This window comes from Citrobacter sp. S-77 (genome assembly GCF_963864895.1).
Classification (GTDB): Bacteria; Pseudomonadota; Gammaproteobacteria; order Enterobacterales; family Enterobacteriaceae; genus Citrobacter; species Citrobacter murliniae.
In genome coordinates this window covers 47,628-103,791 of record NZ_CAWLWU010000001.1, presented here as the reverse complement: position 1 = coordinate 103,791, position 56,164 = coordinate 47,628, and the positions used below count along the sequence as shown (strand labels likewise).

Annotated in this window: 60 protein-coding genes and 5 pseudogenes (1 of these 65 running past the window's edge); 9 read left to right on the top strand and 56 right to left on the bottom strand. The window is 52.1% G+C overall.

Annotation, left to right across the window (positions count from 1 at the left end; translation table 11 throughout):
- Both AACS05_RS00580 and AACS05_RS00575 read right to left on the bottom strand, forming a co-directional pair.
- Positions 1-249 carry the beginning of a DUF2913 family protein gene (locus tag AACS05_RS00580; RefSeq protein ID WP_045450019.1) on the bottom strand. It extends 363 nt beyond the left edge of the window, so only the first 249 of its 612 coding nucleotides appear in the window; it begins with the start codon at positions 247-249; the stop codon falls past the left edge of the window.
- Between the two features lie 60 nt (positions 250-309).
- A complete protein-coding gene (locus AACS05_RS00575) occupies positions 310-501 on the bottom strand; it encodes a hypothetical protein (RefSeq protein ID WP_045450018.1) in 192 nt (63 codons plus the stop codon).
- Between the two features lie 271 nt (positions 502-772).
- On the opposite strand from AACS05_RS00575, the gene AACS05_RS00570 reads away from it, so the two are divergent.
- Entirely contained in the window at positions 773-1,132 is a 360-nt protein-coding gene (locus AACS05_RS00570; protein ID WP_045450017.1) for a hypothetical protein, read from the top strand.
- 62 nt (positions 1,133-1,194) lie between these two features.
- Positions 1,195-1,398, top strand: coding sequence for an HHA domain-containing protein (locus AACS05_RS00565; RefSeq protein ID WP_045450051.1), 204 nt, complete (start codon positions 1,195-1,197; stop codon positions 1,396-1,398).
- A 287-nt stretch (positions 1,399-1,685) separates the two neighbouring features.
- On the opposite strand, the gene AACS05_RS00560 is transcribed toward AACS05_RS00565, so the two are convergent.
- The 3 genes from AACS05_RS00560 to tap form a co-directional block, all read right to left on the bottom strand.
- Entirely contained in the window at positions 1,686-3,440 is a 1,755-nt protein-coding gene (locus tag AACS05_RS00560) for a tannase/feruloyl esterase family alpha/beta hydrolase (RefSeq protein ID WP_045450016.1), read from the bottom strand.
- 1,174 nt (positions 3,441-4,614) lie between these two features.
- The gene (repA, locus tag AACS05_RS00555) at positions 4,615-5,463 is read right to left on the bottom strand and encodes an incFII family plasmid replication initiator RepA (protein ID WP_255351288.1); all 849 of its coding nucleotides are present in this window, start codon (positions 5,461-5,463) and stop codon (positions 4,615-4,617) included.
- A 7-nt stretch (positions 5,464-5,470) separates the two neighbouring features.
- Positions 5,471-5,545, bottom strand: a complete 75-nt coding sequence (gene tap / locus AACS05_RS00550) for a RepA leader peptide Tap (protein WP_071829104.1) — start codon at positions 5,543-5,545, stop codon at positions 5,471-5,473.
- Between the two features lie 58 nt (positions 5,546-5,603).
- Between tap and AACS05_RS00545 the strand changes: the two are divergent.
- Positions 5,604-5,746: pseudogene (locus tag AACS05_RS00545) on the top strand (replication protein RepA).
- Between the two features lie 31 nt (positions 5,747-5,777).
- Here the strand turns inward: AACS05_RS00545 and AACS05_RS00540 are convergent.
- The 6 genes from AACS05_RS00540 to traD form a co-directional block, all read right to left on the bottom strand.
- Positions 5,778-6,020 carry a replication regulatory protein RepA gene (locus AACS05_RS00540; RefSeq protein ID WP_042077973.1) on the bottom strand — a complete coding sequence of 81 codons (243 nt, stop codon included), beginning with the start codon at positions 6,018-6,020 and terminating at the stop codon, positions 5,778-5,780.
- A gap of 132 nt (positions 6,021-6,152) precedes the next feature.
- Positions 6,153-6,716 carry a phospholipase D family nuclease gene (locus AACS05_RS00535; RefSeq protein ID WP_032260480.1) on the bottom strand — a complete coding sequence of 188 codons (564 nt, stop codon included), beginning with the start codon at positions 6,714-6,716 and terminating at the stop codon, positions 6,153-6,155.
- A 1,155-nt stretch (positions 6,717-7,871) separates the two neighbouring features.
- Positions 7,872-8,432: a fertility inhibition protein FinO gene (locus tag AACS05_RS00530; RefSeq protein ID WP_045450012.1), complete on the bottom strand. Its 561-nt coding sequence runs from the start codon at positions 8,430-8,432 to the stop codon at positions 7,872-7,874.
- A gap of 59 nt (positions 8,433-8,491) precedes the next feature.
- Entirely contained in the window at positions 8,492-9,232 is a 741-nt protein-coding gene (traX, locus tag AACS05_RS00525; protein ID WP_045450010.1) for a type-F conjugative transfer system pilin acetylase TraX, read from the bottom strand.
- 205 nt (positions 9,233-9,437) lie between these two features.
- Positions 9,438-14,612: a conjugative transfer relaxase/helicase TraI gene (gene traI, locus AACS05_RS00520; protein WP_045450009.1), complete on the bottom strand. Its 5,175-nt coding sequence runs from the start codon at positions 14,610-14,612 to the stop codon at positions 9,438-9,440.
- Positions 14,612-16,816, bottom strand: a complete 2,205-nt coding sequence (gene traD, locus AACS05_RS00515) for a type IV conjugative transfer system coupling protein TraD (protein ID WP_045450007.1) — start codon at positions 16,814-16,816, stop codon at positions 14,612-14,614. Before traD ends, traI begins: the two co-directional genes overlap by 1 nt.
- A 132-nt stretch (positions 16,817-16,948) precedes the next feature.
- Between traD and vapB the strand changes: the two genes are divergently transcribed.
- Complete coding sequence (gene vapB / locus AACS05_RS00510) at positions 16,949-17,182, top strand: toxin-antitoxin system antitoxin VapB (RefSeq protein ID WP_045450006.1); 234 nt, start codon at positions 16,949-16,951, stop codon at positions 17,180-17,182.
- Positions 17,182-17,580 (top strand): type II toxin-antitoxin system tRNA(fMet)-specific endonuclease VapC, encoded by a 399-nt coding sequence (vapC, locus tag AACS05_RS00505; RefSeq protein WP_045450005.1) that lies wholly within the window; start codon positions 17,182-17,184, stop codon positions 17,578-17,580. Before vapB ends, vapC begins: the two co-directional genes overlap by 1 nt.
- Before the next feature lie 26 nt (positions 17,581-17,606).
- Here vapC and AACS05_RS00500 read toward each other — a convergent pair whose 3' ends face one another.
- From AACS05_RS00500 to trbC, 11 genes are all read right to left on the bottom strand, one after another.
- A complete protein-coding gene (locus AACS05_RS00500; protein ID WP_223307041.1) occupies positions 17,607-18,113 on the bottom strand; it encodes a DUF2726 domain-containing protein in 507 nt (168 codons plus the stop codon).
- A 76-nt stretch (positions 18,114-18,189) separates the two neighbouring features.
- The gene (gene traT, locus AACS05_RS00495) at positions 18,190-18,945 is read right to left on the bottom strand and encodes a conjugal transfer complement resistance protein TraT (protein WP_081918251.1); all 756 of its coding nucleotides are present in this window, start codon (positions 18,943-18,945) and stop codon (positions 18,190-18,192) included.
- A gap of 141 nt (positions 18,946-19,086) precedes the next feature.
- Positions 19,087-19,944, bottom strand: coding sequence for a hypothetical protein (locus tag AACS05_RS00490; protein ID WP_045450004.1), 858 nt, complete (start codon positions 19,942-19,944; stop codon positions 19,087-19,089).
- A 14-nt stretch (positions 19,945-19,958) separates the two neighbouring features.
- Positions 19,959-22,832: a conjugal transfer mating-pair stabilization protein TraG gene (gene traG / locus AACS05_RS00485; protein ID WP_045450003.1), complete on the bottom strand. Its 2,874-nt coding sequence runs from the start codon at positions 22,830-22,832 to the stop codon at positions 19,959-19,961.
- A complete protein-coding gene (traH, locus tag AACS05_RS00480; protein ID WP_045450002.1) occupies positions 22,832-24,238 on the bottom strand; it encodes a conjugal transfer pilus assembly protein TraH in 1,407 nt (468 codons plus the stop codon). The genes traG and traH overlap by 1 nt, the downstream gene beginning before the upstream one ends.
- A 65-nt stretch (positions 24,239-24,303) precedes the next feature.
- Complete coding sequence (locus tag AACS05_RS00475; protein ID WP_045450001.1) at positions 24,304-24,693, bottom strand: hypothetical protein; 390 nt, start codon at positions 24,691-24,693, stop codon at positions 24,304-24,306.
- Positions 24,690-25,262 carry a type-F conjugative transfer system pilin assembly thiol-disulfide isomerase TrbB gene (gene trbB / locus AACS05_RS00470; protein WP_045450000.1) on the bottom strand — a complete coding sequence of 191 codons (573 nt, stop codon included), beginning with the start codon at positions 25,260-25,262 and terminating at the stop codon, positions 24,690-24,692. The genes AACS05_RS00475 and trbB overlap by 4 nt, the downstream gene beginning before the upstream one ends.
- Position 25,263: 1 nt before the next feature.
- Positions 25,264-25,542, bottom strand: a complete 279-nt coding sequence (locus AACS05_RS00465; RefSeq protein ID WP_045449999.1) for a hypothetical protein — start codon at positions 25,540-25,542, stop codon at positions 25,264-25,266.
- Positions 25,543-25,559: 17 nt separating this feature from the next.
- The gene (gene traF / locus AACS05_RS00460) at positions 25,560-26,345 is read right to left on the bottom strand and encodes a type-F conjugative transfer system pilin assembly protein TraF (RefSeq protein ID WP_045449998.1); all 786 of its coding nucleotides are present in this window, start codon (positions 26,343-26,345) and stop codon (positions 25,560-25,562) included.
- Between the two features lies 1 nt (position 26,346).
- Positions 26,347-28,182 (bottom strand): type-F conjugative transfer system mating-pair stabilization protein TraN, encoded by a 1,836-nt coding sequence (gene traN / locus AACS05_RS00455; RefSeq protein ID WP_045449997.1) that lies wholly within the window; start codon positions 28,180-28,182, stop codon positions 26,347-26,349.
- Positions 28,179-28,784 carry a type-F conjugative transfer system pilin assembly protein TrbC gene (gene trbC / locus AACS05_RS00450; protein WP_223307040.1) on the bottom strand — a complete coding sequence of 202 codons (606 nt, stop codon included), beginning with the start codon at positions 28,782-28,784 and terminating at the stop codon, positions 28,179-28,181. Before trbC ends, traN begins: the two co-directional genes overlap by 4 nt.
- 81 nt (positions 28,785-28,865) lie before the next feature.
- Here trbC and AACS05_RS00445 point away from each other — a divergent pair, with 81 nt between their 5' ends.
- Positions 28,866-29,972 (top strand): hypothetical protein, encoded by a 1,107-nt coding sequence (locus AACS05_RS00445; RefSeq protein ID WP_223307039.1) that lies wholly within the window; start codon positions 28,866-28,868, stop codon positions 29,970-29,972.
- Positions 29,973-30,340: 368 nt separating this feature from the next.
- On the opposite strand, the gene traU is transcribed toward AACS05_RS00445, so the two are convergent.
- The 14 genes from traU to traM all read right to left on the bottom strand — a co-directional run bounded on the left by traU (position 30,341) and on the right by traM (position 41,052).
- Positions 30,341-31,339, bottom strand: coding sequence for a conjugal transfer pilus assembly protein TraU (gene traU / locus AACS05_RS00440; RefSeq protein ID WP_223307048.1), 999 nt, complete (start codon positions 31,337-31,339; stop codon positions 30,341-30,343).
- On the bottom strand, positions 31,339-31,956 hold the full coding sequence (gene traW, locus AACS05_RS00435) for a type-F conjugative transfer system protein TraW (RefSeq protein WP_081918250.1): 618 nt from the start codon (positions 31,954-31,956) through the stop codon (positions 31,339-31,341). The genes traU and traW overlap by 1 nt, the downstream gene beginning before the upstream one ends.
- Complete coding sequence (locus tag AACS05_RS00430; RefSeq protein ID WP_045449994.1) at positions 31,953-32,177, bottom strand: TraR/DksA C4-type zinc finger protein; 225 nt, start codon at positions 32,175-32,177, stop codon at positions 31,953-31,955. Before AACS05_RS00430 ends, traW begins: the two co-directional genes overlap by 4 nt.
- A gap of 3 nt (positions 32,178-32,180) precedes the next feature.
- Positions 32,181-32,597, bottom strand: a complete 417-nt coding sequence (gene trbI, locus AACS05_RS00425) for a type-F conjugative transfer system protein TrbI (RefSeq protein ID WP_081918249.1) — start codon at positions 32,595-32,597, stop codon at positions 32,181-32,183.
- Positions 32,576-35,149 (bottom strand): type IV secretion system protein TraC, encoded by a 2,574-nt coding sequence (gene traC, locus AACS05_RS00420; RefSeq protein WP_045450044.1) that lies wholly within the window; start codon positions 35,147-35,149, stop codon positions 32,576-32,578. Before traC ends, trbI begins: the two co-directional genes overlap by 22 nt.
- A 62-nt stretch (positions 35,150-35,211) precedes the next feature.
- Complete coding sequence (gene traV, locus AACS05_RS00415) at positions 35,212-35,745, bottom strand: type IV conjugative transfer system lipoprotein TraV (protein ID WP_045449993.1); 534 nt, start codon at positions 35,743-35,745, stop codon at positions 35,212-35,214.
- A gap of 2 nt (positions 35,746-35,747) precedes the next feature.
- Positions 35,748-37,088 carry an F-type conjugal transfer pilus assembly protein TraB gene (traB, locus tag AACS05_RS00410; RefSeq protein ID WP_045449992.1) on the bottom strand — a complete coding sequence of 447 codons (1,341 nt, stop codon included), beginning with the start codon at positions 37,086-37,088 and terminating at the stop codon, positions 35,748-35,750.
- Positions 37,081-37,860, bottom strand: a complete 780-nt coding sequence (gene traK / locus AACS05_RS00405; RefSeq protein ID WP_045449991.1) for a type-F conjugative transfer system secretin TraK — start codon at positions 37,858-37,860, stop codon at positions 37,081-37,083. Before traK ends, traB begins: the two co-directional genes overlap by 8 nt.
- Complete coding sequence (gene traE / locus AACS05_RS00400; protein ID WP_045449990.1) at positions 37,835-38,413, bottom strand: type IV conjugative transfer system protein TraE; 579 nt, start codon at positions 38,411-38,413, stop codon at positions 37,835-37,837. The genes traK and traE overlap by 26 nt, the downstream gene beginning before the upstream one ends.
- Positions 38,414-38,427: 14 nt before the next feature.
- Positions 38,428-38,727, bottom strand: coding sequence for a type IV conjugative transfer system protein TraL (gene traL, locus AACS05_RS00395; RefSeq protein ID WP_045449989.1), 300 nt, complete (start codon positions 38,725-38,727; stop codon positions 38,428-38,430).
- An 18-nt stretch (positions 38,728-38,745) separates the two neighbouring features.
- Positions 38,746-39,117: a type IV conjugative transfer system pilin TraA gene (locus tag AACS05_RS00390; protein WP_045449988.1), complete on the bottom strand. Its 372-nt coding sequence runs from the start codon at positions 39,115-39,117 to the stop codon at positions 38,746-38,748.
- A 293-nt stretch (positions 39,118-39,410) separates the two neighbouring features.
- Positions 39,411-39,566: a TraY domain-containing protein gene (locus tag AACS05_RS00385; RefSeq protein WP_071829097.1), complete on the bottom strand. Its 156-nt coding sequence runs from the start codon at positions 39,564-39,566 to the stop codon at positions 39,411-39,413.
- A 132-nt stretch (positions 39,567-39,698) separates the two neighbouring features.
- On the bottom strand, positions 39,699-40,472 hold the full coding sequence (locus AACS05_RS00380) for a hypothetical protein (RefSeq protein WP_045449987.1): 774 nt from the start codon (positions 40,470-40,472) through the stop codon (positions 39,699-39,701).
- A gap of 181 nt (positions 40,473-40,653) precedes the next feature.
- The gene (traM, locus tag AACS05_RS00375; RefSeq protein WP_071829096.1) at positions 40,654-41,052 is read right to left on the bottom strand and encodes a conjugal transfer relaxosome DNA-binding protein TraM; all 399 of its coding nucleotides are present in this window, start codon (positions 41,050-41,052) and stop codon (positions 40,654-40,656) included.
- A 498-nt stretch (positions 41,053-41,550) separates the two neighbouring features.
- Between traM and AACS05_RS00370 the strand changes: the two genes are divergently transcribed.
- Complete coding sequence (locus AACS05_RS00370) at positions 41,551-42,006, top strand: transglycosylase SLT domain-containing protein (RefSeq protein ID WP_045449986.1); 456 nt, start codon at positions 41,551-41,553, stop codon at positions 42,004-42,006.
- A 564-nt stretch (positions 42,007-42,570) separates the two neighbouring features.
- Here AACS05_RS00370 and AACS05_RS00365 read toward each other — a convergent pair.
- The 17 genes and pseudogenes from AACS05_RS00365 to AACS05_RS00285 all read right to left on the bottom strand — a co-directional run.
- The gene (locus tag AACS05_RS00365; RefSeq protein WP_045449985.1) at positions 42,571-42,849 is read right to left on the bottom strand and encodes a helix-turn-helix domain-containing protein; all 279 of its coding nucleotides are present in this window, start codon (positions 42,847-42,849) and stop codon (positions 42,571-42,573) included.
- The gene (locus AACS05_RS00360) at positions 42,839-43,159 is read right to left on the bottom strand and encodes a type II toxin-antitoxin system RelE/ParE family toxin (RefSeq protein WP_045449984.1); all 321 of its coding nucleotides are present in this window, start codon (positions 43,157-43,159) and stop codon (positions 42,839-42,841) included. The genes AACS05_RS00365 and AACS05_RS00360 overlap by 11 nt, the downstream gene beginning before the upstream one ends.
- 122 nt (positions 43,160-43,281) lie before the next feature.
- Entirely contained in the window at positions 43,282-44,112 is an 831-nt protein-coding gene (locus AACS05_RS00355) for an N-6 DNA methylase (protein ID WP_045449983.1), read from the bottom strand.
- A gap of 47 nt (positions 44,113-44,159) precedes the next feature.
- Positions 44,160-44,306 carry a hypothetical protein gene (locus AACS05_RS00350; protein ID WP_001403164.1) on the bottom strand — a complete coding sequence of 49 codons (147 nt, stop codon included), beginning with the start codon at positions 44,304-44,306 and terminating at the stop codon, positions 44,160-44,162.
- A 93-nt stretch (positions 44,307-44,399) separates the two neighbouring features.
- On the bottom strand, positions 44,400-44,744 hold the full coding sequence (locus tag AACS05_RS00345) for a hypothetical protein (RefSeq protein WP_045449982.1): 345 nt from the start codon (positions 44,742-44,744) through the stop codon (positions 44,400-44,402).
- Positions 44,745-44,797: 53 nt separating this feature from the next.
- Positions 44,798-45,166 (bottom strand): hypothetical protein, encoded by a 369-nt coding sequence (locus tag AACS05_RS00340; protein ID WP_001096022.1) that lies wholly within the window; start codon positions 45,164-45,166, stop codon positions 44,798-44,800.
- A gap of 576 nt (positions 45,167-45,742) precedes the next feature.
- Positions 45,743-46,123: a hypothetical protein gene (locus AACS05_RS00335; protein WP_045449981.1), complete on the bottom strand. Its 381-nt coding sequence runs from the start codon at positions 46,121-46,123 to the stop codon at positions 45,743-45,745.
- 51 nt (positions 46,124-46,174) lie between these two features.
- Positions 46,175-46,380, bottom strand: a pseudogene (locus tag AACS05_RS00330) (theronine dehydrogenase); the annotation flags it as partial.
- Positions 46,377-47,105 carry a plasmid SOS inhibition protein A gene (locus AACS05_RS00325; RefSeq protein ID WP_045449980.1) on the bottom strand — a complete coding sequence of 243 codons (729 nt, stop codon included), beginning with the start codon at positions 47,103-47,105 and terminating at the stop codon, positions 46,377-46,379. The pseudogene AACS05_RS00330 and the gene AACS05_RS00325, both read right to left, overlap by 4 nt.
- Complete coding sequence (gene psiB, locus AACS05_RS00320; RefSeq protein WP_144243118.1) at positions 47,102-47,536, bottom strand: conjugation system SOS inhibitor PsiB; 435 nt, start codon at positions 47,534-47,536, stop codon at positions 47,102-47,104. Before psiB ends, AACS05_RS00325 begins: the two co-directional genes overlap by 4 nt.
- Positions 47,537-47,576: 40 nt before the next feature.
- Entirely contained in the window at positions 47,577-49,592 is a 2,016-nt protein-coding gene (locus tag AACS05_RS00315; RefSeq protein WP_045449978.1) for a ParB/RepB/Spo0J family partition protein, read from the bottom strand.
- A 70-nt stretch (positions 49,593-49,662) separates the two neighbouring features.
- Positions 49,663-49,929 carry a DUF905 domain-containing protein gene (locus tag AACS05_RS00310; protein WP_045449977.1) on the bottom strand — a complete coding sequence of 89 codons (267 nt, stop codon included), beginning with the start codon at positions 49,927-49,929 and terminating at the stop codon, positions 49,663-49,665.
- Between the two features lie 407 nt (positions 49,930-50,336).
- Entirely contained in the window at positions 50,337-50,513 is a 177-nt protein-coding gene (locus AACS05_RS00305) for a hypothetical protein (RefSeq protein WP_190284585.1), read from the bottom strand.
- Positions 50,514-50,537: 24 nt separating this feature from the next.
- Positions 50,538-50,792 carry a DNA polymerase III subunit theta gene (locus AACS05_RS00300; RefSeq protein ID WP_045449976.1) on the bottom strand — a complete coding sequence of 85 codons (255 nt, stop codon included), beginning with the start codon at positions 50,790-50,792 and terminating at the stop codon, positions 50,538-50,540.
- Between the two features lie 169 nt (positions 50,793-50,961).
- The gene (locus tag AACS05_RS00295) at positions 50,962-51,153 is read right to left on the bottom strand and encodes a hypothetical protein (protein WP_045449975.1); all 192 of its coding nucleotides are present in this window, start codon (positions 51,151-51,153) and stop codon (positions 50,962-50,964) included.
- Between the two features lie 42 nt (positions 51,154-51,195).
- Positions 51,196-51,702 (bottom strand): antirestriction protein ArdA, encoded by a 507-nt coding sequence (locus AACS05_RS00290; protein ID WP_045449974.1) that lies wholly within the window; start codon positions 51,700-51,702, stop codon positions 51,196-51,198.
- A gap of 400 nt (positions 51,703-52,102) precedes the next feature.
- Positions 52,103-52,402: pseudogene (locus tag AACS05_RS00285) on the bottom strand (RNA-guided endonuclease InsQ/TnpB family protein); the annotation flags it as partial.
- Between the two features lie 72 nt (positions 52,403-52,474).
- Here AACS05_RS00285 and AACS05_RS00280 point away from each other — a divergent pair.
- A pseudogene (locus tag AACS05_RS00280) lies at positions 52,475-52,618 on the top strand (IS30 family transposase); the annotation flags it as partial.
- Here the strand turns inward: AACS05_RS00280 and AACS05_RS00275 are convergent.
- Positions 52,605-53,930 (bottom strand): type II toxin-antitoxin system HipA family toxin, encoded by a 1,326-nt coding sequence (locus tag AACS05_RS00275; protein WP_045449972.1) that lies wholly within the window; start codon positions 53,928-53,930, stop codon positions 52,605-52,607. The pseudogene AACS05_RS00280 and the gene AACS05_RS00275 overlap by 14 nt on opposite strands.
- Before the next feature lie 4 nt (positions 53,931-53,934).
- On the bottom strand, positions 53,935-54,231 hold the full coding sequence (locus tag AACS05_RS00270) for a helix-turn-helix transcriptional regulator (RefSeq protein ID WP_045450042.1): 297 nt from the start codon (positions 54,229-54,231) through the stop codon (positions 53,935-53,937).
- 310 nt (positions 54,232-54,541) lie between these two features.
- Between AACS05_RS00270 and AACS05_RS00265 the strand changes: the two genes are divergently transcribed.
- Positions 54,542-54,895, top strand: coding sequence for a hypothetical protein (locus tag AACS05_RS00265; RefSeq protein WP_045449971.1), 354 nt, complete (start codon positions 54,542-54,544; stop codon positions 54,893-54,895).
- Positions 54,896-55,107: 212 nt separating this feature from the next.
- Here the strand turns inward: AACS05_RS00265 and AACS05_RS00255 are convergent.
- A pseudogene (locus tag AACS05_RS00255) lies at positions 55,108-56,050 on the bottom strand (ParB/RepB/Spo0J family partition protein); the annotation flags it as partial.
- Between the last annotated feature and the right edge of the window lie 114 nt (positions 56,051-56,164).

Below are 56,164 nucleotides of genomic sequence, written 5' to 3'. Positions count from 1 at the left end.
ACGCCAGAGGTAATCCAGCTTGCTGGCCAGCTTTGCCCGGACGCCCAGCTGGCGGCCCTGCTTCAGCATCCACTCGATGTCGGGTGTAACATCACGTGAGAAACGTCTTTGCTTCAGAGCTGTTGCCAGCCAGCGGGTGAGAAAGAGATTTTCCTGCGCCGGTGATGGCACTCCACCATCCTGTCTGGCGAGAGCCAGGGCGACCAGCGCGCACCATGCCATATGTCCTGATTTTTCTGTTAGTGTCACTGCAGGTAATACTCCGGATACTTTAACTCTCTGACAGATAGTGTAATAAAAACAAAAGTATCATTCACCTTTGGGCACACATACACCACGTAGTTTCAGTTCACCAACGTTGACTTTATTCATGGCTGTCAGCGCATCCTTGCATGCTCTTTCGTTGCCGAATTCCTGCGAATGAACGGCCAGCGTTGGCTGTTTAGCCACAGTCGACGAGCCCGTGAACGGTGTTGAAAGCCAGAAGATCAGTATCCACATACAGTTTATCCTTTTGTGTTTATGACGGTCCGTTTATCTTCCCTGTCGGAATAGTATCGGTAAAAGCGTAGTCAGACTAGCTGAAATCTTTCGCCTGATGTGACAGTAAATATTGTCCGTTTCAGTAATATAACAACAAGATCAGATATATTATTCGGAGTTCAGTCAGCTTATTTTACAAGTGTGGCTTTGCTCCTTTTTTTATAATATATTATGTATCAACCATGATGATTTCTGGTTAAGCGATCATGATTTTTAAAAGGAAGTTATTATGAAAGATTTTAAGTCTGTCTCCATATGTGTCACGACATATATACTCCTGTGTTTTTTGGTGTTTTCAACCTGGCTCATCTTCATATCTCAGTATTCAACTCTTGATGGTCCTGATCTGTCCGGAAAAATGATGTATATATTAAATGCTTTTTTCATATATGTGCTGATGGCACCATTTGATGCGTTTTTTGATAGTTCTTTAACTATGGTCAGGGAAGTAGCTAACTCTTCAGAACAAATGACGCGCTTTTATAACGAAATACCCATCCTCTGGATATATGGTATTTCAGCACTGTTGTGCTTTAGTATCTACACGTTATTTAATAGAATGAGTATCCGTCAACGAAAAGCCCGTTGATGACTCATCCGGAATTTCAAATATTTGAGTTTAAAACAATAAATTTAATCTGCAGAGAAAAAATGACCAAAAATGAATGGGTTTTACGATTGAGGCGCTGTACTTCCGGGGAAACGCTGGAAAAGGTTATTGAAAAAAATAAATATTCGCTTTCAGATTCTGAACTTGAACATTTTTACGCAGCTGTGGATCATCGTCTGGCGGAGCTGACAATGGGAAAACTGTATGACAAAGTCCCGCCTGGTGTGTGGAAATTTGTGAAATAGACTAAAGATGGGGCAACGACCTCGCCCCTGTGTTTATCCTGGTAAAAGTGACTTTTGCCCGTACCCGGAACTATTTCAGCTCACTATTTCATCGTTGATACTTACTGTCGTTGGGATCTGTTCCGTTCAGGCTACGGTCAGTGAACGCTTAAGGTTGGAGCGGGAAACGACAATCACACCCAAAGGGTTACGTGATATGAATCCGATGGGAGGCGATTTTTCTCGCGTACATTGTTTAGCGCCAGAGTGTCGCAGGACTCCCCGCCCTATTCAGGACGGGGAGAATGTCAGTCGGAGGAATTTAAAAACTGATAGGGAGAGAAGAATTTATATCCCAACCATTGGGTTAAATTATCTGTTTTATAAAAATTAACAGGATGATAATTTTCAGGGATATTTCTGTCTCCATGTCCATTATATACTGCGACTTCCGGATATGGGTAAACGGGGCGAACTTGCATTACGGATGGTTCTTTTCCCTCATGTTCTGATGACTGTGATTCCCTGGCAACTATCAACGATGTTGGCTGGCCGAATGTCCCTGCATCTTTATTATTATGCTGTGCAGTCAATACTTCCTGAGGGGGGGTATTTTTTTCCACCCATGCCATCATAGGACTGAGTAAATCAATACTATCGGGCCCTTCACCACCACCACAATGATAAACTCCTGGCAGCAAATACAACCGCTCAAATTGGCTGGTTACTGTCTTCCCCATGTTTTTCTGAACAGCAAGATGATAATTTATCGTGTTCAAAGGGCTGATATGTTGGTCTGCCAGTCCATGCCACAGAATTAATTTTCCACCACGTTGATAGAATGCATGGAGGTCAGGATTCGTTGAATCATAAAAACGATGCAGCTTACTCAATTTGTCAAAATATGATGCATCAAATTTTATTCTGCGTAAATCAAATTTCTCTGGCGTATCTTCTTTTGTAAACAGCACATCATTAGCATCCTGGCTAATTTTAGTACTGAATAGAGAGCCTTTTTTACTTTTAGGGATAAAAATACCTTCCCAGGCTAATTCAGACCCTGGCAATGGCCCACCGGCAAGCAAAGATAAACCACTTTGAGGGTCTTTTGGCCCCTGATAAATTTTATTCAGTACGTCCAGCTCCAGAGCAGTAAGACACTGGCTGGTATCAGATTGCCCGGACGGGCATAAAAGATGCTGCAGATTAGGGTTACAGGAAAGAGGATTACTGATCAGACCATCTTTGTCGCCATCAAGAGCATCACACTGAGACAGTACTGCCTTATGAATCAGCGTTAGTTTATCCGCAAGTAGAATGTGGTTACCGTCATTATCAGTGTTAACCTGTGCCAGCCAGGGATGATATACTCCATTTTGGGTCTGGAAGTTCATCGCCGCAGCCCCTGCAATGATGCCATCAAAATCATCAGGATATCGTTGCGCTGCCATTAATGCTTCCCGTCCGCCATCAGAGCACCCGGTAAAGTAGGCATATCTGGCGTTTTGCCCGTAAAATGCTGTGATTAAAGCTTTGGTTGCCTGAGAGGTAAGATGGACACTGCGGTAAGCAAAATCCGTTCGTAACTGCGAATCTTTGCCAAAAGAGCCATCGGCAACAGTGTGCCCCATGTCTGTTGCTGAAGTAACGAAAGAACCATCTGTTATATGGGAACATCCGTCAGCTGCACCGATTTCATCTGATATTCGTCCACACAATCCACCACAGCCAATCTGCAGAGAACGCTGGCGCCAATTCTCTGTTGGCAAACGGACCTCAAAGCCAATCTGAGGAGCCAGACGTCCTGTAACAATGCAAACTTTACGTTTTTCATCCAGAGTTGTTTTCAGGACCTGACTTCCTTCCCCAGCAATAGAGGTTAAATCAGTTTGTAGTAGCGTGGAGCAATCAGTGACAGGAGTTATTCCTGGCAAATCTTCATAGTTGTTGGTGGAAGCTGGTGTAGCCGAGGAGAACTGATTCGCGGATAATGCGGATACAGGAAATATGAGTGAGCCAGTAAGTATCGTTAATGGTATAAACCAATTCAATTTTTTATTCATATATACTCCGTTTGTGAAATGATGAGATAAAAACATCACATCGCCTCATTATATAATTACAAACAATTATGAAAAAAATATGGAGTGGGCTATATTCTACTTTAGAAGCCAATGAACAAAAGGAAGGGGATATGGTTTTACTGGCTGCACTCTGGATATAGTAATATCTCACTCACTTTCTGGACATGAACAACATATTCGATAACGTAAACCTGACTCTGGTCTATACACCGGGAATTTATTAGCTCCGGTAAGTGTTTTATCTCTTTTTCAAGGTACTTTCCTCAACAATATCTGTCATTATTTTGACAGAAAAATTACCCTGATGCCGCAAAGCGGCATGGAGGCGCCAGCAAATGATAAATATGGCACTGTCGCTGAATGGCGCCGTAGCCCGGCGTAGCCGGTTGATCGATAGAAGATCGCTATTAACCCCCCCCCTCCCTGTAAAGCCATAATCCGCGGTCATACGGCTCAGGTGTTGATGTGCGCTGTCGGAGTGGTCCCGACAAGGGTTTACCCGCAGTCGGGGCGTATCTCCGCGTAAGCGGGCCGTGAGGGCCGCTTACGGGCGTGTATGACAAACTGCCAGCAGCACTACTGACAGCAACGAAGAAGTTTAGTTACATCATCCATCATTAAAAGCGATGTAGTTCCGGCCCTTTGGGCCGGGGCGTCGTCGCTTTTCAGTGGTGGGCGGGGGTATGGAGTGACAGATTTGCACGGATCGGGGGGTTTTATAAAGGGATATTTTGAATGTTGTAACTAAATGGAGTTGGTTTCGGGGCCCGTCGCGGAGCGATAGGAGGTGCTTTGTCGTCTGTCCATAGGACAGGCGATGAAAAGGCCTTTTATTAAAATGATAAGTATTAAGTGGTTTAAAAGAATTACTGAGCAGGGGTTTAAAAGGAATCACGCACTTTGTAACGCCTGCGGCTGGCGCTTTGTATCTGTAACGGCTGTAACTTAATGGAAACTTCCCTTGCAGTTATATGTTGATAAGTCAGTTTGCGATGATTTCTGCCGTGTTTTAGTGCTTTCAGGGACGTATAACAGGATGGACTGGAAAGTCAGATAGGAAGAAAGGAGTGAGAATTGTTCGTAATTTGTACGGGTATTTTGTCCGGACGTACGAAATCCTCCGGCGCTGGCCGGATTTTCAGCAAGGGGTTATTCAGGGTGAGGCTATGGACAGCCTGGTGTAGTTGCTGTTCCGTGACATGATCATGCGCTCCTTCACGCGACGGTCCAGCTCGCGTTTCACAGCCTCATGATTGCCGGTAAATCGTCGTTCTGCAATTTCCCGCGTCAGCTGCCGTTTCACTAAGGTAACAATGTCCTGGCGGGTTCTGTCCGCATCACGGCGGGCACGGGCACGCTTAAATCCGTGGGCCTTACGCTCAGACTGGTAGTGACGGAAACGTTCGCGAACATAGCGCCAGGCTTTTGCGATCAGCTCATCCATCCCCTGAGCGGCCAGTCCCTGTTTTTTGCGTTGTTTGTTTTCCCATTCCACACGGCTGCGGCGTACGGCCGCAACGGCTTCCTCTGACACATCGAGGGCAGAAAACAATAGCGAGGTGAACGTAATATCGGTCGGAATATAACAGCCGATTGCCGGGTCATATTCGGTCTGATAGGTAATCAGGTCCAGCTCAGACAGGAATTTCAGTGCCCGGGTGGCACGGGTAATGGACAGATTACCGGAAGCAGATTCGGTGGCCAGTCCGCATTCAATCGCCAGCGTGGTGATGGCACACTGGACCCGGTTAGCCAGCGGATCATAGTGAAAGCACAGACCCTGCAGCAGTGCATCAATAGCACGACAGCGTAGTACCGGTGGTTTGCGTCGTCTTTTTCCCTGAGAGCGGGCATTGGCCACATGTATGGAGAAATCAAACCGTGAGGTGAAACCTTCGGCTTTCTCCATCAACTTTTTACAGAATGGCAGTGTCCGTACGCCTTCACGAGACGTGAACACCGGATTCGGGTTTTTGACCTGACAGTAATGGGATAACAGGATTTGAGTGTCAGCCACACCTTCCTGCACTTATGTTGCTCGGAAGGAGTAAGCACAGAATCGGGTCTTGAAGTTTTCTGAGCATGCACGTATACTCCCTGCATAGAGCAACAGCTTCTATGCAGTTTTAGTGGGCCCCGGTAATCTTCTTCGCGTCGCCAAACAAGAGAAAGATTATCGGGGTTTTTGCTTTTCTGGTCCCGGGTAGACACCTCATCAGAACCAGTTCCCTGCCACCTTATGGCGTGGCCAGCCATCACAATTATTTATACGAACAGGAATTTAGCATTCAAAGACAGTTCGATCAACAAAAGTGACTACTCACCAAACAATTCTCGTTTTATGAGTAACTCTATCGCTTCTGCCTGAGTTAACCCATTCTCCTGGCAAAATGCGTCCAGTTTTTCTTTGTGAGAATTCTGGATGAACACATTTACAGGTTTATGAGTCTCCCTTTTGCGGGATACCGAACGCATTTTCCTCTCACTTACACTAAGAGGCGCACCTTTTCGGTAAGCTCGTTTCGATGAGGAAGTTACTGCATTTTCAATTTGCGACATCTCTGCCTCCTCAAAGATCAAATAAGGATCTTTGCAGAGAATACTACAGATTCAGGAAATCAGCGACTTACTTTATGGACGTAACCCGCGTTGGCGCACGGTTTACATCCGGGGATCGTTTCTTATTACGGCTTAGTATGTCTGTTTCCAGTCCGTTCCCTGTGCCCAGCGTGATGCCCAGTGGCTCAGGTATTTCTGCGCAACGACCGTGTCATCCCATACCACAAGCACATTCTCCGAATTCGAACGGTCTGCAGCACGGGTGTAGTTGAATGAGCCGACCTGGGTGTTGCGGCGGTCAGCGACGATCACTTTATCGTGCAGGATTTTGTAAGCACTGATGGTACGTACCGGGATGCCGGCACCAGTCAGCAGGTTCATCGCCGCTTTGCTGGCGTTGTTACTCTTTCCGGTATTGGCTTTCCAGTCCAGCACCACTTTTACATCCACTCCCCGGCGTTTTGCTCTGACAAGGGCGCTGGCCACATCCGGAGAGGTGAAGGAATAACCCATCAGACGAATTTCCTGCTGTGCGGTATCAATTGTCTTAAGAACCAGTTGCAGGGCCGCCCCTTCTGGTGAAAATCCTGCCTCAATGGTGGCTGCGTAAGTATTCGGTGCTGGCGCACACAGAACCAGAGCGAACAAGCCAGGCAGAAGCCATCGGGTCATATGTTTTTTATGAATTATTTGCATAGTATTTCCTTCACTGGATGTATTCAGAAACCCGGTGAGTGGGGAAAACTGGCTTTTTCCCGCTTACCGGGTTGGACAACTGAGTAACACGAATGCGTCAGCTCATTTTTTATCCCTGACTGTTTTCTTCTGTCGACAGATGCTGCGGAGCCAGTATTGCGCGCCGGACGAGCATATACATATTCACTCGCCCGCTCACGAATATGGCTATATTCCATAACCCGTATACAATTAGACAGCCAGCAGAAAGGGACCATAATCCCCAGGGAATGACATACATCAGTACATTCCAGAGCAGACGATAAAATTGAGCTTCAGGGTCTTTCTGCCAGTTTTCAACTCAGGTATCAAATACTAAATTCATCACCTCCCGCATGGCTACCCCAGCTATCAGAAATATCAACCCACAAAGAAAATAATTCGTCATGCGTTCATATTCACGCTTCATATGGATTTTTATTTTATTAACCCTGGCTTTATTTTTACTTGAGATCATTACATTTACCAATATATTTATACCCTTACAGTATACGCACCATAAATGGCCAGCATATAATTAGCAGTATTATTAATATACTTGCATGACGTATCCAACAGACTGAATGACGAGGCTTTACACCCTACTGACAGGATAGATTAGTCGAGCTGATATGACAGATACTCACCCGGTGGGCAGGAAAGCAAAACGCTCAGTTCTGATTTTGATACTGACCTGACTGATAAATCATGTACTATAAAATATACATCCCCCCGTTCCCATCATTAGCTTAATAGCAATTTCATTGATAATATCGACAACTGTTCTTTCCTTTCTATCACTGTCTTTTCCCTTATCGATATAAACCCATCCCGCTCTATTTCACAAAGACTGTCATAGAATAGAATTGCCTTTAGCAGGAAATATTCCAGACTCCACACACTAAAACCCGCGGTATCAATGTAATTCATACAAAATTTCACGATTAATATAATCTCGACAAACCAGCATATTTCTAACAGATACTGTATTTGCTCGTATAAGGAACACCATGGTTCCCAAAAAACTTCCACACTTAACCTTACAATAAACCTTTGTTATTATGTGGTTGTGAGACTTCAACAGAAGTCATACTGAAAGCTGAATGACTTTCCTCCATCTCAGGATGGAGGTTTTTTTCACAACTTTTCAAGTGCGGCCTGAATTTCTGCTTTTCGCTCGTTCTGCCGGCGTAGTCTCTTCAGCCGTTCCTGTGCATTGATTTCATCTTCGTCAGTGACGTATCCGCAAACCTCTCCCTTATGGTTATACCGGCTGGCACCTGTAATTATGTTGGCGCGGTATACTTCTGAACGGGCAACGGACTTAAGAGCGCGGCGAACCTGTGTACGGGACACTGGCAAATTACGTGCCTCAATATCAGCAAACAGCCGTTCACAGATACCGCACTGCATCGGACGAAGTCGCTCCCCGTCAAACAACTTAGGCCACCAGGTGTTCAGCAGCGCTACCGCATCATCCAGTGGCTGCAACTTCTGATACGTATTCAGAGCAGCCAGAAGTTGTTTTCGTTTTTCCGCACGATCAGCAGCCCGTGCAACTTTTTCTGCCAGCCTCTGCTTTTTTTCTTTCCATGCAGGAGGTGTGGTGACATGGACAATCTTCTTCCGACGCTGTACCGGCATATGCGGAGTGCTGCTTCGGTTCAGTGTAAGTACGGGACGTTTATTTTCAGTCATTTTCGTTGGCCTGTAATGTCTCTTCCCGGGAGGATTTTAAACGATGTGTCGTCAGTCCGTTAAGCCTGAAACGATGTAACCGCAAGGGCTATAAGCAACAGCTGAATTATGTAACCCTCTGCAAACCACCGACTGGTCCGAAGCCGCTGTTCTGACGCCGGAACAAGAGCATACACCCCATATACCACGGCCAGCGTCAGCAATACCCCAGAGAGCGCTGCTATTCCATGACTGGAACTATTCACCGTCACCACCGTTATCAGCCAAAGACCGAATACAGCCACCTGATACGCACTTTTCACTTGCCAGACCATGATTGCTATGGCCACCATAACAAGACCACCCCAGCCGTAACTGGCTGTACTGAGAGGCAGATAAAACGCCACGCAGGTAACGGCCAGGAATCCCTTAACGGCGCTGGGATTCTGCCAGAGCTGACATAGCTGAAGTACAAGAGCAAAGCAGAACAGAATATTCAGTTGCCACCACTGATTCCCGGCATCCCGGAACGCCAGCCAGAAGGCGGGTTGTGCCAGTACCGCCATTAACCACAGCCGGTTGAGGGCTGATTGTCGCAATGTTTTTCCCGCCAGATTGCAGCCACAGACCAGTGCAAATAGCGGAAAAGCACACCGCCCCAACAGATTAAGCCATGGTGAACCGATGCCGGTCGCCGTCGCAACATGGTCGGCCACCATCGCCAGAAAGGCGATGATTTTAATGACATCGCGCTGCAGGGGAGAGAAAGACAGTAATGCACATAATCTGGCCGTTTCATTTCGCTCTGAAATTACGTTCATTCAATACTCCAGCTCTTCCTTAAACGCATATACCAAATCAAAGTACCTAAAGCCTCTCGCGGAAACAGGCATATTACGAAACAACACAAAACTATTCCGACGATTAAACCTGAGATAAACCGCCCTGAATTTCCCGTGTAATCTTGCGAAGAATGAGAATGATTCCGGTAAAGTCTGGGGTTGTATAAATAGCCTTTTTTATCCGTCATAATGTTTTCTCCCTGTTGATAACCAGCTCCTTTTCATTCTCCCGCAGCACGTCCTGCGCATGCTGTCGCCTGATAGTGTTAACTTCCTGTTGGGCCAGACGCTCCAGCACTTTCTCTTCCCTTGCCGCATCGCGCTCTGCATATTTTGCTCCCCACTCTGCCAGCCCCTGTTCTGCCGCTTTCTGTGCAGCTATCTCCGGATCTTCTTTTGGCAGGAGACTGAGACGCTCTTCATCCCTCAGCGCGCTCATAATGGCTTTTTCCGCTTCCTGCCGCGCTCTCTCTTCAGGCGAAGTCAGGCTCAGAAGTTCACTGTCCGGTTTTTGTGCCCCCTGCATGTCCATCAGCTCTGCGTCCGGTATGCGCTCACGGCCCTGCGTCAGTTTCTCTGTCAGCCAGGACGGTAAAGCCCCCGCCTCCTGTTTCAGTATCACCCCATGCTCAGGATGCTGACGTGCCATCTCCAGCGCTTCCTGATGGGCTGAGGCCGTCAGTGTGACGCCGCTACGGCTCTGCTGCAGCACAACCAGGTCCGCCTGCTCATGCCCCAGCAGGCGGACCTGCTCACCGATCCCCTGCAGACGTCCGTCCCCATCCATTCGAATTTCACTCAGCCAGACACCCTGTTGTCGGCCATTGCGGTCATACGCTGGCCACGCGATATGTGGCTGCGGATATTTCCGGCTACCGCTGATAAACCGGGCTTCTCCATCCGCTGGCAGCCCGGTCTCCCGCAACAGCGCCCGCCCCAGAGCACTGTCATTCAGCGACCGGGCCTGTTCCCATAATTTCTGCCCGGAAACAGCCCGGATATCCTGCTCAGCCTCCAGAACATCATGCGCCGTCTGGCGGCTTTCACTCCCCGCGACAGCCGAGAGCCACCTGCCGCTGTCATCGGTATAGACCTGCACATGCTGCTTCATACGCGACAGCGCCACATACGCATCACTGAGGGAGGCAAGTCGCTGGCGCGCACCGGTTGCCCCGGCCAGCGCAATCACAAAGGCCTCACTCGCCCCCTGCGCCCGGTGCGCAGTTCCGGCATAGGCATAATCAATATGCGCATCCGGCAAGTCACGTCCGGGCTGAATCAGCCGTGTATTTTCCCCGTTCTTCAGCGTGATATCGCCGTTATCTGCTATCCGGCTGACTTCCCACAGAGTCTGGGTGTCCCGTCCCTGCTCCCGGTCCTGCCGCGTGAAACGCACCAGGTCCCCTTCGGACAGGCGGATATCACGACGCGAATACACTGCGATATCCCGCAGGCTGCTCTCAAAGGCCGAGAGCAGATGGTCCCGGCCTTCCGTATCCCGCAACATAACCACACCGCCCGCCCGGTCCGGGCTGTGAATGGTGTAATACTGCTGGTTTATCAGAGCAATGTCGCCACTGTGCTGCGCCAGTCCGGCGACAGACTTCAGGACTTCCGTCAGTGTTTTTTCACGGACCAGTACCGGAACAGTCACTTCCCGTTCACCGGTTTTTCCCGTTGCGTGGAGGCGGTCATGGATACCGGTATTAATTGCCAGTGCATCCGCATTGGTCTGGGTGACAATCAGGGTCTGCCGACGGACCTCTGAGGTGCGGCCGGTGTAATCATCCACAATGGCACTGATAACGCGGTCCCCGGCCTGCTCTTTCTGCTCAGCCGTCTGGCGGATTTCAGTGACAGAGGAAACAGGAACATATGCCCCGGCTTCACGCGGAATCTGAGCCGGTGAAACGCTGCGGATGGTGTCCAGCGCCTGCGCCGCACGCCCTTCGAGCAGGGCATAAACCGCGGGGCGCAACTCAGGCGTCTGGCGCACAATGTCCTTCATAACGGCCACATCAATGGCGCTACGCTGCTGCATCAGCGTGAATGGCGCACCACTGGCCACCGGCTGCAGCTGCAGGCTGTCACCGGACAACACGCCACGTCCACCGGCTCCGGCGATACGCGTCAGCGTGTCGGCCATATCCTTGTTTCCCACCATCGAGCTCTCATCGATGAGGAACAGTGTCCCGGAAAAATCGAGCTTTTCCCCGGTCTGCTGCCGCCGTTCGGTATCCATCAGGAATGACGCAATGGTCTGCGCCTTCACCCCCACGCTCTGCATCTCACTGACGGCCCGGTGCGTGGGCGCCAGCCCCACCACCTCCGGTCGCTGTCCTTCCGGCAGGGTATTCAGTGCGGCCAGCACGCTACGAAACTGGGTGGTTTTACCCACCCCGGCATAGCCCTGAATGGCCACAAACCGGTCGGTGCTTTCCAGAATGAGTCGGCTGGCCGCCTGCTGGCCCGCAGTCAGCCCGTGCAGATGTGAATCGCTGACTTCCTGCATCAGAGGAGGCTGTGTCCCTTTCCCTTCCGCCAGCGTACGGATAATGGCCTTTTCCTGTAGCCAGGTTTCGGCAGGGACATAGCGGGTTCCGCTTCTGTCACCCGGCACAGCCAGCACTTCGCCGCGCTGAACCAGCGTTCGGAACGTTGTCCCGACCTTTGAAAATGTCATGTCCGGGTGAGCTTTCAGCGCCTCCTGTGCCACATCGAGACGGGAAAACACCACATTGCTGCCCTGCACCACTGCAATGGCCTGACGCACGGCCTTCTCCGCGACAGACATCAGGCCCGATTTTGCCTCCTGCATCGCAATATCCAGTGACCGGCCCTCCGAACTGACCTGTTCCCGGGCCTGACGATACAGAGGAGAACGTTCAAGGCGGGCATGCGCTTCATCTTCTGACAGGGAGGTGTAAATCTGTATCCGGTCACCACTGTTGGCCAGCGTGTTCAGGGTCTGCGCCTGCGTGTCGCGGGCAGAAACTGCCGCCAGCACGGTTCCTTGCTCACTAACGGACTTGCCGGGTGTGGTGACATACCCCTGACCGACCTTCAGACCATCAGCAACCGCCAGACGATGCCGCTTCTCCCCCTGACGCACGGTCAGTGTGCGTTCTGTAACTGACTCTACAGTGACACTGTCACCTGCGCTCAGTTTTCCGTGTTTTCCCATCAGGGTCAGTTCATCCCCTTCGGCCACAGCCAGCGTGCCCGGCTGATATAGGCGCCAGCTGCTGTCCAGGTCGCGTATTTTTATTAACTGAGACTGCCCGTCCGTTCCTGTCAGCGTGAGCTTACGGCTACGGGCCGTCACACGGTCGATGGTGTAACGCTCTGTCTTCCGGCGTTCCGCATCATACCGCTCCAGAATCTGTCCTTCCCGGTAACTGTCGGTCAGACGGCGGGTTTTACTGTCGAGAAACACCGGTGTCAGCGTCTGAATCACTGTTTCCCTGTCTCCCAGCGCCCCGGTACTTCTCAGCTCCTGACGAATGGCCTGTACAATGGCTCCCTGCTCACGTCCCGGAGCCTGCGCCACCACCGTTTCTCCCTGCGCATGCAACACGGCATAATCCTGAGCCAGCTGCGCATAACGCTGACGCCGATCCCCCACACTGACAACGGATACACTGACGCAGTTATCCCGCCCTCCCCGCAGACGTACGACACCTGCGTCTTCCAGCGTGGCCAGCGCATTGCCGGTGCCCTGACGCCCGCCGCTGTCCATCAACAGAACCTGCACATTGTGGCGCAGCGCCTGGTCAAGCAACGTAACCGTCTCCTTCACGGACAACTTCTCTGCCCCCGCCACCACCAGTGTACTGTCCGTGGTCAGTTCATCCCCGGACAACAACTCCTTACCTTGAACTCTGCCGGCCAGACCGGCCTGTTCCGACAGAAAGGCAGCACCTTTTTTGTCCGGTGCAAAAACCTGAACCTGACGCCCCTGGGCCTCTGCCAGAGCAACGGCCGCCTGCACCTGCTCACGCTGTGCTCCGGCTCCCCGACCGGTACTGATAATGGCCACAGCCGGCAACGTGTCAGCCAGTACCGCCATCGTTCCCTGTAATGGCCCTCCGGGGCGGGCCGTCACCATCACCCGGTTCTCCCTCATCATCTGCTGTGCCAGCTGCTGCACAGACAGCTCATCGAGAAGGTGTACAGACGAAGTGAAAAGCCCCTTCTCCCTGTCGAGCGGTACCAGCTCTCCCCGGCTGATGGCCAGCTCGATACCGGCGCGCGCCTGCGCGATGATACCTGGCTCCGCCTCCACCTGCGCCAGTGTCCGGCTCAGCACCTCTGAGTAGGTAAACTGCGTTTTACGGTCGCTGAGCAGGGAGATTGCCCCTGATACCGCCTGCTGAAGAGGAGCAGAGACAGAGGGGGGCTGCCCCGGCAATACACTGCTTTTCTCCTCAACGCCTGGCGATACTTGCTCTGTACGTAACTGCGCTTCACGTGCCTGCGCTTTCTCCCTGAATGCGGAATAGCTGAATCCGGTCCGGTCAATGCGCTCATGCCACTCTGTGAGCAGTTCATCCCGGTCCGGCTCCTTCTGTTTGGCCTGGCGGGTATCGAGAGCAGCCACGTCCCGTGATTTTCGTGAAGCGTCATCTCCGGCTGCCTCACGGATTTCCCGGCTGCGGGTTGAAAAGATATCAACCGGAACGCCTTTAATTTCCCAGAGTCCGTTTTTTCCGGTATCAACGGTTTCATACCCCATCGACTCCACCTGCCGGCGTAGCTGATTAAGCTGAATCTGACCCAGGGCCAGCTGGTTTGCATAAACCGCTTCAATAAATCCGTCTTTTCTGACAGTACCGGACGCCAACGTTCGCCACCCGTCATCAGTGGGTGTCATGTTCAGAAACAGCGCATGGGTATGGATTTGCGGGTCCAGATTACGTGATGTGTCGTGGTTGAAAGTGGCGATTACCGCTTTCTGCGTCAGCTGAACCTCTGAATAACCGTCCTTCATTGTTCGGGTTGAAACCAGCGATTCAACTTCTTTAAGCGTTTCCGTTATCGAGTTATTCCATGCCTCCAGCAGGCGGGACTCACCATACAGTGCAATCAGCACAGAGACACTTTTGGGGGCCGAAAAGGTCAGATCATAGCCGCTGCGATGGACATTTTTACCTCCGGACATGTGCTCCAGACTCTCACCATTCGGCAGACGTCCGGCAATCAGTTCATCCAGTTGATGCGCATCCACAACGCCGTCCAGTCCCAGCGCGTGCGCACCTTCCCCGAGCCAGCGTGACTGGAGATTACCGAGGAAATAGTAGTTGTCCTGAGCGGCATAGTAACCGGCGCCGCCACCGGCAATCGGTGCGATACTCAGCATTACCAGTCGACCACCCGGCCGTCATCCGCCTCACGCTCAGACTGCCGGGGGTGCGTCACCAGGTTGCGTTCTTCCTGGCGCATGGACGCAATGGCCGTACTGGTCAGGTCATCTGCTTCCCACGACACTTCTTCATAGCCTTCATCGCCCGGGAACAGGATTTCACCCGTATCCCGATTGATACGCTCTTCACTTTCCGGCGGGACCTGCGGGGCGTCCATCGGATGGCTGTCATCAGCAACTGCCATTGTCGCAGCCGTTGCCACAGCAGCGTTCCCGACAACCGAAGCCACGGAAACTCTCTCCTGCTGTATTTGTTTTTCAGTCGTTATCGGAGTAACAACAGTGTCGACCTCTCCTCCGGCATCCCTCTGATCCAGCAGGTCAAGCAGCGCGGCCACATCGCCCTCTTCTTCCGTACGGCGATTGATTTCGGCTTCCACCTCCGGGTCAAGCGTGTCGTTGATGTCGCGCAGCAACAGCTCTTCCGCGCAGTCCTTCATCTTCTCGTACCGCATGCTCATACGAACGGCAGGATAGTCACCAGGGAACGTGACATAACAGCTGAGGTTCGGCAGCATCTGAACATCGGTGTAGTTCACCAGGTAGCGATCTTCTTCCGCCTTGCTGAAGGAGACGCCGTCACGCACGGTATCAGCACCGTAGCTGTACTGCTCGCTGAAGACCCGGTCGCGACGCTGTCCGATTTCGCGCTGAACCCACTCAGCCTCAGCGCTGGATGGCGAACGGAAGAAGTAACGGGTGTTGACCAGCCCCAGCATGGCATCAGCAAACTCTTTACCGTAGGTGTAATCCATCTGAGCTTTGGCCTGAAATCCCAGCACAAAACAGCCACCAAACTTACGCGCTTCAGCCAGTACCCCCGGCAGTTCCGGCAGCTTGTTGAGGGAGGGGAGTTCGTCATAGATAAACCAGATGCGGCGATGCTGGTTTTCTCCCATGCCGAGCAGGCAGTTCGACGCCTGCGCCAGCCACATGGAAATCAGCGGCTTCAGCGACTCGTGCTGGCGGGCGTTACTGGTGATCCACAGCCAGCCATGCTGTTTTTTCTGCGGATCGTTCACCGTGCTCATCCACTCCCGGATAGTGAACGGTTGCCGCCCTGTACGCTCGATGCCCTGCAGATAGCGCAATGCCTTCACGTAGTTGGTCAGCACGCTGCGGATGGAAATGGCTGTTTTTTCGACCTTCTCTTCAACCAGGTTACTGGCTTCCGTACCGGCCAGATAATCACGCAACGCCTTCAGATCGATGGCCAGCAACGTGCGTAACAGGGCATTGTAGGAGTGGATACCTTTCTTTTTCTGACGGTAGGCAACCGCTGAAAAAATGGTACGGGCAGAACTTTGCCAGAACGGATCTTCTTTGGTGCCCATCGGAATAAGCGTATTTGCTGCACTGTCGAAATCCGGGATGGACTCAAACTCACGGAACATGTCCCAGTAAGCACAGCGTCTGTCCAGCGCGTTGAGCAGAACATCATCCCGCTCACTGAAATGCTTTTTAATCAGGGAACAGCCTTTGTCGTAGACAATGGCCATATCACCACGCGCCCGGATCTGCTTCAGCAACTTATTGAGCGTATTGGATTTACCGGCACCTGGTGTGCCGTACATCATCATGTACTGCACTTCACTGTTGAGCATCAGGGGAAGGCTGTCGATACAGATGGAGGAAGCTTCGCCACGGCGACGCATCTCCCGGGCAACGGCTTTCACGTCGTCGGTCAGTTCACGTCCGCCCATCCGTTCATCCTGTGCCTGTTTTTCCCCCAGGCGACGCAGAAAACGGAAAATCAGAAAGGCCAGCACGCCAACCGCAACAGACGCCCAGAACAGGGCCAGATAAAGCTCCTGGAGGAACATATTCCCGGCCCAGATCATGTAGTCGTCTTTCAGTATCTGCTCAGAGGTCGCATGAAGGGTCTGGCCGTTCCAGGGAATGTCATACACCGGTGCCACGCGGTATAACGCCTTCTCCCCACGTGCAGTCATCGAGAGCCACCAGTAGAGACCACCGTTACGGATGGTTTCCAAGGGAAGACGCAGCCAGAAAAACAGCGGCAAAAAGATGACGAAAAACCAGATAAGCCAGAATGAAACGCGTTTATTGACCTGCATGAACATGTTCAGCATGTAGCTGAAGACCTGTCCACCCTGCGTAATATGCTTGGTTGAACTCATAGGGACGTCCGATTGTTAAAGAACAGAAACAATGAAAAGCCAGTTAATCAATAAACGGGATATACCATTGACATATCCCACACCACCCCTCACTATGGATATACATCACGTATATCCATAGTGAGGTGCCCCATGGAAACTACCGTATTTCTCAGTAACCGGAGCCAGGCAGTCAGGCTGCCGAAGGCTGTCGCCCTGCCTGAGGACGTAAAAAAAGTCGAAGTTATTGCTGTTGGCCGCACCCGGATCATTACTCCGGCAGGAGAAGCCTGGGACAGCTGGTTCGATGGCAATGACAATAATGTCAGCGCGGATTTCATGAACGACAGAGAACAGCCAGCAATGCAGGAAAGGGACGCATTCTGATGCTGAAATTCATGCTGGATACCAACATCTGTATCTTCACGATTAAGAACAAACCGGCACATATTCGGGAACGTTTCAATCTGAATACAGGGCGAATGTGCATCAGCTCAGTGACCGTTATGGAGCTGGTATACGGAGCTGAAAAAAGTCAGTTCCCGGAACGTAATCTCGCGGTTATCGAAGGATTTATTTCGCGCCTTGACGTGCTGGATTACGACAGTGCCGCTGCCACACATACAGGTCAGATCAGGGCTGAACTTGCAAGGCAAGGGAAACCCGTCGGCCCTTTTGATCAGATGATTGCCGGTCATGCCCGCAGTCGGGGGCTCATTGTGGTTACAAATAATACGCGTGAGTTTGAACGTATCGCCGGCCTTCGACTTGAGGACTGGTGTTAAAAACAAACACATCCTCAAACAAAAAGTCAGGCAGAACGGAGAATATTCGCTGCCACCTCACCGGCCTGCTTAACTGAGCGGGGCCGGTGTAATGGAATACCCGCCTGTGTAACAACTATATTGAACAGTGCATCGCGGCGCTGCCGTTCCGGGCGAAGATGCGAGCGATCATCCAGCTCAATGATGGCTTTAACCGAAAAGTTACGTGCGTCAATGACAACAAAATCGCAGTGCCATTGAGAAATTTGCCGAAACAGGGAAAGTTTTCCCCTGCCCTTTATCCCTGGTCTGACCTGAACGACATCGACCAGCCTGACCTGAGCCATAACAAGCAGAGGACTGCCGGAGAAAGCAGCACAAAGCTGTCTGAAAAAAACGCGTTCCCGCTCTGTCAAAAACGGTCGTTGCTGATAGCACTGACGCTTTTTCAGAAGTATGGATGTACTAAAGCCATATCCTTTTCGTGATTTAACGGACCGGATCATCAGCAGTGCGACAAGAAATATCGCACCACACAGAAGAGTGATGTTCATTAAAAACCTGCTGAAAATGATTTACTGCCGCACTCCTGCTGCTGAAAGTGCAGGAGTGCATTTTAGAAAGGAAGGATTACAGAATATTGGCGATAGACTTCGCCAGCTGATCTTCGAGAACAGGTTTGGCTTCTTCGAATTTCAGATTAACTTTGTTAGCACTGGATACAATACGCGTCTGGTACTTATGCTGGTTGCCCGTTTCTGAGCTGGTCTGCACCTTGTAACCGGAGCGTCCCTGTTTAAGAGCTGCAATATTATCAGTGGTGACTTCTGCCTTTGTACGTTCGGCAATCTGAACATCGGTCACCATGGTATAGTTGATATCCTCAACCATCGCATCAGCAGCCATACCTACGAGGCCTGCAGCCAGTCCTACACCCAGCGTTGCACCTGCAGAATTTGAATTATAAGCAGTGATCCCTGCTCCCAAAGCAGCAGCCTGAAGGGCACCGCCGTAGCCGCGACTCAGGAAGCCCTGGGCTTCGCGCAGATCCATTTTATCTGCTTTAAGGACATTAGCCTGAATCCAGTAGTGCGCATCGGCAGGATTGTTCACTATACGATAGCCTTTAGCCTGTACCTGGCTGTTAATTTTGCCCTGCAGACCACTCATGTCCTTATCGGAAGTGTTTTTGATTTGCAGATAAACGGTACGCTCAGAGGAAGGTTCCAGCCAGATGGTTTCACTCATTTGAGTTTTAACTTCGAGGTTACGCTTTTTTACGGCGGTGGACATCGCTCCACATCCAGAGAGCATAAACGCCCCAAGAACCAGAGCGGCTGCAAATACTTTTGTTTTGTTTTTATGAGAAATGTTATTAGCGAGCATAATATTCCTTATTAAAAAGAAAACGATAACGGCCGTTATCCATCACAGAATAGCAACTGGAGGAACAAGAAAATTAATCGAAATTTTCGAGCAAACTGGTAAGTAAAACCTTACCAGTTAACAGTCAGATTCATTTAACTATCATCTGTCATGTGAGTCCCAGTGGTTATCCCAGGTAGTGTCATAGTGACTATGGTGGTTATCCCAATTATGGTGATGGTGATCGTCATAGAAATGGGAAGTCGTACCAAACACATCCCCATTAATATCAAAAGTGTCATTCATCATAGGTAAACCTGATGCTGGATTAACACCTGCTGATATTTCATCCATATGGTTATCAGAAAATGTGGACTTTCGATTTGACTGCAAGAAATCGCTTCCATAGATGTTGCCTGCAGAATCAAATGAGTTACTGATCATCGGCAATCCTGTTGCCGGATTAAATCCTCTGTTATCGGATTCAGACATCTTCCCATATGAACGAAATCTTCCCCACATATGAAATGAAACAACGCGAATAAATTCTCTCGGAAATAGTTTTCTCACCTTATAAGAAAAAATACATGTAAAAATCGCACCAGATAAAGCAAACACAGCCCCCGAAAAAAGGACAAATTGCAGTTCAAACCCAACAGAAACAGCGATAATGACCAAGGATACTCTGCAGGCATACAATATACATCGAGTTTTCAGCTGTTCTGATTTGGAAAAAATATCCGCTTCAGGTTCTATTTTCATAAGAATACGCTGAATGGAAGATATTTCCCCTAACTCGCCAACTGTAATAATTGCAGAGAAAAAGTGCACAGCCAGAAGACATACTAACAACCCCATAGCGTTATCACCGTAAACTATGGCTGCACAGATCGTCATAAAAAATGATACAGAAATGCAATATGCTGTTATCTGCACACCAAATTTGCAACTGGGCCATATACGTGGCTTATCATCTTTCCAGTTAAACGTTTTTAATTTTTCAATTAATTGTCCTGGCATAACTCTCTCTTCTTTTATTTATCCTTCCACTTTGCAGCATCCCTCAGACGTTGCATATTCTCTTCATCTTTGTCTGAATTCCAGGCATCTGATGGAGACAACGGCAAAGGTTTCTGCTTTTCTCTCTCCTGTGTCAGAGCCTCACCGAAAGCCTTTTCACTCTCCTTATGCTGCCCCGCGAGCGTGTTCCGTTGTGTATTCAGTTCCTGCTGAGATGATGCCATTTCCTGCTCATTTTTCAGCACCTGTGATCCCACAGTTTGACGGGTATCACGCACCTGTTTTTGGATCTGTTCTGTACTCTGAACCGATGCTCCGGAAGCCCGTTGTTGCATATCAGCAAAATTCTCTGCATACGCTCTTTTCAGGTCACTCTGCATATCCATGGTCGGCCCGACGCTGCCCATTCCTTCTGAAGCCCGCAACCGGTTTTCCCTGAATTCCTGCTCCAGTTGTGGTTTCAGTTTCTCATCCACAAACGCCTGAGCCAGTTGCTCCCGCTCAGCCCGCAGCGACGGGTCACCAGCATCGGTCAACACGGTAGTGGCACGCGCCGGAGCAGACTGGTGCACATAGTTAACAAACTCCTGGCTGTAGTTGCTGTTAATACTCGCACTGTTGTTTTCCGCATAACTGGCCATCTGTGCATATTCATGACTGCGGTTAAGTGCATCATTATACTGACGAATCTGACTCTGCAAATCACTCAGGTTACTGGCCAGCTGATTCGACAGGGATGACGAGGTGTTGTCGGTATGACTGCTGTTATCTGTTGTTCGATAGTTGTTAATGACATCCATCGCATCGCGCACATCTTTCGTTTCCTGCGCTGTCAGGCTACGATCATGTCCCGTTCTTGAACTGATATCCGAATTAATACCATGAGATGAACGATCCGAACCTTTATAACTGAAGTCCGTATGTGCTTTGAGACTGAGAAAACCAAACAGTCCGTCTTTCCCAGCACTTGCCGATACACCGGCAGTGAAATCGCCACTCTGTGACTTATCCAGCACCTCTGTAACCGCTTCGGAAGTACTGATGCCGGTACGTTTTGCCAGGGAATCCGCCACACTGTTCAGTTTGTTGATTGCCTGCGTCAGTGTGCTAGCCCGGCTGCTGTCAGCCCCACTCACCACGGTGTCGCTGTTACCCCGCTGCTGCGCCCACTGTGTCAGCTGGCTACCGACCAGCTGGCTGCCCAGACTGATGCTGTGACTGAGGCTCTGCACCTGGCTTTCCGCTTCACGCTGTTGCGCCTGGTAGCTGCTGCTGAGCATACGGCCAAACTGGATATCCGTGGCCAGACTGGAGATACCGGTTTTTCCGTCATGAACCACACTGCCTCCGGCGGTTCGGGTGGTGGTGGCACCACTGGCATGCTGGGTGAGCATCTGACCGTCGCGGAACGACTGGTTGGTATCCCATTTAAAACCGGAGACATTCTCCATCTGCATATTATTGAACGCCCAGGTACCGTCTGCCGCCTGCGAGGCCGCTGACGATGCCGTACTGTTGATGGAAGAACCCAGATAATTACCTGCCTGTGAAACCACGCGCCACAGACCAAACACCAGACCCGCAGCAATAAACGGGATGGCATTGGACAGCCATGCCGCCATCAGGCCGATATCGCTGTGGGTCTGTTGAATGCTGCTCAGGTTCGACAGTGAGAAATTCATCCCTTTTGTCTCACCTTTCAGGTAGAACGCCATAGCATAGTTCAGGATGGCATACAGAGGCGGCCAGCTCTGTAGATACACAAGGGAGAACACATACCCTTTCAGCACAGGCAGGGTCAGACCATGAATGGTCGCCAGCAGGATAATAATCGGGAACATCCCGACCAGCATGGCCATCAAAACAGTATGCATCACCGGTGTGAACGTTGCCGCCAGACCGCCTGATGCCGCCCAGCTAAGACGCATTTTACTGTTCGATGACTGGTCCGCCATATTCACCAGGCTGGCCACGTTCCCGCTGGCCGCCGTATGGCTGGTAATCCCCTGCTTCACCGCATTCATCACCACATTCTGGCGCAGAATTTCACTGGCATCCCGCCCGCCCTGATAGTAGAAGTTATAACTGTCTGCCATCATCATACCGAACAGCGTATCAGCACCGGGGCGTGGGCCGATAAAGCGGTTCACATAGTAATCCCAGGTCTTGCCGCCTTTTGAGGAATCCACCTTCAGCTCCCTCTTCAGCACATTGTTGGCCAGCGCTTCACAGGTATGGAATCCTGCAGCCGCCAGTCCATTGCCGTATGGCACAATCACGCCCCGCAGCGGGCTGGGTTTACGGAATATCAGCTCATACGGATCAGAGGAGTGCATCAGGTCGGCCATACTGTACTTGTTCACCAGCATGATATCCCCGATAACACACTGCTGGACATAGTCATTCAGCAGCATGGCCAGGTCGCCGTTCTGTGCCACCACGTCGGTGGTGTTGGCCATCAGCGTTGCGCCAAATAACATCCCGGTTTTGCTGTAGGCAACAGAATCCGGGGTATGGAATACAGCGTCATAAATCTTTGTCAGCGAGCCACCAATACTGGTAATAAACCGGAACGGCACCGACAGTCCTGTCGGTACATTATCCACCCGCAGCACCAGCGTCGGGTTGGTCATATCGATGATATGCACTGTACGTTTCGGGATAACCAGCACGCTGGTTATCAGAATGAACACCGCAAAGAACTTCAGTACCTCTTTCGGGTCATGACCCCGGATATAGACGAAGAACAGCGCGATGGCCGAGAAGAACCCTACGATATGAAACAAAGAGTCCCACGTGGATGAGCCAATGAGTGCGGCCACACCATTGAATGCCGCCTCAAAGAACTCCCCGCCGCTCATGACATAAATGGTATCTACCATGCTCATCAGTTGCCCCCGGTTGTCAGTTGCGCGGAAGAAACCGAGGTGTAACGCATGTTCTGTTCATAACGGCTCATCAGATGTGTGGACACCTGCTGACGCAGATACCCCATGCGCTGCTCCAGCTCCATCAGGGTGTTCGCTTTCACATCCACCTGCGCCTGCAGCCCTTCCAGCTGACGTGAGGCTTCCGAGAAATTCTCACGCAGCATCTTCATCTGCTCTTCCGGGAAGTTTTTGCTGCCCGCCTGCACGCGCGCCTGACTCAGCAGTTCATTCAGATACTGCAGCAGAATGTCGTAGGCGATGTAATCGGAGAGTGACGGGTAGAACGTGGATATATTCAGCATCTGCGGGTCAACCAGATAACGCAGAATAGGGACACTGGTGCTTTCAATAAATCCCTTTTCCTGGTTGGTCAGTGGGTCATCGCTACGCAGTTTGTCAGAAATATTCTTTATCATATTCTGTACGCGCTGATTCAGGCTGTTGCTCTGACTGACCGTCACTGTGCGGTTGCTGGTCTTCAGACAGTCCCCCGTGGATGTACATCCAAAAATCGTGGCCTGCCCCCCGTACATCAGGGCACGAATAAGTCCCTGATGGTTGGCCTGCGGTCCGATAAACTGGATTTCACCTTTATCATCAAAAATCAGTGTCCCGGTCACATTCATGACCAGCTCCATCAGCTCGGTGTTGCCGTTCATCATGCCGTTCTTCTTCAGGATCTCCCACATCAGGTTCTTGTTACGCATCACCTGGTCCTTCATGTTCTCCGGTGCTTTATCCAGCACCTTGTCCATCTGACCGCCTACGGTGCAGCCCTGGCGTGACGCCGCCCAGTCAGAGAACATGTTGGTTTCACCGGCAATGTCCTGGCAGATTTTCTGGGACTGAACGCTGTTTTTCGGCCACAGCCCACCAATGATGTCCTGTGCCGCCTGGCAGGATGAGACATTCATGTTATTGAGGTCGCTGGCCAGCTTCTGCATAAAATCTTTAACCTGCTTCATGCCCGGCACTGCCGTCTGCAGCGCAAGGTCGAAGAAATACCCTACGGCATTACCCATCAATTGCTTAATAAAGCGTTCGATCTGCTCACTGTTTACGAAGGAGAACGAGCCCAGATAGGCATCAATCCCGCCACAGCCGGCGGTGATTCGCGGAGGCGTGAAGGAGGCAATCTGCAGATTATTAACCTGATTACGAAGAAACAGGTTACCGCCCGTGGCATAGCCCGCAGCCTGCCCCTGCCAGACGGCCGCTCGCGTGGCATTACCTTCAAAGCCCAGTTTGTTGAAGAATTTATTCAGGTCAGTATTGACGTCAGCCTGTGCAGGCATAGCCAGCGCAGCGGCAACCAGGCATGACAACGTTACCCGCCGGAGCAGGAAAGAAGGTTTTTGGTTCATAATGGTAAGGAATTAATCAGGTAAGAAACGAAAGAAGGTGAGCTTAAAACTGCCACACTGCAGTGTTACCGGATGACGTTCTGTTTTCCCCTTCGTTTGCCAAAGATACGACAAATAGTGCCAGACACAATCGACAGCAACAGACCAGCAAAACCCATCAAAAGAGCCCCACAGCCTGACGCCCAGAAGATCCAGGGAACGATATACATCGTCAGATTCATAAGCGGCTTTAGTGCTGCATATTCCGCGATAATGGTGGGATCAGTGGCCATGCCTGCCGCCCCCGTATCACCGGTATGTACCCCGTATATAGCCTCAAACATTGCCCGCCAGAACCAGTCGCTTATCCCGCCGGCAATCAGAAGCACGCCGCCACATATTATCAACACGCTACACAGTTTTTCCGTGAATTCCCACGTCTGCATACTCTTCTTTCTTTCAGTAACCTCTTTCATTTGTTTGCTCCGTTTTTATGCTTTACTCCCGCTCGAGCAGCGAGCAAAAAAACCAGCGCCTCGTCAATACGCTGTTTCAGGGTCTGTTCATCAACGATACCGTACAGCAATGGCAGCGTTTTCAGGGTGTTCACCTCCACCAGAAATGCCGCCGGCGTGACCGGGCGCATATCACCCCACATATCCCGCACCACCGCTTCGGTAGCCGGAATGGCGTCCGGAAAAGAGACATCGCCCATTCCGTCGAGGGTATACGGAAAAACATCCAGCCCTATCTGCCTGGTCACTCTTTTCAGCAGTGGATCGAATTGCTGGCAGTAACCACAGCGCGACTGCATAAACAGCACTAGTTTGTAATCTTTCAGGTTCACCACCCGCCCGTCCGACAGGCGATAATCCCGGCGAGCAGGTTCGGCTGCATCACCGGCTACCGGAGATGTCGGTGATGCAACCTGAGAGGCTTTACCCGGCGATACCTTATGCGCTTCAAGCTGGCGCAGTTCATCCAGCGTGGATGCCTGTACGCCAGAGACTGCCAGTAACAGGGTAATTAATACGGCTTTTCGCATTTCATTGCTCCCCGGTAGGGACTGGCGAAATTTGCCACTTCTTCCAGGCATGGAGTGCAGCCAGTCCCAGGCCGGACAACCCCAGCGTCGCCCCGACGACAAATATCGCCAGCGCATCACGAACCAGCGTCATCTGATACAGGGCATACGCCAGTTCATCACTGACTGCCGATGCAGGCAGGGACAGCATACCGGCCAGATAAAACCAGATAACCGAGGCAACCATCAGCGCCATCCCCGGATACATCAGCAGATTTTCAGTAAAACGTTCGCGAGTCATACATCTCTCCGTGTTATTTACGAACGTGGCGCAAAATCTGTCGCCACACTTAAAAAACGCTTCATCAGGTCATCCTGCGTCATAAAACCGTACGCCAGAGGCTGATAACGCTCCGCACCCGGCTCGACCAGATACAGCGCCGGCAGATGAGTGACGCCGAGACGCTGTGACTGACCACCGTCAGGACGGGTCTGTGGCAGCACTTCACTGCGGGCACCGTCCATGCTGACCGGTATCAGGGCTATGCCATATTCCTCAGAGAAACGCTGCACCACCTTCGCCAGCTCGCTGTCCAGCGCATCATTCCCCCGGTAAAAGAAGAACAGCCCGTACTGACTGGCCAGTTGCCGAATGGCGTCCACCTGACGTGCCTGGTCAGCCTGCAGCTGCAGTGGCACCGTACTGTTGTAATGGCTGTACTGCAGGTTGTAATCCAGCTCGGGGTGAGCCAGCAGGGATTTGGTAGCCACCGCGCTGAAACGGCTGGCCTGACTTGTCCAGAAGTTCTGCATCTTCATATACGCCGTGAAGTTCTCCACAGTCGGATACAGAATGGCGGTATTGAGGCGGTCTTCCGTCATTCTCTGCAGCACCTTCATCTGGGTGGAAGGCGGCAGAGAGGTCAGCGGTACCGATGGTTCCGCCGGTAACTCATTCTCTTCCGGCGTGACCGGTTCGTTATACCAGTGCCAGCCCACGATGGGGTCATCCACATAGGTTCGCACCGGTTCACGTTGTGCCCATGCCTGACCTGAAACAAGCAGATTCATCGAGATAACAAGCCCTAAAATGACAGGTTTCATATCACTGCCCCTTGCCTGAAGACTGCTGCAGGGCAGATGCCACCTGTTCTTTCACCCGCTCCGCCAGTTCGCTGTCGGACGGAATGGTCGTGCCGGCATTCAGGTCACTGTAGAAGTTGCTGAAGTCCATCCGGTCAAACTTCAGGGACTGCAGTTCATCCACTGTAATACCGCGACAGTCAGGATTTTTCCCGCTGCCAAACCCAATCCCCAGCTGTCCCTTACGTCCCTGCGCCTGCACGATTTGCGCCAGTTTCGAGTCAAACTGACAGTAGGCTTTTTTCTTCTGCAGACAGACGCCGAGCACTTTCTTCGAGCAGTAGGTCCCGACATAAACGGTCAGTAACTTCTCTTTGGCTTTTCCCAGCGCTTTCTCTTCGCTGTCACAATGTGCCAGGCCAATACCCTGCCCCCATCCGGAGTCCTTACAGCAGTTACTGAAGCCGGCAATGGCCATCCGGCACGCTTTGGGCTCACCGGTAAAAGCCCTGACATTGACGTCATTCATCCCGGCCACATCTTTTGCGGCAGCCGTTACCGCAGCAAGTGCTGAGACCGCCTTACCGAAACCGTCAGAGGAATTATTTTGAATGGCATCACACTCCCCGTTCGCGCAGACCAGCTGACCATTGCACAGCTGCGCTTCTCCGCTGACCTTCTTCTCACAGGAGAACACCACCTCTTCCTGCAGGCAGGCACTGCCGTTTTTCTCCTGACAGGTCGTGCGGGACACCGTACAGGCAGGATTTTTCATATACACATCACAACTGCCATTATCCGCTTCCTGACTCAGATAAGTGTCCTTCCAGGCCCAGCAGTCGCTGTAAACGGTGTAATTTTTACCTCCCACGCTGACCACCCGGTTCCCGCCGGCTTCCGTACACTGGCTCCCCTGCAGAACTTCTTCTGATTTGTCGAACGGACAGGATTCGGTCCATTCCACTGTTGGCACCCAGGTTTCTGTCTTAACCTTAATCAGCAGGCGCAGTTTCAGTTGCACATGTCGTTTGAATGAGAGACGGCCGGAGCCATCCCTGACATTCGAGGGATGCGATGAAATAAAGGGGACGCCAGCAGTCAGTGATGACGGCACTGGTGTAAAGCGGACATTCTGAAAATTTCCTTTCTGATGCCAGGCAATACTGGTCCCCAGCACAGAAATGGTCATATGGAAGCGTGGTTTATTGCCACTGTTATTCTGCCAGGAATAATAGGCTTCCACGATTTCGCCACTGATATGGGGCGTCACCGTTGCCACAATATTCCCGTTACTGTTCTGAAATGGCTGGTCGTACATCTCATACTCCACCCATTCAGTACGATAACTTTCCTCAAACCGGCCGCCGATATGCGCTTTTCGCGTACAGGACAGCTCCACAGCAGGCGTTCGCTCACAGACATGAGAAGTGATTTCGGTTTTATTCACATTCACCGTCTCACACTTGTCATAAGTCCCGTTAGTGATGATGTCTGCCTTGTCCTGAATATCGAACCCGCCACTGAGGAAGGGGGCATCCATGGAAATAGGGTCCTTCGGCCGATTCATAATCACCTCCGATGTCAGCTTCCCCACCTCAGAACTGTTCAGCGCCCCGGCACCGGCGCTCTCCAGGCTGGCAGAGCCGGAAGACGTCACGCCGCCATAATGCCCGGTCTCTGGCGGATTATCGGTATAACCCGGGATTGTCTCGTCCGGACGGAAATTATTCAGTACACCAGTGCTACTGCCCTTCAGACTGTCTGCAAACTGCTTGCCCGGCGTATATTTATCACTGGCCTGCAACCCTGTTCCGAATGTGACCAGCGCAGCCAGTACCACCACAATGGCTCGTTTCATCGCTCACTCTCCCTGAGAATCGCCTCCGCCACCGATGCACATTCTCCCTCCTTCGAAATCCGTTCAAGTGCCGCTTTCAGGCGGATATTGCCGCGTATCACGTCGTATTTTTGCCCGCAGGTCACCACCAGGGCCGGGACCGTCGTGATGGCATATTTCGCGAACTGCGTCGGATCAATCTGTACGCCACCGCTGTTCTTCTCTCTGGCCACCCGGAACACCGCATTCGCCGTTTTACGAAAGTCATTGTCGATAAGTCCATTGACCAACGCAGGGATACCGAGCGCCCGCGCCTCCGGCAGCATACGCATCAGCCCTTCTTCGGGAATGGAAAACGACACAAAATAGAGCGCGCGCGGGGCTGGCTTTCGACGCTGTGATGCCATCTGCGACTTGCCTGAAAGTCCCTGAATCCAGGCATCATGCTGTTTCCCCGGCACTGGTTGTTGCAAAAATTCCGGCACATTCGCCTGTCTGCGCCGGATATCATCCTGGTCTCGCAGGGATTCAATAAAAACCGCACTGTCCTGCGAAGCACAGACAATGCCGGGTGACAGCATGCAGGTCATCGCTATGCTGCAGACAGAGACAATCTTCCACACAGTAATACTCCTGATTAAAATTTACGGAAAAACAGTCAAACGCAGAGGGATATGATGTTATTCAGAAAGAAGTGCCTTTTTATGGCGCTGATATTCATTGCTGGCAGCGCCGGCTTTATTGCATTCAGAAATGCCGGAACAACAGAGCATCCTGTTCAGATAATGTCATCCGGGCCAGTTAAGCCTGACAACTCACTGCTGACACACCGGATAATCATGACAGACCAGCATTATGGTCTGACTTCCGATGCAGAAGTTCAGGCTGCTTTATCAAACTCTCAGTTTGTGCTTTCGGAAATAAAGAAACAGTGTTCATCAACCAGAAATACAGGGCAGTTTTTGCAGTGCGCCAACAACATTCTGGGCGAGCATTTTTCTTACCAGGAAACCGCCCTCGCCTCAGCGGGTTATTCGCGAAAGATTTCAGACTGTGACCTGAATGTTTATTTGTTACTTGATGCAGCAAAGTTACTGAACCGGCAAATAAATATTGCTTATGCACCCAGACATGCGTTTATTGCTTACACCGACGAGAATGGTCTGCCGCAGTTCTGGGAAACCATTGAACCAGATAATCATGGACAGCCGGCAGAACTATGGACATCTGCGTATGCCAAAACGCTGCATCCTTTTTTCTACACACCACAACCTGAAAACAAGGTTGAGGATATATACCGGTTATTTATATCAGACAAGCTGTCTGAGAATGAACGAACACGTCTGATTTCCGTTCTGGATGAAACATTGCATGATAATCCACTCTATCTCAGTGCATATTATGGCAATAAGAAAAATATCAACCGGGAGGATGTAAATCACCTGCTCTATCTTCTCCAGAAAGATACATACTCCTTTGATAAAAAAATCATTGCAGCGCGTTTCTTTAACAAGAACGAAAACCATCAACAAGCAGAACAGTTACTTAATTCAATCCCCGAACATCAGTGCACTGAAAAGTGTCTTGAGGAAAAAGCAAAATACTCCATCAAACACAAAATATTTTACCATGTTGCTAACAACAGCAATTACAAATCAGAATACATCATTAAAGAAACAGCCAACTCAATCAGGAATGCACTGATTTATTCATCTTTATTTTTCTTTATTCTTATAATACTTCTCTGCAGAAAAGAAATAGCAGAAAAATATAATCACAATCGCCGGGGAAGTGGACATCATATCAAGTGAAAATGACGTATTAATCAGTTCTTCTGCATTATCGTACAAAACATATGCAGAATAATAACTAAAAAGTGTCGGAGCCAGGAGTCGGGTATGCAGCCAGATAATCATCTTCCAGCATATTCGCTCCCCTGGCCAGCCTCTGTATAGCCCAAGAGACACACATGATATTCCGATACATGTTGTATAAGGCATCATCACAAACAACACCCCTGTAAAATCCCCCATAATCTCTCCCTGCCCAAAAACACGAAACCGGGCGGGAGACTGGACCATAAAGAGATCATATGCCCAGCAGGCTAATCCGACCACAAATCCCCAGGCTGTCAGCATATCCAGCCATTTCAGTATCGTTTTTACTGTCATTTTTCTACTCACAAAAACACGCAGTTACGTTTACGCCAGATCAGGTAGCCGTAGTTCTTTTTGGTATTGGGGGACGCATGACCGGCCTCCCAGGCCATCACCGTCCGCCCGAACGGGTGACAGGCTTTCGTATCCGGGTGCATGTTCACCATCTGATAGCGAAAACGGTCTTTCGGCATAATCGGGGACGGATATTCCCAACAGATTTTCCGGTCTTCACCAATGCTGTTGAGGATCATCCCCTGACGGTGCAGTTTGAACGCCATGCGTTCTGATAACAGCACCGATGACTGCTGCGGGCTGAATTCATCTGAAATAAACCCGGTAAACGGATACAGACTGCCGTGTGAGCCGGCACACCAGAACAGCGCATTGATGGGTTTACCTTTCACTGTTTTGATGGCATCGGCCGCGCAGGCTCCCTGCGCAATGGGATTGGCCACGACCAGCGCCTCCGGTGATAAAATCAGCGCCAGCGCATCATCATCCCAGGTCGGATCAAGTTCAGAGAGATAACCGATATCAAGATCGCCTGACTGAAGGCAGGCCATGGACATAATGATGTTCAGCCAGTATGTCAGCGGATATTTGTACCAGTGTACATGGTAAAAACCGCCCGATACCGGTCTGTCCTCCTGCCCCGCCCCCCCTGCCCCGACCTTGCCGACCGGAATATTGAAGCCGCCCAGATTCACCATACAGTACGGGGAACGGGTCACGTCCGTCAGCGCAAAAGGCTCCCAGTAACCGATAGCCATGCCAATTCGCTCAAAAATTGGTGGTGGCATCGGGCAGAACTGTATGGGCATGGAAGGATTTTTTGTATCCGGCGCATCCCCGTCGAACACGGAAACGTCACCGATGGTCATCGGGAAAGTGCACTCCCAGCATATATCGCTGATCGGGTTTACAAAGTTCCCGTCACACATCTTGTCCTTGTCTTCGGCCTGCGCATTTCCGGACAACAGCCCCAGTGCAATCAGACCAGCCAGCACCGTTTTTCGCATCATGGTGACACCTCCGGCATGGCCGCCGAGGTCACGACCAGCGTGTTTCCGTCCTGGCGTACAACTGCCGGTATCCATGTCAGCCCGAACCGGTGGCTCAGCGTGCCGTCCTGGTCAAAGTAAATCCGCGTGTTCAGCGCCTGTGTCGCTTCCCGGATATTTCCCTTCACCAGTATCACTTTCCGGTTCAGCTCCACCGGTTGTTGCTTCAGCCAGTCCGTCTGGCGCTTGTCATCCGCATCCAGGAAATACAGCGGACCGGGCAGGGAAACGGTCTCCAGCGGATTGATACGCTGCCCCTTACGGGCAAACAAGCGGCCATTCTGATCGGCCATATCCGCCGCCACGCTCACCGTCGGATCTACCCGGTGGGTATGTGACTGCGTATCGGTCTGCAGGCCCGCCACCGGTGCCGGACGCAGCGTGTTCTGCACCACCCTTTCCTTAAACTGCGTCTGCATGTCAGCCAGCTCCCCGCTGGCCTCCATATTTTTCAGGCGCTGCTTAATCATCGACAGCATGCTCTGCTCCTGTACAGGCCAGAGGTCGCCCTGTACGCCCAGATCCTTCGCGGCCAGAGGCAGGCTGATCAGCAGGCCACACCACATCCACTTCACTGCCACCTCCGGTACTGGCGCCCCTTAATCTCCTGAACTTCCTGGCACCCCACGCATTTCCTGACTCCAGGTATCAGCCTGCGGCGCTCTGCCGGAACGGGGGCGCCACATTCCTCACACTGCGTGGCACTGACTCCTGTCAGTTGCTGGCGGATCTGCTGTATCCGGCTTGTCTCCAGCATGTCCATATGGACCAGGTAACGTTCGATATCATCGGCCATCGTCTATTTCCCCTCCGCCATTTTTTCTGCAATCGCCTGCTGCACAACCGGGGTGATGTCTTCGGCCCCCCCCACCACCGCCGGGGCCACGATAATGACCGCCCGGTGTTCACGCTGGTATGCCGTCAGGCTGTCGGATAACGCTGTGTTGAAACGGGCTGTCAGCGCCTTTATCTGAGCCTCATCCAGTGACTGCGTTGCGGCCTGCGCCATAAAGCTGTTCACCGTCCCCGCCATATCAAAACTGACCATGACCGGCTGACGCCACTCTGTCAGTAACAGGGATACCGACGCATTCAGCACGATTATACCCGCCACCACACCGGCGACAGACTTCAGATAACGACGGCGACGGGAGCATTTAGCAGGGGGTTTTTCCGGTGTACCGGCAGAGGAAATCAGTGATTGTGTTTTATCCATTCCGTTAGTGTCTCCATTTCCTGCGGGAACTTGCGCCAGGCCAGTTCCCCGATGATGTCGTGGATATCCTTGCCGGCACGCAGTCCGGCTTCACGGTAGTCAAAATCTTCACCGTCAGACGAGAACATCACCCGGCTGATGGGATCGAGCAGCAGACGGTGGAAAGAAACCTGCCCGCCGTAACGCAGCATAAAGGCACTGAAGTGTGCCTCACGGGCCGCCGGAAAGCCCTCGATGACCTCCCGCTCAAAGCGGTTAAACTGGTCCGGGTTATCCAGGCAGTATTTACGGAACGCATCGCGGTTCTGACGCAGAATGATTTTGAAGGAGGAATTCGCCCAGGCTGCTTTCGCCGCGCCACTGGCTTTCTGCCCGTCGAAGTCTTCAATTCCCTGGGTGATGGTGATATAGGCCCCGTTGTATTTACGCGCCGTACGATACCCGTTCTCGATAAAGTCTTCGGCCCGCTTGTTGTCCTTCGACAGCAGCTTCCAGGCCTCATCGATCAGACAGACCTTGTGCTGCTGACGGTCGGAGAGATACATCCGCTGCTCGACGTAAATCATCATCGAGAACATCACCGCGGCCAGCAGGTCAGGCTTGTCCTTCAGTTCGCCCATCTCCAGCACGGAGAAACGCACATTGTCATCCAGTGACGGTTTTTTACTGTTGAAGTACTCGCCATAAAGCCCCCAGGAGCAGTACTTTTCCAGACCGACGATAATCTCATCCATGCGCGAGCGCACGGTGGTGGTGTCGCGGTATTCCGGCTGTTCCAGCGCTTTCCGCATGTAGTGCACGATATCGTCAATCCGGGCCGTGTTTTTCTTCTGGTCCCAGACATCCTTAACCGCTTTCAGCAACAGCGACATAAATGTGTCGTCGCAGTTACCGGACGGGTTAGCCAGCACGACCAGCAGGTTACGGATACTCTCGGCGGATGCTTTAATGTCATTAATGTTGGCAAAGGGGTTGAAGCGCAGGTCGAGCGCATTCAGGTACACCCCGCCCACATTACGGCAGAGCCCCTTGTAGGAGTCGCCCATATCAAACACCCAGGCCCGGCCACCGCTGTCCAGCACCTGACGAATGATGCCCTGCATCAGGAACGATTTACCGCCCCCGGAGGTACCGGTGACGGAGAGGTTGTTGTTATCCGTATCCAGCCCTGCATTGCGGTCGAACAGGTTCAGGAAAGAGAGCTGATTGCGGTAGGACGGTATGGGCAGCCCCTGCAGACAGACCTGGTTATCCGCCACCACCGGCAGGATATTGGCCACATTGCTGGCCCGCGCCCGCTGAATGGCATTCGAACGACAGATATCGCTCCACAGCCCCTCCGGCATCATGAACGGGAAAACGGAGAGGTAATTACGCAGTTGCATAAACTCCGGCATGTACATCGACAACCCGTTACGACGGAAGGTGTTCAGCACCGCCATCTCCGTTTCCAGCGCCACTTCGTCCTTATCGTCACAGAACAGCGTGACGTTGAAGTAAAAGCGCGCCAGTGAGTCCTGGTTGGTACTGAGGGATTCACGCAGGCCGCCCCACTCTGCAGCCTGTTTTTTCACTGATGGCACAAATTTCGCAAAAGGCGAGTTCGCCTTTTTGTCCAGCTGGATGAATTTACGGTTGGCCTCCCGCTGGGTACCGGCCTGATCTTCCACTTCCAGCGCCAGCGTCATCACAAACGGGCAGGAAATGGAGCACAACGGATCGGTCACATTGCTGATGTTGTCCCCCATCTGCCACAGGGCATACGGCTTCTCCGGGTTCTTCTCCAGCATAAAATTCAGGATACGAGTACGTTCCCGCTCTCCCCCGCGCCGGGACTGCAGGCTCTGCTCTATCCGGTCCGGATGCAGCATCAGCCGCAGGGAGCGGTCGACACATTCAGTGTTCAGCGGTTCAAACTCCGCCACATTACCGGCCGGTGGCTCAATATTGCCGTGGCGGAAATTCGCCAGTTCGCGCACGAGTGAGACCAGCCCCTTTTTATCCACTCGCTTCGACCACAGCCCTGCCGACGCCAGGCCGGCCACCACCCGGTTGGCCACCTGGTTCAGCTCCGTCTTTTTCTGCTCCGTCAGGCTGCCCGCCTCTTCGGCATACGAGACAAACAAACGGTAATGGCGCAGCGCCAGCGGGTACCCTTTCTTGTTGGCGAACTGCGTCAGCGCCGCCCGCTCATAGTAGGCGCGGGTAATCGCGTTAAATTCATCCGCTCGCTTCCCCTGCCAGCGGAAGTCTGCCAGCCCGTGCTCCAGCATCGGGCGTACACACTGAGACCCCACGAGGGCGAACGTCAGCGGGATTTTGCGGGGAATTTTGTCCCGCAAAAAATAATCCAGCGACTTGCTGATAGCTTCGTTGGCCCCGGACAGGGGCCGGCATTCGAGGACAAAACCGGCGGTTTTTGCATTGATAAACAGCTCGGTGTCCGGGTCGTACTGACGATACGGCAACAGACTGGCGAAAGAGGGATAGTCCATCTCATCAAGAATTTGCCGGGCCTGCTGGCTGCCGTCCGGTTTTTTCCAGCCGCCCATGAGTTGCGACAGCAACACCTGCCAGCCTTTCACTTCAGGTTGTTCATGGGGTACTTTCTCCGTCACCCTTTCACCTCCTGGTGCTGCCAGCGGGCAGGCTTCACCTCAAAAGACACGACAGACGGCTGATGCCAGACCGCCTGCTCATCGATCCAGGCCGCTATCCACATCCGTGCCGTTGTGGACGGCAGTCGAACGGGACGCGCCATCCCGATATCAGACCAGGCAGGGGAAACCTGAGCGCCAGCGGAAGTGACGGCGACGAGCCCTGTTCCCGCCACGTTCCCCCGGGACGGATTGCGGGATGTTGCCCCCGGAGTTACAGTCGCTGCGACGGGTTTTGTCACAGACGACACGCCAGCAGTCGTGGCGTTTTCCTTAACCACCGGCACAGCAGCCAGCGGTGGCAATGTGCGGCGGCCCTCAGTTTTTTTCCCTTTCTGATTTTCGGTCATGGCCCGGGCCTTGTTATTCGCCTCGTCCATCGTCATACAGCCATTGCTGGCTGTGGCATTGCAGTCAAACTCGCTTTTCATGCCAGCGCAGCCTGTCAGTATCAGGCCACTGGCAAGAACCATCAGTAATGCAGGTTTCATTGTCATTGTCCTCCGCTCTGGCCCGCCGACTGCGGGACTGCATCCCCCAGATTCAGTTCCCGCAGCATCTGCTGTGATACCTGAATGCCGTTATCCACCACGGCTTTCGCCTGCTGTGCCGGGCGGGACTTTTTGTCCTCATCCGTGTACTTCAGCTGAAAGCCTTCCTGAAACACCACCGTCACTTCCGTTCCTGCACCAACCGGGATGACAGGGTGATACTGTTCGGCACGTTTGATGTAATAATCGCTCAGGGTTTTACCGACCTGAGACGCACCGCCACCCAGCGCACCGTTCATCACCGTACTGCCAGAGACAGAGGCCACAGCGCCGGCACCCGGTGTCTCCTGACCAATTTTGGCCACACCGCTGCCGATACCGTCCACTGCTCCCGCCGCAAACGCCCAGCCGATAATTTTGCCATTGCGCATCACCGGCTCACCTTTGATACCGTTCTTGCCCTGGAAAGAGACGTGTCCCTTGAATGGCATATCAATCACCCCCTCATCCTTATGGCAGGACAGCCGGTCTGTACGAACCAGTGCGCGCTCACTGGAAATGTCACCATAGGCCCCGGCAGTCACCATGCAGCCGGTCAGGTCATAGGTTTTATCATTGGGCATTCTGACCAGGCCGGTCAGACGGAACTGCATAGGGGACGGATCGCTGTTGCCGGTGACAGAGGCATTCGCATCCGCCCCTTCAATCACCACAGCCGGTGCAAAACTGGCAGACGGAATATAAGGCAGAAGCGGCTTCTCGCTGACAGCAGATATATCACCGTAATCCACCGTCATTGAGGACAGACCTTTTTTCGGCTGTGGCGTCACCTGATACTGTGTGACAGGTGCCAGGTTATTCACCTCACCACCGGCTCCCGGCTGATAAAACGCCGTCGGCGGCGGAACAGAAGAACCGGTGCCAAAAGAAGGAACCGGTTGTCCTGCGGGTAATTCAGGGCCGGCACTCTCTTTCATGGCCTCCTGTTCAGCCCGCAGAATGGCCAGTTCATTCTCCTGTTCTTCAATCTTTGCCCGGTAGTCCTGCTCCCGCTGCTCCATCTTCGCCAGACGGGACTCAAAGGATTTGAGCTTTTTCTCCGCCTCGCTGGCGGTATGCTGAATATCCGCCACCGCGGCATCTGAGACTTTCTTGTCAAACGTCTGAGACACCACGCCGGTCATATTGGGTGGCGGTGCTTTCTGCTGCGTCTGTGCTGCTTTCCCGGAAGACTTGACCGTGGACATATACCAGGCGCCCCCGCCAACAGCACTGATCCCAAGTGCAATCAGGGCCAGGCGCAGGTTTTGTTTGCGGCGAACCTGCTGATTGACATTAGCCACCGTTCACCTCCTCCTGCCCCACCGTCACCCAGACTTCCGCGCTGGCACCGGGAAGCAGTGTTTCTGCCCACGGTGATATCAGCACACTGCGCACGCCAGGCGCACTGAAGAGACGCTCCGGTAAAGCCCTTGCCTCAGACTGACGGTTACTGACCCGGTAGCGGTACACCCGCAGGGCATCACCACTCCACATCGTCTCCGCCCGGAGCGTCAGACCGGCAGGAAGTGAAAACACCGGCTCACCGACAACCGGCGAGGCCACATACCCCGGCGGTACTTCCCCGCGCAGCAGAGCTTTCTGCACATCAACCAGCAACGCCACATAATCGTGGCTGCGCTCCCAGGGTCCAGCCGCCTTCTGGCGGACCGGACGGTCACTCATCAGATGCACCACCCGCCCGTCCCGTGCCTGCGGTTGCCCGATGACCGACACCACCAGGCCACCTTCCGTGCGGACATAAAATGTGAACGGGGTCGTTTTCTCCGTCATCAGCACAACCCCCCCGTTCGCCATGCCTGTCTGTCCGTAGTCCCCGGCATTCGTGAACGTCCCCTGCGCACTGTCCACCGCCACAATACGGTCGCCCGGCACAACCAGCAGGTTGGGCTGGGTATTGCTGAGCGCGATCCGCGCCTGCGCATCCGGGCTGACCGGCACTCTGACCGGCAACTGTGCGGACGGCGCAGCCTGTACACCACAGGCCAGACCACACAGCAGCGCAACGGCACTCAACCGCCTCTGCCAGTTACTGTGCAGGTTTATCTTTTTCATTCACCAGTTCCTTAAATGACCTGATTGTTGTCATGCCATCCCGGTAGCCCAGCTCCAGCCGGTACGCTTTTTCTTCCGGCAGGGCTTCCCGCTTACCTATCCACGTTTTGAGAGTCCCGCGAAAATCCACTACACCGGCCTTCGGGTACACATCAATGCCCGTCATGTAAAACGCCGAACTGACGTTATTGGTAATGATCTGGCTGGCCTCACCGTCCAGGATCTCTTTCATCTGCGGACGTGCAGCCGTATCGAAGTAACGCAGTAATGCCTGATGCTGGGCTTTAATCGACTCCGGCGTGACGTTAAGCCGCAGGAACATCAGCGATTCCGCTACCTGCTGCAGATAGCTGGCATCTGCCACGTTACGGGAGAGCGAAAACGGCTGGTTAAAAAACATCGGGATATAGGTTTCTTTTTGCCCCCGCTCCAGGTCTTCAATACGCAACCAGGCGAGAACGTTGGCGGACAGGCTCAGTCCGAGGAAAAACAGCAGAATGACGAACATCAGGGATGTGAACTTCAGGGCTGAGCGATGGGCGCTCAGATCCATATGCCCCTCCTTAGTTACTTAAGCCACAGCCGCCAGGCCGATTCCGGCAGGACCTTAAACTGTCCGTTCAGTCCGGGCAGGTGCCAGTAACACATGTTAAAAAGCCAGGAAGTGCCCTTCCCTTTTTTGAAATGGGTCAACGCAAACCAGAACAGAAGACCAATAATCAGTCCGGCCAGACTCTGGTTGAAGTAAATCCCGACACAGGCCGGTGTCAGGCCAACAGACGCCTCATCGAGAGGTATTCCGATGAGGCGTTTCTGTTCGGTCAGCGTCTGAGGAAAGATGTAACGATCTTCCACTTCACCGCTCATTGACCGTCCTTTTTACTGTCAGGGGGCAATCATGCTGAAAATAACTTTGGTCACCACGATAAACACCGGGATCAACACAAACGTGGCCGGGTTGTGGTTACGCAGATAAAGCATGAAGACCAGGAAAACTTCCGCAATCATGAAGTAATACATCATGGTGGAGTCTTCACCGAAGGTTGCCTCCACATCGGCCTTACCAGCAGACGCCAGGTCTGTGGCCTGCGCCATGCCCTGTGCAGCCAGCCAGAGAGCCAGCGGCGCAGCGACATATTTCACCAGGGCTTTACCGGAGCCTTTTCCGACAGCATTCAGGCAACGTGATAACAGACCCGGTTTACTTTTTTTCTCAGCCTGAGAAAGCCCATCATTCATCACAGCGATTTCTGCCATAAAAATTCCTCTTTGACGGTTAATTAATATGGGCGGAATTGCCCCGTGAATAACCGCGCACAGTGATTCACAGTCCAACTCCGCACCGCTCCGGGCACGCTACCGCCCTCGGGTGCAAATCCGATCGTAGTCGCGATATACGACCTGCGGGCTGCAGAACGCCCTGCCCGTAAATAAATGGACATGCGAAATGCGAAGGACTTCTTCCGGAGCCAGGGCAAAAGGAGAACGCTGATATTTAAACTCCCGCTACGGAAAAAATAGAATTTGTTTCTATGCAAAAAGTTAGTGCATTAATTATCTTTGGGTAAAAGGATCTCCCAGTAAACCTCTTTAATATCCTGTGTATGTTTAAGGCTATGAGCCAATCGAATCATAGCCTCATGTCTAATTTTTCTGCCGGACCGCCTAGCGGCTTCATGCAAACGCTGCCTGGTCACCTCACTCATAGAGATAGAAATAGATTTTTGCCTGGTATGACTATTCTGCATATAACCCCCAACTGCACAGAGTGTAGGGGTATTGTTTCAGAAAAAAATCAATTGCGAAACGGGTACACCTGTACCCCCTATTTTCACGTCTCAGAATAGGTCATTTGACGGCGACTCAACTTTTAATATTCTTGAATGCTCTCGCTTTTGAATTGATTTAGGTATATATCTCTCCCAGCCATATAGCCCAGAAATATAGAGAAAGTTGTTAAGCGTGTGAACACTCAGCAACTTAAAAGCTCTGTTGATATACTCGGCTGTATTCTTCAGGCTCCTGCCTGTCAAAATAGATATTTTTCTGTATGAATTCCCCATTAAACACATCCAAAGGGTTTCCCATTGCTGCTCACTTACAATATCTAAGGGGTTAACATCATCAAAAAAGGAAACTGGCTTTTCAAGCATAGTATCAACTGAAACAGATCTCCCGGAAAAACAATCGTAAGGTGAAAAGCTCAATCGCCTTAGAGCATAAATATCAGAGATTTTAGTTATAGTAAAAACCTTGCTCTTAAATACAAAAGGTTCTGTAATAAACAAAAGAGGAGTGAAATAAGATTCGGTGATGAATAAATTAATTTCGAGACTCATTACGCGAACTTGTTTGCGAGAAACAAATCGACGAATCCTTTCACACTTTCGTTGAAAAGATATCGTCATGAGATTGAGTTCACGATCTGTCTTACCAGATAAACTGTGTTCTTCTGATTTAAATATTAGCGGTATATGTCGTGAATGCTCAAGATATCGACCATCTGCGTCCTTAATGAACCACGGAAGAGAGTTCTGCATATAATGCAGCAAGAAAAATGAAGAAAGATCTTGAGATCCAGGTCTGAGATCAATAGAGTTATGTTCAGCCATGACTAGTTACTCCTAAGATAGGCTAGATTATGGTTAGTTCTGGCAGCGGGAGGGCTATCCCCTGCCAGAACGACTTCTTAAATTTTCAATATTTAATGATGAATTAACGTCACCATCAAGCTTATTACAAATTTTATCAAACGATGATCGGCAGTTCAATACAATATTATTTACAACAATCCTATTTTTCACGTCCAGGAAATACTGACTGCATCGTCTCTTTTATCTCTTCCCTGAATCTGGAGATCAAGTCCTGATAATTTTTTCTGGAGTCTTCTTTTATTTCGTTTAAATCGAACATATAACTCAGAATATACTGCGAGGCCATTCGACTCTTCATGCATTCTTCCAGTAAACGCTGACGGAATAATTCATCATCCGTTAATCCACCATTTCGTTCTTCTTCCTCTTCCCGCTTCTTAATCTGAAGAGTTACACGCAATCCTACTTCCAAAAGTTCAGAACACACACTCGACATATTGGCATCGGCTGGGCTGGCCCCCTCAGCTATACGTTCGTCCACAATATTACGGATTTCATCCAGAGTTTTTTGTTTCAGATATACATTTTGTCTTGGCATGAAAATAACCACTCACTGTCTGATCCAGCACCGTGACCGGCACTGTAAATAACCTGTTACTACAGCGCCTGATTTATAACCGGCACCGTAAGCAGCACTGTACCACCAAAAAACAGCACTGCAAGCAGCACTCTTCAACTAAAAAGCAGCACTGTTACGGTGCTGCTTTTTCCTCACGTAAGAGATAAGATAATGATAATAAAGGATTAGCACTGTTACAGTGCTGCTTACAGTGCCGGATCCAGCCACAAACCGGCACCGTTACGGTGCTGCGTATTCTTTTAATTCCTAGCATTTGCCAGATGTTATATGCATAACGCACTGAATATAAAAGCAAATCATGCAAAACTAAGTTTTGCGTGGTGTGTGAGGAAATAGCTTCAGAGAAGCGCGATTTGGTACATGGGGTTTCCGGGAGAGATCCAGTATTCAGGCTGTTGTCCGTCAGCAGAAAAAATGGCAAGCTATAAACATGAGTGTGCTCGTGAATAATATAAAATGATAAAGTTACTTATTTTTACCATTCTCTTTCTCAGTGGTACGGCATATTCATCAGACTGTTTTGAAAGTTCCGGAAGGGATTATAAGATCGATCCTGACTTACTCCGTGCCATAGCCTGGAAAGAATCCGGATATCGTATTGATGTTATTGGTATCAATCCGGTTACTGGCTTTGGCTCAGGATTAATGCAGGTCGACTCCCAGCATTTCAATGAACTTAAAAAGTATGGAATAAAACCGGAACACCTGCTGAATGATCCATGTATGAATATATATACAGGAGCGTACTACCTTGCTATTGCATTCAAACGATGGGGGTATTCCTGGCGGGCAGTGGGGGCTTATAACGCAGGATTTCGTGAAACTGAGAAACAGGAAAAAAAACGTCAAAATTATGCGCAGGAAATCCAGAGTATTTATTATAATATCAAGAAAAACATTCCACTGAAGTGATTTTTTGGCAACCTATCATTAGTGCGAAATATTAATTCATAATCAGAGCATTTAACATAAACGTTACAGTCTTCATATACTTTGGTTTATCCTGTTCCTATATCAATCTCTTGCTAGTATAACCACCTTATATCGAAGTAAACCCAACAGCCAATCCCTCCGACACGATATAGGTCTTATATTCACCAGAGGGGCAAAGCTATAGGATTAGTGATACAGAGCAATACACCGTTCAGGAGAAGACATGCTACCTGCGACGGATTATGTGCTTAGAATGAGTTATGATTATGATCAGTATAGATGGCAGTAATCCATTACCACCTTGAAGAAAGCAGCTTAGTCTTTTGGTTTTAATCCTAAGTGGATAATCCTGACAGGAATAGTCAGAATGAAACGGTGCCCAAAAAAGAAACAACAATTTTCGCATCAGCGTAAGAAAAAAGAAGACAACATGCAGGAAAATAATAAATGCTTAAGTAAATAAAAACCATAAAAATCAAATAAGCACGCGTCGGAATAAAGAGCTATGCCGACGCGCTGTATTTTATTGTGGTTGCTGCATCTTCAAACTTGCTGAATTTTAAAGTTTACACCACAGGCTCTGGCATAGCGTACCAGTGTATCAATACTCATACGTGATGCGTTCTTTTCCATGCGTGAAATGGTAGGCGCTTTAATACCCATGCGCTCTGCAACCTGCGCAGACGTCAACCCTGCTTCCTTTCGCCAGGAAGCTAATGTCTCCCGAAGCTGCTCTGAGGCTTCTTCAGCCTCATACGCTGCACGATATTCAGGATCATGCATCGCTTCAGCATGTACCTGGCTAAGTGTTTTATACTTCATTCTGCATCTCCTCAAGTCTACGAAATGCCAGCTCTATCTCTGCCGGTGGAGTTTTAGGCGATTTTTTTATGAAAATTCTCAACAAAAAAATGCGCTCACCGCTCTGATATACCCACAATCCTCGTGCGATATCGGTGCCCATTGTCCGGATTTCAAACAACCCGTTACCCAGGGGTTTGGTATCAGGCTCACGAAGCTGACGTGGGTTGGCCTCCAGCTTCGCGAGTATGCGCGACATCTTGGCACGAACGTTAACAGGCAGAGCAACGAATTCTTTTTCAGCTTCATCATGAAAAATTACGGTAAACATTCAATCTGCTCCCTGATTCAGTTTCTTTATATTAGCTTAAAAGCTAACTTAGCTCAAGAGCTAACATTTATGTGTTATACCTCCTGTCGGAGGACAAGAATTTCCCCTGCCCTCCTGAATGTTTAAGCCGCGTCGGATAATCCCCTCATGAAGTCCCGCATGGCCCTGAACCGGCGTAGGTCTGCAAGCCGTTTTTCAAAGCCGTTCAAGTAATAAACGGGGGTATACCTCACCCGATTAAACTGCATTGTGAGGGTATTCCCCGTTACCACTTCGGCGGCAATTCCCAGTAGAGACAGCTGGATAAAGGCCATATCTGCCGCCACAGGATCGATATCGATGCAACTGCCGAACATATGCATGGAAGGGTTAATATCCGATTCCAGCAGGCACTCTGCATACGCAATTAGCATTCCCGCAGCACCACTGGCAGGATCACTGACGGTTACAATACCCTCCCTCCGGATAGTCTCCTGAATTCCCGGTATCAGCATCCGGGCTATCAGGCACTGAACGGAATACGGAGTAAAATACTGTCCGCGAAAGTTATCACCGAGTTCAAGCTCCATGAAAATCGCGCCGAGAAAATCATGGAATTTTGCTTCCAGTGCGCACACCATCAGGCAGAACATCTCCTGCATGTTCGCGATATCTGTAGCCTCATAACGCGCACAGATTTTCCGGCAGTGCTCCATGCTCTCCGGCGTTCTTATCCGCGCGATATCCAGCTCACTGGCGACCAGTGACAGAAAATCACTGAAAACTTCCCAGCGCCGAAGATGGCGGGCTGTGGATTTAAAGACGCTGAGAAAGCGGTTCCGGCTGTACTGCGCACTGATCACTCGCTGGGGGGCTGGATATTCGCTGCCCGACTGCGCGTTCTGAATAACATTTTTACTGCCAGTGCCTTCTCTGCTCATATTGAAGGCATCGACAAAGCTCAGTTGTGACATGAAAAATCTCCTGTAATGCCGCCCCCGAAGGGACGGCAGGTTTCACATCACGCGAGGCCGAGGCCAGCGTAGACCACGGTCATGAACTGCTGCCAGTATTTCAGCTTCAGGGCTGGAACACGGGCGCGTTTACCACTGCGCAGGGCATTTACAAACTCATTCGCTTGTGCGACGATCTGTGCGTCGAAATTCATAGATTCATCCTCTATAGGTTTTGACAGTCGCCGAATCAATCGTTGCAAGCGGGTAGATTCGGCGGGGAATGAGCAGGCATATGCCTGCTTTTTTCATTTCTGGCTCTGAATTCCCTCCTTAACGCGGGCCAGAATTTCCGCGTGGTCAAGGTTGCTGTAGTCACACATCCGGTAATAACGGATACCAATCCGCGCATAAATTTCGGTCACATTGCCGCAGACCATTTCTGCCAGCATGAAGGTTTCACATTCGCCGTCTCCACTACAGCGCCAGTTCATCGGATACATCAGCCCCAGCGCATCATGAAAAGAGTGAACGTCGATTTCAACGGGCGCTTTTACAGCGGCCTTTTCACGACTCAGCCAGTAAATCCGCTCAGCCTCAGAGGTGGCCTGCATCCCCAACAGAGCAGAGGATTCGTTCAGGTTTAAGAGCATGGTTTTCTCCTTTGTCAGGGGTGACAGCACCACGCTGCCACCAGATTCAGTAATCAATAATCCGCCGCCAGCTCATTCATCAGGTCGGCACATTCAACATGAGCACGTTCTTCTTCCGCCATCGTCAGCATGTAACCCCGCTGAGCTGCCGCGCCGATGAATACAGGACGATCTTTCAGTGGCAGTTCTGCCAGGTAATTCATAGCCATACCCAACAAACGGGAGGCATAAATCTCGTAATGCAAACCGCACGCGCGATTAGCCTGTTTTTCCATGCGTGCCAGCACCACATCCGCACGAATGACATCGAACGGATTCCGGGAATGAATATTGCGCACGAAGCCATCAGTGCGCAGGGACGTGGTTTTCCCCCATCTTTCGGAAGATTCTTTGGTGGCGGTTTTGACGTTTTGTGTGTTCATCCTGCTTTTCCTCTTGTCTGGTGGTAAATCCATCTCTCGGTGAGTTCCCTGGCGGCAAGGGCAAAGGAGCAACGGCGTAAGGAGGAAGGAAAGGGGCGGAGACAAAAGTTTTTGCGGTCCCTGGCAAAAAGTTTTGGCGGAGTTTATTTCACCCCTTGTATGACGACACGACGGTGCTACGACCAGCCCTCACGCCCGGGAACGGACGTGAGATGGCTCACCAGAGCTATGAGAAGAGGATGAACACACCCGCCACGTCGGAACGACGTGGCGCCACTGGAGTGCCGGCGTTAAATGCCGGCATGGTGAAAGCGGCGTGACCGGAACGGTCACTGCAAGCCTGCTTTCGAAGTTGCGACAGCCTGGGATGGAAACCCGCTGCCCCGAAGGGGCCGGGCAGAGACAGCGCAGCTGGCTCGGTGCGAAGCATGACAGCCCCGGTTCCCGTCAGGGAAGTCGCCCGCAGTCATGCCAGGTGCCCCCGTCCGACAGCAGGCAAATTTGGAAAAAATGATACAGACAACAGCCACCACAATTCGCAGCGGCCATTCTTCAGAGGAGATTCACAGCCGGGTATTACCTTTGCCTCCAGAACACCCAGCCACTAACCAGAATCAGAATCGGCGCACCGCTCAGCACCGCCAGATCCGGCAAGATGGTGTCGAACGCGCTGCTGAAAACTTCATCGGGATTATGATTCCCCCAGAATTCCAGCTTGTATCCGATACCCCAGGTAAAAAACGCCAGACCGGAAACCACAATTCCCCACTTAAAAATAAATATGAGCACATTGTCCAGCATATCCGGTGGGTCACGCCAGGTGATAACCGTGGAGATCAGGGCGCAGATTGCCATCCCGGCATAATGCCCCGTACTTCCGAACATCTCCGGCGCGGCGAAATGTATGACCAGCGTAAACAGGCCACTTAAAAGTACTGCCAGTATCCAATATCTCATACTCTTACCTTCTTTTCCGATCGGGAGCTAAGGGCAACAGCCTCAAGGGGCAGCCGCTTTCCGCACCTCACTCCAGCGTCTTATCTGCCTTTCATCCAGAAAATCGACACACACCGCATACCCTGCTCCCGCCACCCAGCGGGCCATCACCGATTCAGGAGCGGGCTGCCCTTCCTCCACCACTTCAGACACCAGTTCCTGCGGTCCGGGACACGGTGTCCGGGGCAGTGTCCAGCACAGTAGTAACGCCATTTCATACCCGGCTCCGGTGCGTCAGCTTGTTGGGTACCATCCAGCGCTCCAGTTGCCGGACAGATTCCGGGCTTTCTTTTGCGAGGGCATCAGATTCGACCATCACACTCCAGAAAGGCTGGTTTGCCATCATCCAGCGCTCCATTGGCTCCAGTGACGGGAAACGCTCGCTCCAGCGCCAGAACATATCCTCAAGGTCGTACTGGCGCAGTTCCGTGGCCGACCAGCGTGATCTCCAGCTGCTGACCGTTTCGGGTGTATGAAAAGCCAGCTCAATTTCCGCCTGCCCCGCCAGTGCCTGATACGCCATTTCGCGCTGACAGGCCTCCCTGCGACGCTGGCGGGAGTATTTTTCATCATTCAGTTCACTTTGCCGGCGGCGTCGTTCTGAGAGCTGAAACTTCGTTTCCGGGAACAGTCGCCAGCCATCAGACAGCGACAGGGGCAACCAGCAACATGTGCCACGGCTCTCGATCAGCCTGTCGATTGCCGCCAGCCACTCCTGTTTTTTCCCCCGCAAAGCCTGTGCAGTCAGCCCCGGAGAGAACCAGGCGATGTCTTTTGCGGTGACGCGTTTGCTGCCGTTCAGCGTGCGGAAAAACGCACTGGCATACGGGTACGCCGTGAGCACCGCGCCGCGTGACTGCCTGCGTTCAACCTCTGCAATGGCCTCCATCGCGGCGCGGCGCTCGGGACTGAACGGAACCAGGGAAAGGAGCGAAGGGATCATACTGAACCCTCCGCTGCCAGAATACTGATAATACTGGCCTGGCTGTAACCGTCCGCATTGAGGCGTGCAGCCAGACTGAGTTTGTGCGATATCACCTCCGACGACCAGGCAGGCAGGGTGCAAATGACGGAGAACGGGCGACCACTGACAGGAATAAACACCATCGTCCATGAGTGAGTGATCTCGCCGGGACTGCATACGGCGATATGGAAGTTGCCGTGAGATGGCGTGAAGCGGACCTGTACCGGAAAAAAACCGCCGAACTCACTCCGGTATTCTCCGTTCATGTCCCAGTTTTCTGGACAACTCAGCTCACGCATGACGGCATGGGTCAGTTCGCGGCGTAAATCTTCACCCGCCTCGCGCCAGTCTTCGAATTCCTGGGGGATCATGGTTTTCAGTACGTCGGGCGTAATCACATTGCGCATAATGGTCTCCTTATCGCCGCCCCGCAGGGCGGCGTTTCCGTTATCAGGCGGCCTGTGCCGTGGTGGTGTCGTTGTTATTTTCAGTGCTGTCAGAATCTGAAGTTTTCTCATCTGCCTTGGCTTCAGCCACAGGCTGTGGCCCTTTCAGCCATGCAGGAACCCAGCGGTTGTGCTGCATAAAATGCTCCGCATGCCCTGCTGCATCGGCTTTTTTCATTTTCTCCGCGTCCCGCGCCGCGCCCGTCAGTCCCGCCTCTTTGAGGGCGTCCACAATCTGAGTGTGCTTCAGGCTGCCGAAGTAGTTGTCTTTCGTCGGCTGCCACCAGTCGCGCAGATGGAATCCGATTGCCGCCTCGACCGTATCGAGCCTGCTGCGCGAGGTGTGACCGTTGTCACGGGTCTGGACACCGTCGACGGAACAGGCGGTGCAGAAGGCCATCAGCGACATCAGCACATCTCCGTTCAGCGTGAAGAAGGTCGTAAAATCTTTCTCCCAACCCTCCGGCAACAGGACTTTCAGACGCGCTTTCTCTGCCATCAGGCGTTCAAACGCCGCGCCGCGCTTACCGGACGGGGCATTTTCCGTCAGGCTGGCGTGGGAAACGGTCAGGCTGATGCGGAACGGATGCGTCGTTGTCAGACAGCCAGAGAAGACGCACGTACACATGCGCCAGACCATCAGTGCCACGGCCTTTTCGGGCTGCTGCATCAGCGCAGCCTGTACCGCCAGCGTCCGCTCGGAGGACATTTTCGTGAGCAGCGGGACGCTGATCCCCTCTGCGGGGTCAGGCTGGCGTGAGGTGAACGGCAGCGTGGCGCTGCTGCTTTCTTCAGGTTCTTCCGGCATATCTGCTTTCAGGCGCACCCCGCGCTGCACATATACCTGCCCTTCGTACAGGCTGACCATCACCCCCGCACCTGACTTCATTTCATCGGTCCACGCGCTGATTTCTGCCGCCTGTTGAATGGCGTCAATCTCAGCCTCCAGCGCATCCGTTTCGTCACAGCGGGAGTCGTAGCCGCTCCACTGCTCGTGAAGTTCATCAAGACGCTGGCGCTGTTCAGGGGTGTACACCGGTTCGGGTTCTTCGGGCCGAACGAACTCGTTCGCATCATCGCCGTGGTACCAGATGCGGGCTGCACGTCCACGGCTCCATTTCCAGCCCTCCTGCAGCTGAATGTCCTGCGCGATGCGTTCCAGCTTTTCCTGCACCAGACGTTCGACCAGCGTGCTGTCGGCAGTACCGTCCCCTTCCTCCTGACTGAACAGATCTTCGCGGACATATCCCCCAGCCGCCTCGTAGGCTTCGCGCCCGATAAAGCGGAATTTCGGGCTGTCGGTGCGCATTTCGGTTTCGGTAATGGCACGCTTAATAAGGTGGGCGGGCGCGTTCGACCAGCTGGCCTTCACGCTCTCGTACACCCCGACCTGACGGGCATGATCATCTTCAAGACACAGCGCCTGACACTGCTCAACAGTCAGGTCGTCCTGCGCGAGCTTTTCCATCAGGGACGGGGCAAGATTTGCCAGCTTCAGCATGCGCCGGACGTGTCGGGAACTGAAGCCGAGGGCGTCGCCAATCTGCGCGGGTGTTTTGCCCTGCTCTGCCAGCGTGCGGAAACCTGCAATCTGCTCGGCGGGGTGCATGGCGGCGCGCTGCTCGTTCTCGGCAACCGAGGCCAGTGCCGCGATGTCGTCAGAGACACGCTTCACCATCACGCTGTGGTCACCTGCAAGGCGGCTCTCCTGCGCGAGCAGTTGCAGAGCGGTCAGTCGGCGGCCACCTGCAGCTACACCAGATTTCCCGTCTGCAAGGGTGTGAACGATCAGGTTCTGAAGCAGTCCGAGCGACTCAATGGAATCAGCCAGACCACGGACGCTGTCCTCCGAATAAGGGATGGTGCGCACGTTCAGCGGCGATTTAACGAGCCCGGACAGCGGAATATATTCAATGGCGGCGGCCTCAAGGGCGGCCTTCAAAGCGATTTCCTGCGCCTTTGTGATTTTTCTGGGGCTGGTTTTTTTGGGAGCTTTTGCTTTAGACTCGGTTACTGACATAGTTGATACTCCTGTGGGATATTGATGATTGTCCGGCCCTGCGGAGTGGCTGCTCCGGCAGGGCACCTTCTTACTGCTGCTTGCGGATACCGTAGTCCGCGATATAACGGTTGAGCCAGTACGCACCGTCCGGCTCAAAATTCCAGGTACGCCAGACCATTTCACCGTTCTGACGCACGACCAGACGAAAATGTGTCCCCTGATCGTCTTCAATCGTCACATTCTGATACTGTGCCGCCACTGCTTCCGCCTGTTCACGGGTAAATGAACCATCGGACAGGGACTTCAGGGGGGCTACTGTCTTTGCCACTTTTTTCTCCTGATTTTTAAAGAACATCACCCGTTGAGTTTCGGGAGCCGCGGTGGTTTTGAGGTTTGCGGGAACCTGCTGCTTTGTTCCCTCTGGTACTGAACTTCACCCGTTTGAGAACCTTCGCCGCAGGGGCGCACCGGCCACGGCCTGACGCACCTGTCCGGGGCAGAACGCAAAAGTTTTTGCCCGGCAAAAAGTTTTGTGGTCTGTGCATTTCACCCTGGACAGGCAGTGCGGCAGGTTGTGGCTGTATCAGCCCCCGGCGACAGGGACTTAAACGGTGGAATGGCAGCAGATGAGAAAATGAGCAGGGGCCCGCCGCAACGACGGAAAGCGCGGCGCGCGAAACGGCGTTGCGCCTTACAGCCCGGCAGCCTTACCGCCGGGGTGCGGAAAGCGCAGGTAACGGCGCGCCAGAGCGGCGCATCCGTTCACGGATGCTGCAAGCGAAATTGCGACAGCCTGGGATGGAAACCCGCTGCCCCGAAGGGGCCGGGCAGAGACAGCGCAGCTGGCTCGGTGCGAAGCATGACAGCCCCGGTTCCCGCCAGGGAAGTCGCCCGACGCCAGTGAAACCAGACAGGGAACAGGCTGTGTATTATCACCATCAGAAAGACCCACAAGGAGAGGCGCTATTTTTTCACCTCATCCTCTTTTTTTGCATATTCCGGGGCATTTTTGTCCGGCAACTGCGTACTGAGCTGGCGATAATGCCGCAGTCGTTCCATAAAATATTCCCTCAGATGTTCAGGCTGCTCTCTGGCCACCAGTTCAGCGACAACCGGCATGGCCAGCCGTTCTTTATACGCCACACCTGACGCCACCAGGTCCACAGCGACTTTATCCTGTTCTTCTTTCGATTTTGCCGCGAGATTCAATCCGGACATCACACCCTCCGACAGTAACGGAACCCCGCTATTAGTGTACGCCATCTGAATCAGAGGAGGGAAAGGACGGGGGGCGCGAAGCGCGGCTCCGGCCCTTTTCCCGCAGGCGCCAGCCTGCCAGGGTTTTGTGCGCGGGCTGACAGGCGCCTCCGAACGCCTGCCATCCTGTTCACTGGTGGTATCCGTCCTGTCGGATAAACTGACCGCAAAGGAAAACTGCGTTCTGGCAGCTCATGTAATAACAGATTTCGTCGATCACCTGTTCCGTTCTGAGGGCCGACTGGCCATTCTCACGGCGGCGGGCATTAATCACTGCCTTGTATTGTCGCAGAATTTCGCGGGTTTCCGGGGCAAGTTTCATACGTTTTCTCCCTGTCCGGCGGGTTTCCCCGCCGGACATTCATCAGTTGCTGAAGACATAGCCGTCATGGAACACATAGCCGCTGCTGAACAGGTCTCGCGCATAAGCTTCAAAATCGAAATAGCTGCGCAGCGGCTCCGGCACCTCATTTAACAGGCCGTTGTCCTCCACCATCTCCTGTGCCCAGGCTTCCTCGCTTTCCGCCTCGCCACGGTACGCATCGTCAAACGCGTCATAGTCACACTCGCCGGTATACTCCGCCCAGGCGATGAAAGCAGCCTCCCTGCCCTCTTCTTCAGCCTGTTTGTAGGCGGCGACAAAATCCCAGTCGATGGAGCATTCAGAGATGAACTGTGACGGGATACCCTCCCAGTCCTGGAACATAAACTCGGCATCCCATTCATCGGCATGCAGCGCCTGACAGGCCTCGTAAAACTCCTCCCGGCCGTCAAATTCCGTCAGGTCAAACCATTTGCCGTAGATACTGCCGCAGTTGTATTTGTGATATGTGCCCACGTAGACAGCCGGTGTGGTGGTCGTATTGCGCATAGAAAATCCTCCGTAGTCAATGTCGTCTCTGTTCCGGCTTACGCCGTGCCGACACGACAGCCGGGCGAAAAGCGGAGGATGCAAGGGCGTCACTGAAGCCGCAGCGCAGTAAAACAGCAGGAGCAGGCTGGACGGTTTGACGGCGAAAACTGAGCCGGAAAACGACGGGAAGACGGCGGATAATGCCTTTGAAATACACTGCGACCGGGTGAAGGTGACGGCGTTTACGCTTCCCTTGCATCAGCCGCGGCCCGGCTACAGTAGAGGCACGGCGTTTGCCGCAGACCGCACGGGACTTTATTCACCGCGAAGCCGGAACATCGTGGAGGATGAGCATGAAAAGCGGAGCGGCCACGCGACTTCCGATAACATCCGATGGCATCCTCAACGCCCTGAAGGTCGTGGGTTCCTGCTTCAACGAGCAGCCTGACTGCACCCACCCTCCACAGGCAAGCACGGCGTGCCCCGCCGCTAAAATGTTTCGGGCGCCGTTTACATCGGCGTTCGCTGTATATCCACACGCCTGACACCTGAACTTACTTTGTGACAGGCGGTTTTCTTTCTCTGTATGACCACAGCACACGCAACGCTGGCTTGTGTATGCTGGCGGAACAGCCAGCACCTGGCCACCACGCCAGAGCTGCTTGTACTCAAGCTGGCGGCGCATCTCATACCAGCCCGGGTCCAGTATCGAACGGTGATCAGCGTCCGCTTTGTGCTGTGAGTTCAACGGGTCGATGCAACGCTATCCTTAATCAAGGGGGACGTTGCAATGAAACGAAGAACACGCATTTACTACACGCCCGAACAGAAAGCGATTATCTGGGACAGATATAAGCAAGGTGGTTTCCTGCATGATATCGCCAGAATGTTCGACAGATATCACTCTTCTATAATGCCCACTATTTCTCGCTCAGACGTCTGCATTGCTGCCTCATTCCATCAAAAACACTCTCAGCAAGTTCTTGTGGGAAGTAAGTTGGAAGTTGTGCATAGACGCGCTCAATAACATCTGGCGTCACGGCTACAATGTCATCAATCATCGTCTCGACCAGTTGCTTATTCAGGCCGGTCAACTCTCCATGTTTGATCCAGTGGCGTCTTAATATTCTGTAAATCAGGTAATAGTTACTGCTACCACGGATTGCCATCGCCAGTTTGCATTTCTGCCAGGCAATCTGTGCGTTTCCGTTGCCAATAATTGGCCATGCCGATAAAACATCATAGAGCGGGGTAAGATGATACTGCCCGCGAGGCTCTATAGCGATACTGAAATTTTTGGCGTGACCATCTGTGGCGGCCAAAAGCCAGAAGATAATCTGCGCCCTGAAGAACTGTATTCTGTCATATTCAGCCCGGTCTGAATGACTCAGAACGCCCATGATGTCAGAGATCCCCGGCCCTCCATCGGCCTGGTATTTCCGTAATGGTGATACCGCGAGAGCCTGGCACATATCCTCCTGGGGTAAGCGAATGATCCATTGCTGGTCTCCTGACCATCTCCGGTCAAAACGCTCCACCACCAGAGCCTTCTGATCTTCAAATTGAGCAATATGGGTTTTGGCGACAGGGACCCCGTACTGCTCAAGAAGCAACGAACAGAGCCATTCATTTTCTACTGACGTACTCATATCTGCTTTCATATTCCCGACCCGGCCGAGCGGTAACTTGAAAATATGAGTCGTCGGTGTATGACCCAGAGGCAGACACCAACTGTCGTCATGCCACAGTAAAGCTGTTTTTTCCTGCGCACCGGCAATCGATAACCGTAAGTCATCATTATCGCCATGCCTGCCAGGTAATAACGCTTCCGTCGTATTTCGCAATGTTAACGCGATCTCTGATTCAGAAAGAGGACGATATTTTACGGAATATAAATCAGTGGGTTCCTCTTCATCACTCAGTAACTGTATTGCCCCCACGCAGTCTTTTCCCAGCTCCTGCAACAGGTCGAAAGGTTCGAGACTGTCTGCCTGATAGCGCATTGCCAGACGCCTGCGGATCCCTTCACTATCCGGCAGTAAATTATCAAAATAATCACGTACTACGTTACCGTGCCAAATTTGGTTGCCAGGTGTGAAAGGCAGTGACAGGGACAATGGCCGACCCTGTTCGTCAGCAACCCATTCAGGGAGATATCGTAACGAATCATAGCCTTTATTCTTTTCCCAGAACCCGACCTGAATGCCGTTCATCCATATCGCTAAACGCTGCTGTTTGCGGACCATTTCGTCACCATTTCTCCCGTCTGGCGGGCAAACTTTCCAAAGATTCATTTTCGCCCGACTGCATCATTTCTGATGAACCTGTCACCGGGGAGAGACTGATTTCCACGCCAAGTACGGTAAACACTTTGAACAAACGTTCAATACTCGCACTGGCAGGATTGGCCTCCAGGCGAGCGTAAGTCTGCTGGGTTACGCCTAACCGCTCAGAAACGTCTTTTTGCGTCAGTCCATTCGCTTTGCGAAATCCAAGCAGCAATGGACGCAACTGGTTGAGTGTTTTTATCGGATAAACATTTTTCATCATGGGGAGGCCGCTATATGGTTTGAAACACCCTGTAAGCTGTATTCACAAAAATACACCTTAAAAGCTGTTAAATCAAGATTACAGCTTAAAAGCTGTTTAAAAATATTAACAGCCTGTTGGCTGTTAATATGGACAAGAAAAATACGGACCACTGGCAGACGCAAACCAGACCTTGGATTGATAACGGCCACTGCTGTTTATTGTTGAATCCGTCTAACCTAATTCCAGTTCAACTATTGAAATCAAACCGGCATAGCGGATACATCACGCACGTTGTTACCTTGTATCTTCAGGATACCCGCTGGCTGTGTTTATCAGCCGTGAAGTCATTTCCAGAATCGTGCTTATCATCATGGCTGTTGCCGTTCTGAGCAGTTCGCTTATGGCAAAACCACAAGCTGTCTATAACCTCCAGGATGCAACTTCTATCAGTGAACATCAGCACGACAGCGATGAGCCGCTGAATGAGCATGACCCGTTGCTGTTCCACTCGCACGGTAACATGCATCACCTCAATGCCGATCATTCCCACGATCTGAACAAACTTTTCACGCTGACTGCTTTGCAGGCCAGGAACGCAGGCATGCGGGCGACATTCGCGCTGAGTTCAGAACAAATCCTGCGGATGCCCCAAGCCCCCCCGAGATCCCTGATTGCTTAATAACTTCCACTAATTCGTTATTATTCAATTTGTAAGGGTTTTTATGAATACCAGCCTTGATATACAGGGCCGGTTGAGCGGTGGCCTGCCTTCAGCTCAGGCACGTTCAGCTTGTCTGTTCTTCTTGTTATTATTGCTTTTCTACAGCCGGGGCGCGTCTGCCCACGGCGTGGCGCTGCTGCTTTCTTCAGGCATCTCTGCTTTCAGACGCCCCACGCGCTGATTTCTGCCGCCTGTTCGATCGCATCAATCTCAGCTTCAAGCGCATCCGTTTCGTCACAGTGTGAGTCGTAGCTGTTCCACTGCTCGTGAAGTTCATCAAGACGCTGGCACTGTTCAGCGGGCGTACACCGGTTCGGGTTCTTCGGGCCGAACGAACTCGTTCGCATCATCGCCGTGATACCAGATGCGGGCTGCGCGACCGCGACTCCATTTCCAACCTTCACGCTGTTGAATCTCCTGGGCGATACGCTCCAGTTTTTCCTGCACCAGACGTTCGACCAGCATGCTGTCGGCGGTACCGTCCCCTTCCTCCTGGCTGAACAGATCTTTGCGTACATATCCCCCTGCCGCCTCGCAGGCTTCGCGCCCGATAAAGCGGAATTTCGGGCTGTCGGTGCGCATTTCGGTTTCGGTAATGGCACGTTTAATAAGGTGGGCGGGCGCGTTCGACCAGCTGGCCTTCACGTTCTCGTACACCCCGACCTGACGGGTATGATCATCTTCAAGGCACAGCGCAGCCGTCAGGCCGTCCTGCGCGAGATTTTCCATCAGGAACGGGGCAAGATTTGCCAGCTTCAGCATGCGCTGGACGTGTCGGGAACTGAAGCCGAGGGCATCGCCAATCTGCTCGGGTGTTTTGCCCTGCTCTGCCAGCGTGCGGAAACCTGCAATCTGCTCGGCGGGGTGCATGGCGGCGCGCTGCTCATTCTCGGCAACCGAAGCCAGTGCCGCGATATCGTCAGAGATGCGCTTCACCATCACGGTGTGGTCACCTGCAAGTCGCCTCTCCTGCGCGAGCAGTTGCAGAGCGGTCAGTCGGTGGCCACCTGCGGCTACACCAGATTTCCCGTCTGCAAAGGTATGAACAATCAGGTTCTGAAGCAGTCCGAGCGACTCAATAGAATCAGCCAGTCCACGGACGCTGCCCTCCGATTGACATCCTCCACACCCTGAAGGACGGAGATTCCTACAGCGTTCAGACCGGAGCCTGAATCACCTCGGTGGGTTCCTGCTTCAACGGGCGGCCTGGCTGCACCCTCCCTCCAC

What these genes read in the sequence shown, in the direction of transcription:
- AACS05_RS00575 (WP_045450018.1), bottom strand. Translation starts at nt 501, where the DNA reads ATGTGGATACTGATCTTCTGGCTTTCAACACCGTTCACGGGCTCGTCG.
- AACS05_RS00570 (WP_045450017.1), top strand. Translation starts at nt 773, where the DNA reads ATGAAAGATTTTAAGTCTGTCTCCATATGTGTCACGACATATATACTC.
- AACS05_RS00565 (WP_045450051.1), top strand. Translation starts at nt 1,195, where the DNA reads ATGACCAAAAATGAATGGGTTTTACGATTGAGGCGCTGTACTTCCGGG.
- AACS05_RS00560 (WP_045450016.1), bottom strand. Translation starts at nt 3,440, where the DNA reads ATGAATAAAAAATTGAATTGGTTTATACCATTAACGATACTTACTGGC.
- AACS05_RS00540 (WP_042077973.1), bottom strand. Translation starts at nt 6,020, where the DNA reads ATGTCGCAAATTGAAAATGCAGTAACTTCCTCATCGAAACGAGCTTAC.
- AACS05_RS00535 (WP_032260480.1), bottom strand. Translation starts at nt 6,716, where the DNA reads ATGCAAATAATTCATAAAAAACATATGACCCGATGGCTTCTGCCTGGC.
- AACS05_RS00530 (WP_045450012.1), bottom strand. Translation starts at nt 8,432, where the DNA reads ATGACTGAAAATAAACGTCCCGTACTTACACTGAACCGAAGCAGCACT.
- traX (WP_045450010.1), bottom strand. Translation starts at nt 9,232, where the DNA reads ATGAACGTAATTTCAGAGCGAAATGAAACGGCCAGATTATGTGCATTA.
- traI (WP_045450009.1), bottom strand. Translation starts at nt 14,612, where the DNA reads ATGCTGAGTATCGCACCGATTGCCGGTGGCGGCGCCGGTTACTATGCC.
- traD (WP_045450007.1), bottom strand. Translation starts at nt 16,816, where the DNA reads ATGAGTTCAACCAAGCATATTACGCAGGGTGGACAGGTCTTCAGCTAC.
- vapB (WP_045450006.1), top strand. Translation starts at nt 16,949, where the DNA reads ATGGAAACTACCGTATTTCTCAGTAACCGGAGCCAGGCAGTCAGGCTG.
- vapC (WP_045450005.1), top strand. Translation starts at nt 17,182, where the DNA reads ATGCTGAAATTCATGCTGGATACCAACATCTGTATCTTCACGATTAAG.
- AACS05_RS00500 (WP_223307041.1), bottom strand. Translation starts at nt 18,113, where the DNA reads ATGAACATCACTCTTCTGTGTGGTGCGATATTTCTTGTCGCACTGCTG.
- traT (WP_081918251.1), bottom strand. Translation starts at nt 18,945, where the DNA reads ATGCTCGCTAATAACATTTCTCATAAAAACAAAACAAAAGTATTTGCA.
- AACS05_RS00490 (WP_045450004.1), bottom strand. Translation starts at nt 19,944, where the DNA reads ATGCCAGGACAATTAATTGAAAAATTAAAAACGTTTAACTGGAAAGAT.
- traG (WP_045450003.1), bottom strand. Translation starts at nt 22,832, where the DNA reads ATGAGCATGGTAGATACCATTTATGTCATGAGCGGCGGGGAGTTCTTT.
- traH (WP_045450002.1), bottom strand. Translation starts at nt 24,238, where the DNA reads ATGAACCAAAAACCTTCTTTCCTGCTCCGGCGGGTAACGTTGTCATGC.
- AACS05_RS00475 (WP_045450001.1), bottom strand. Translation starts at nt 24,693, where the DNA reads ATGAAAGAGGTTACTGAAAGAAAGAAGAGTATGCAGACGTGGGAATTC.
- trbB (WP_045450000.1), bottom strand. Translation starts at nt 25,262, where the DNA reads ATGCGAAAAGCCGTATTAATTACCCTGTTACTGGCAGTCTCTGGCGTA.
- AACS05_RS00465 (WP_045449999.1), bottom strand. Translation starts at nt 25,542, where the DNA reads ATGACTCGCGAACGTTTTACTGAAAATCTGCTGATGTATCCGGGGATG.
- traF (WP_045449998.1), bottom strand. Translation starts at nt 26,345, where the DNA reads ATGAAACCTGTCATTTTAGGGCTTGTTATCTCGATGAATCTGCTTGTT.
- traN (WP_045449997.1), bottom strand. Translation starts at nt 28,182, where the DNA reads ATGAAACGAGCCATTGTGGTGGTACTGGCTGCGCTGGTCACATTCGGA.
- AACS05_RS00445 (WP_223307039.1), top strand. Translation starts at nt 28,866, where the DNA reads ATGGCGCTGATATTCATTGCTGGCAGCGCCGGCTTTATTGCATTCAGA.
- traU (WP_223307048.1), bottom strand. Translation starts at nt 31,339, where the DNA reads ATGCGAAAAACGGTGCTGGCTGGTCTGATTGCACTGGGGCTGTTGTCC.
- AACS05_RS00430 (WP_045449994.1), bottom strand. Translation starts at nt 32,177, where the DNA reads ATGGCCGATGATATCGAACGTTACCTGGTCCATATGGACATGCTGGAG.
- trbI (WP_081918249.1), bottom strand. Translation starts at nt 32,597, where the DNA reads ATGGATAAAACACAATCACTGATTTCCTCTGCCGGTACACCGGAAAAA.
- traC (WP_045450044.1), bottom strand. Translation starts at nt 35,149, where the DNA reads ATGGGCGGCTGGAAAAAACCGGACGGCAGCCAGCAGGCCCGGCAAATT.
- traV (WP_045449993.1), bottom strand. Translation starts at nt 35,745, where the DNA reads ATGAAACCTGCATTACTGATGGTTCTTGCCAGTGGCCTGATACTGACA.
- traK (WP_045449991.1), bottom strand. Translation starts at nt 37,860, where the DNA reads ATGAAAAAGATAAACCTGCACAGTAACTGGCAGAGGCGGTTGAGTGCC.
- traE (WP_045449990.1), bottom strand. Translation starts at nt 38,413, where the DNA reads ATGGATCTGAGCGCCCATCGCTCAGCCCTGAAGTTCACATCCCTGATG.
- traL (WP_045449989.1), bottom strand. Translation starts at nt 38,727, where the DNA reads ATGAGCGGTGAAGTGGAAGATCGTTACATCTTTCCTCAGACGCTGACC.
- AACS05_RS00390 (WP_045449988.1), bottom strand. Translation starts at nt 39,117, where the DNA reads ATGGCAGAAATCGCTGTGATGAATGATGGGCTTTCTCAGGCTGAGAAA.
- AACS05_RS00385 (WP_071829097.1), bottom strand. Translation starts at nt 39,566, where the DNA reads ATGAGTGAGGTGACCAGGCAGCGTTTGCATGAAGCCGCTAGGCGGTCC.
- AACS05_RS00380 (WP_045449987.1), bottom strand. Translation starts at nt 40,472, where the DNA reads ATGGCTGAACATAACTCTATTGATCTCAGACCTGGATCTCAAGATCTT.
- traM (WP_071829096.1), bottom strand. Translation starts at nt 41,052, where the DNA reads ATGCCAAGACAAAATGTATATCTGAAACAAAAAACTCTGGATGAAATC.
- AACS05_RS00370 (WP_045449986.1), top strand. Translation starts at nt 41,551, where the DNA reads ATGATAAAGTTACTTATTTTTACCATTCTCTTTCTCAGTGGTACGGCA.
- AACS05_RS00365 (WP_045449985.1), bottom strand. Translation starts at nt 42,849, where the DNA reads ATGAAGTATAAAACACTTAGCCAGGTACATGCTGAAGCGATGCATGAT.
- AACS05_RS00360 (WP_045449984.1), bottom strand. Translation starts at nt 43,159, where the DNA reads ATGTTTACCGTAATTTTTCATGATGAAGCTGAAAAAGAATTCGTTGCT.
- AACS05_RS00355 (WP_045449983.1), bottom strand. Translation starts at nt 44,112, where the DNA reads ATGTCACAACTGAGCTTTGTCGATGCCTTCAATATGAGCAGAGAAGGC.
- AACS05_RS00350 (WP_001403164.1), bottom strand. Translation starts at nt 44,306, where the DNA reads ATGAATTTCGACGCACAGATCGTCGCACAAGCGAATGAGTTTGTAAAT.
- AACS05_RS00345 (WP_045449982.1), bottom strand. Translation starts at nt 44,744, where the DNA reads ATGCTCTTAAACCTGAACGAATCCTCTGCTCTGTTGGGGATGCAGGCC.
- AACS05_RS00340 (WP_001096022.1), bottom strand. Translation starts at nt 45,166, where the DNA reads ATGAACACACAAAACGTCAAAACCGCCACCAAAGAATCTTCCGAAAGA.
- AACS05_RS00335 (WP_045449981.1), bottom strand. Translation starts at nt 46,123, where the DNA reads ATGAGATATTGGATACTGGCAGTACTTTTAAGTGGCCTGTTTACGCTG.
- AACS05_RS00325 (WP_045449980.1), bottom strand. Translation starts at nt 47,105, where the DNA reads ATGATCCCTTCGCTCCTTTCCCTGGTTCCGTTCAGTCCCGAGCGCCGC.
- AACS05_RS00315 (WP_045449978.1), bottom strand. Translation starts at nt 49,592, where the DNA reads ATGTCAGTAACCGAGTCTAAAGCAAAAGCTCCCAAAAAAACCAGCCCC.
- AACS05_RS00310 (WP_045449977.1), bottom strand. Translation starts at nt 49,929, where the DNA reads ATGTTCTTTAAAAATCAGGAGAAAAAAGTGGCAAAGACAGTAGCCCCC.
- AACS05_RS00305 (WP_190284585.1), bottom strand. Translation starts at nt 50,513, where the DNA reads ATGGTGATAATACACAGCCTGTTCCCTGTCTGGTTTCACTGGCGTCGG.
- AACS05_RS00300 (WP_045449976.1), bottom strand. Translation starts at nt 50,792, where the DNA reads ATGTCCGGATTGAATCTCGCGGCAAAATCGAAAGAAGAACAGGATAAA.
- AACS05_RS00295 (WP_045449975.1), bottom strand. Translation starts at nt 51,153, where the DNA reads ATGAAACTTGCCCCGGAAACCCGCGAAATTCTGCGACAATACAAGGCA.
- AACS05_RS00290 (WP_045449974.1), bottom strand. Translation starts at nt 51,702, where the DNA reads ATGCGCAATACGACCACCACACCGGCTGTCTACGTGGGCACATATCAC.
- AACS05_RS00275 (WP_045449972.1), bottom strand. Translation starts at nt 53,930, where the DNA reads ATGGTCCGCAAACAGCAGCGTTTAGCGATATGGATGAACGGCATTCAG.
- AACS05_RS00270 (WP_045450042.1), bottom strand. Translation starts at nt 54,231, where the DNA reads ATGAAAAATGTTTATCCGATAAAAACACTCAACCAGTTGCGTCCATTG.